This window comes from Lacrimispora sp. (assembly GCF_032078915.1).
GTDB lineage: Bacteria > Bacillota > Clostridia > Lachnospirales > Lachnospiraceae > Lacrimispora.
This window is the reverse complement of sequence record NZ_DAMAUN010000003.1, coordinates 8,157-65,827: the sequence shown is the minus strand read 5'-3', so window position 1 is coordinate 65,827 and position 57,671 is coordinate 8,157. Positions and strand designations below refer to the sequence as shown.

Genomic DNA, 57,671 nt, shown 5'->3' with positions numbered 1-57,671 from the left:
GGGAAAGCTTTGCCTGGGCTCTTGCCAGATTTAACACTTCACTGATTCCCTTCATATTTGCAAATTTCGGACGCATCAGCAATTCATATCCGTAAATCCTTCCTTCCCTTGTTGCAATTGGCTGAAATGCAAAACAAACCTCTTTTTTATCAAGCATCCGGTTAAGCTCTTCGCTGCCTGCAAGCATATAGGAATTATGGGTGTATTCGTTTAAATCAAACTCCTTCACCACTCCTTTTACGCTGTGCTTTACCATATACATGGCAAAATCCGCATAACTAAACAGGGCCTCAAAGTCCGCCGCATCATCCGGGTACCAGGAAAGCCCTCCTGACACACGGATAGGAAACTGGTATCCCCCGCCCATATTCAGTGAGAATTTTTGAATATGTATCATAAATTCCCGGATTTTTTCTCTGATTTCTTCCTTTTCATCTGCTTCCATATAGGTAACAAATTCATCTCCGGAATATCTGGCTACAATTCCTCCTTTTTCCGAGAATATCTTTAAACAGTTGGCAAAAAGGACAATGTACCGGTCGCCTTCGTCATGCCCGTATGTATCGTTAATATATTTTAAATTATCCAGATCCCACATGATCAGTGCGGAAACCTTCCCTTTCTGCTTCTTCATAGCAGCCGCGACCTGTTCCCGGAACGCTCTCCGGTTGTATATCTCCGTCAGCAGGTCAAAATTTCTCTCCCGCTCCAGCTTTTCCTTTTCCTCTACATCCGCAGTCACATCCGAACACACCCCAAGAATTGTCCCAATCTTTGATCCGTCCAGAATAAATTCCACCCAGCGCTTCCCTTCCGGGCCCTCCAGGCACTGCAAAACACGGTCCCCTTTTATCTTGATTCCGGTAAAGCTATTCTCCATGTATTTCTTGAATTCTTCTGATGTTATGTAACAGTATGGCTCTTCTATGCTGCCCCAGTCCAGCATCTGAAACAAAGAGCGGCTGCAGAATACACGTTCAGCCTCCTCCTCGTATTCAAATACGCCGATCAGTACATTGGCATGTTCCAGGATACTTGAAATCTTTGACGACGCCCTTTCCACATCCTGATTTAGTTGTTCAATGGTCTCTGTCAGTTCATCGATTTCCCTGATATGTACTCTTTTAAGGGATAGTCCCCTGCTTCCTGACTTTCCTCTTAATTCCATGATCAGTCTGCGGATAGGTTCCGTCACGATCCTGCCTATAACAAACGCCCCTAACAGGCTGAATATAAGCGGTACGGCCATGGAGCCAAGAAGCATGCGCCGGATTGCATTATAAAAAGACAGCAGATCCTTCTGGCGCGCGATACCGGCTAATACCCACTCTTCTTCCTCAAAGGGTCCGTTGTTTCCATAGACATCTAAGCTTCTTATGCTGGCATACCATTGGGTCCCCTCAGAAGACGTCAGTTCACTGATGTTTTCTTCCTCATTATCCTCATAATCAATCCTTTGGCTCTCGTTAAAATACTGATTATACAGATATCCGGAATAGGCGACAGGGACAATGGTTTTTGTTCCTTTCTTCCGAATACCTAAAAGCCAGCATTCTTCAAAATTGCCGCTTGTCTGGTCTTCTCCCAGAATCTGCTCAAGCTGGTTTAAGGTGATTTCCAGCCCGCATGCACCAACAACGGTTCCATCATTAAGAATGATTGGGATGGAATAGGTTATTACCTGCATATCCCTGGGGCTTAAGCGGAATGGAGTGCTTAAGTAGGCAAATTTCATGGCATCATCCTTGGCTGCCAGATTCTGAACCGCCATAAGATACGGCTTTTTATAAAAAGAGGCGGCGGCTTTATTCTCCTCATCTTCCTGAAAGCCAATTTCCCAGAAGGAATCCAGAGGAATGTCATATTTTTCAGCTATGGATGGCAGCCCTCTTTCCATGAGAAGGGAGGAATTATCCTTTAAATATCCTCCTGAATTGGAATTGCGCATATAAAAGCCTGCTTTCATTTCAACCGGACTGTTCTTGGCCGCCGGACCGTTTAAGACCATAAAAACTCCCGTCGCATGGCTTAAGTGGAGCATCTCTATGGACTTTTCCATAACCTTATCAACGATTTTCCGATTCAGTTCATAATCCGTAAGGATATCCCTTGACCTGCGTCCCTCACGATCCAGCACCTCCTGGATTCCGGCAGTTATGAATTCAGAATTATTAAACATAACAACCCAATGGTGAAAGGTATCCTTCTCCAGGCCCAGCTTTGTGCTTTCTGTATTTTCACTTAATATACGGATTTCATTATTCTTTAATTTGATGGAAACCCCGCCAAACAGTACCAGCCCTGCAATGACCGCAGCCTGAAGAACCAGAAGAACCAGCAATGGTCCCAGAAGCTGGGTGCGAATGGATTCACTTCTCTTGTTCTTCATAAATTACTCTCCAACGATCGCTTCCAACTGCTCCATTGTGTCCCTGTACCAGTTATCGAAATTTTCTTCTGTCACAAAATTAACAACTGCACTTTCCCGTTTCACTCCCTGTCCCATAAGGGTGCATATTTCTTCGTAATCTTCCTTTGCCTTTAAAACCATTGCAGAATTCAGCACGCCTCTGGCACGGTCACCGCCTTTAAATGGTTTTGAAGTGTAAAGCCGGTATTGATTCGCCGTGTCAAGGCCGATCAGAAGGTTCTGTGATACCCCGCTGCTCTCGCCGGCTTCCTCCAGGAAGGGTCTTAGAAGCTCCTCATTACCGGCAGCCTTCTTTACCGGAAGATAACCGGAACCAATGGCAAACTTCATATTCTGTTCCACGCATGTAAACCATTTTAGGAATAGTGTTGCTGCATACTCTCTTTTTTCCTCAGATTTAAACACCATCATGCCGGCCCCCTGCTGTACTGCACAGGGAACGGTACCCTGGAAATTAGGAAGAGGGTAAAGCTTGCTTTCTATGGCATAATTGGTCCCATCCTCAAGGGTCACTGAGGTTGGAAAGTAAGAGATTCCGCTGGTTGCCCCAACAAAGGCTGCCAGCTGGCCTGTCTTTACATCATCACTTCTAAATTTCCCGTAGGAACCAAAATATCCATTTACATAGGGGACGTAATAATTGTCCCATAGCTTCCGCATGGTCTGCTTATCAAAATCCAGAACGGTTTTCCCATCCTCTTCTTTAAAAATTTCATGGCCCAGCTGAAGGCTGCCGATGATCATATAATTAGCAAACGCATCCCTTCCAAAAAAAGCCTTTCCATCATCCGGTTCCTCCGTTAAGCTGTCCGTCCATTTATAATAGGACTCTGCCACACGGGTGATCCCTTCCCAGGTGGAAAGAGCCTCCTCTGTCTCTCCTGTTGCCTCTGCAAACTTATCCCAGTCCGTCTTGTTCACAGTAAGGATCTCGGTAGACTTGGCGATAGGAAATACCTTAATCGCCCCTGTGCTGTCAAATTTGCCTTCTTCCATATAGGCATCCACATATTCCGCAATTTCATCCGCAGTTAGATAGCCGCTTAAATCTGCTGCCAATCCCATCTGATCCACTTCGTATACCTTATCTACATAAGCAGAAAAAACGTCAGGCAGAGGATCCGAACCAATTTTCTTTTCAATGCTTTCATTAATCAGAATGCTCAATTCGTCAATGCTTCCCTTGTTAAACGCCTTGACGATGATCCCTTTTTCTCTTCCTTTGTTTTCATTAAACTCCTGCACCAGACGGTCAAATTCTTCCTTCTGGACGCCATTGTAATAATGCCAGATGGTAATGGTGACCGGATCTTTTTCCGATAATCCGTATGGATCTTTCTTTTCACATCCGGTAAGCAGCCCGATGAAAACAGCAGCCAGAACCGGCAATACCCATCCTTTTTTCATACACTCACCTACCCCATCACATGGAACTATGGTCGTATTGGATGGCCTCCTTTACCTGGCGGGCATGATCTTTATCCGTCAGAAGACCCAGAAGTTCAATTCCCATATCCAGCGCATACCCTAACCCCCTGGCGGTCGTTATATTCCCATCTGTAACAACTCCCTGTTTTGTATACAAGGCACCTTTAAGCTCCGGTTCAAAGCCAGGAAAACAGGTTGCGCTTTTCCCTTCCAGGATACCAAGCCTTCCTAATATGCTTGGAGCTGCGCAGATCGCAGCGATTCTCCGGTTCTCTTTATGAGCTTCCTTTAAAGAATTCAACAGCCCCTCGTGGGCACCTAAATTCCTGGTTCCCGGCATTCCGCCGGGAAGAAACAGAACATCGGCATCTTTACAGTTTACTTCGGAAAATTCATAGTCCGCCTGGATTTTTATCTGATGGGCACTTACCACATCTCTTTTCCCCGTAACGGAAACAAGGGTCACCTCCTGGCCACCCCTCTTTAAAATATCCACAACTGCCAATAACTCCACTTCCTCTGATCCATCAGCGAAAAACGCAAATACTTTTCCCATCTTAATCCTCTCCTTTTAGCGTATGAAAGGTACTGATTGCAGTGACCTTGATATAATCCACCTGATACCTTGTGTCCACATCTTCCCCGTCAATCATCTTTATCAAAGTATCGGCAGCTGTTTGGGATTGTCCCTCATGATCGTTTAAAACAGTCCCGGTTATCTTTCCCTCTTTTATATATTTTACCGTATCCTGAAGGGCGTCAACCCCTACCAGGTAAATATCCTTTCCAGGAACACGGCCCGCCTCTTCCACAGCTTCCAAAGCACCGTTTGCCATGGAATCATTGTTGCAGAAGATCACCTCTATCCTATTTCCATAGGTGGTTAACACCTCCTGCGCAAGCTTTTTCCCGTTATCCTTGTTCCAGTCTCCATTGCCGGAAAACAGTTTATCCGTCTTCATTCCTCCTTCTTCCAGGGCTTTTATGGAATATTCCGTCCGGTAACGGCTGTCCTCATTGCCGTCCTCTCCCATGAGCATGGCATAAGACACCACCCCATCGCCGTTTATATCCCCTTTATCAGGCATTTCCCGTATAATTTCACCCTGATAGGTCCCTGCCTGCCTGGAATCCGTTCCAACGCAGGACACGGCCATGTGGTTGTCCTGCCACCGCTTCTGTTCCTCCTCGTTTGGCTCCCTGTTAATAAAAACCAAGGGGATCCCTGCCTGGCTGCAGGCATCTGAAAGACCGGGCGCAGCCGTCACCTCCACTGGATTTACAATGATCCCGTCACACCCGTCCGAAATAAACTGACCGATCTGCCGGTTCTGCTCCTCCTGGTCTCCTCCGGCATTGCGCATGATCACCTCCGCATGGTAGGTTTCCTCCAGATATTGCTTTAGTTCCGAACGATACAGCTTCATGAATGTATCGTCATAGCGGTATATGCTTATCCCAATCCTAGGGCCTGTCTCTTCACGGACCCCTTCCGTGCCTGCTTCTGATGCTGAACTTTCTTCGGTATTCTTCTCCTGCTCCTGCGGAGCGCATCCATAAAGCAGAAAAGCAGCCCAAACAATCAGAAAAACCACAAAAATCCGTTTTCTTAAACGTTTCATGTCCTAAATCTCCTGAATTCCACTGTTTTCCTCATATTACCACGTTTTTTCTTTTTTTGCCACCACCTTCTACTTTTTGTTCCCATGTGGTATAATGACGCAAGCGTCTGTTATCATGCTGCATTCGCCATATACCGCTTTGCGGCGCCTGGCTCATTGCTTTCATGGTATAACAGAAAAACCTGGCCAGGCATTAACAAACTCAGTGCCCATGATATACTGGCCGCATATGGCAGTACAAAACATTGTAACAGGAGGACTTTCCCATGGAAATAGAACGTAAATATCTCATAACCCACCCACCGGCTGATTACACCACCTACCCTTGTCACTTCATAGAACAGGGATATCTCTCGACAGAACCTGTTGTCCGGATACGCAGGGAGGATGACTCCTTTTACCTTACCTATAAATCAAAGGGACTTTTAGAACGGGAGGAATACAATCTGCCCTTGACACCAGAGTCCTATGAACACTTAATCAAAAAAGCGGATGGCCATATTCTTACGAAAAAACGGTATCTGATCCCCCTGGAAGGCTCCGATCATCTGACCATAGAGTTAGATGTCTTTGATGGACGCTTTAAAGGGTTAATATTAGCTGAAGTGGAATTTCCGGAAAGAGAAGAAGCCGAAAGCTTCATCCCTCCCTCCTGGTTTGGAGAAGACGTAACGTTTTCAGGAGAATATCAGAACAGCAGGCTAAGCCAGCTTCCATAATATTTTATGGATAAAGCGAGCCGCAGGAGTCCAAAGGATACCTCTTTTCCAGACTCTTGCGGCTCGCCATTCATAGGAACATTATATTACTTCTTTGCAATATACTTTCTGATGTCCAGAGCAATTGCAACTACGATTACAACTCCCTGTGCAATATACTGATAGTTGGTGTCAACACCCAGATATTGCAGGCAGGTCTTCAAGATTTCAAATACAAGTACTCCGATCAGAACACCGGATACCTTACCAATACCGCCGTTGACGGATACACCTCCGATGGTACATGCCGCAATGGCTTCCAGCTCCCAGCCCATTCCCATATTAACAGAGGAACCTCCGGACTTTGCACCTACAAGGAAACCACCCAATGCATAAAGGGCTGCTGCTGTTACATAAATGATGATTTTCGTTTTCTTTGTATTAACGCCGGAAACTTCTGCCGCCTGCTCATTTCCGCCAATGGCGTACATATATTTGCCGTGAGGTGTTTTGTTATAGACAAACCAGATCACAAGCCCGACTGCAAGGGCAATTAAGAACAGATAAGGAAAGAATCCAAAAAGCCTGCCCTTTGCTACCTCTGTATACGCAGGGCGGTAACCGCCGATTGGAGTCGCATTGGTATAAACAAGGCAGACACCGTAAACAATCAGCTGCATACCCAAAGTTCCGATAAAAGCCGGAACCTGAAGAAATGAAACAACCATACCATTGATCAGACCGAAAATCGCACAAACAGCGATACAGATTAACAGCACAACGAGTACCCACCAGATTCCGAAATCAGGAAGATTGGGGAAAAACTTACCGCTATATCCTGGTTTCTGAAGCAAAGTACCTGCAAGGCAGGCAGAGAGCCCTACCATACGTCCGGCGGAAAGGTCCGTACCTCTGGTAATCAGACACCCGGACACTCCGCATGCAATGATAAAGCGGGGGGCTACGTTTAAAGCGATGTTTTTTAAGTTTTCAGGGGGACCAAAGGACGGCTGCTTAATTGCAGTAAAGATCGCCAGCATGATGAGAACGACGATGATACCATTATTAATTAGAAAATCCTTTATATTAACTTTATTTGTCTGCATAGGTAAATCTTTAGAATTAACCTTCTTCGATGTCATGATTTAACCTCCTGTGTGAAATTTTCTGTAACTTTATCATTTAAATCGAATTTTGTGGCAAATGCCATTATTTTCTCCTGAGTTGCCTCATCATCTTCCAGTTCTCCGGTAATATGGCCATTGCACATAACGATAATCCGGTTTGACATGCCGATCAGTTCCGGCATTTCGGAAGAAATCATGATAATCGATTTTCCCTGCTTTACCAGATCTATCATGATCTGATAAATCTCATATTTTGCACCGACGTCAATCCCTCTGGTAGGTTCATCCATGATCAGAATATCCGGGTTATTCGCCAGCCATCTGGCAATGATCACCTTCTGCTGGTTCCCTCCTGACAGAGATTGTATCAGGGTCTTGTCATTGGGCGTCTTGATGCTCAACTTTGCGATGCTCTCTTTTACAACCTGCCCCACCTTTTTGCTGTTAATGGTTCCGGCTTTGGTGTAATTCCGGTAAGAAGCAATGGCCGTATTATCCGCAATGCTTAAGCAGCCAATAATGCCGGTTCCACGTCTGTCCTCTGTGATCATTCCCACAGAATCATTAATGGCATCCTGGGGGCGCTTGATCGTCACCTTTTTACCAAGGATCTCGATCTCCCCGCTTGCAATATGGCGCATTCCAAAAATCGCTTCCATCAATTCTGTTCTCTGAGCACCTACCAGTCCTCCAAATCCCAGAATTTCTCCTTTCTTTAATTCAAAGGAACAATCCCGGAAGGAGCGTGCATGAATGCTGCTTACATGGCTTACTTTTAAAACAGTCTCATCTGTCCGGTAATCTTCCTTGGGCGGATAGACGTTGCTTAATTCCCGGCCGACCATCTGCTTTACGATTTCATCATCCGAAATGTCCTTTACCTCCCAGGAGCCTACGTACGTTCCATCACGCATGATTGTAATGTCATCGGCAATCTGCCGGATCTCTGCCATCTTATGGCTGATATATATCATAGAAACACCGCGGGATTTTAAATCCCTGATAATTCGAAACAGCGCTTCCACTTCATTATCAGTCAGTGATGAGGTCGGTTCATCCAAAATTACCAGCTTTGCATTCTGGCTCACTGCCTTTGCAATTTCCACTGACTGCATTTGTCCGATTGATAGTGTCCCAAGTTTAGCCCTGGGATTAAAACTCATTTTTACATCTTTTAACCACTTTTCCGCTTCTAAGTTCATGGTCTTATGGTCAATCATTTTTAACGGACCTATTTTTATTAAGGGGTACCTTCCAAGGTACATATTTTCCGCAATGGAACGCGCCGGAACCGGCTGCAGCTCCTGATGCACCATGGCAAGCCCTTTGTGAAGGGCATCATCGGGATTTGCGATGCTCACATCCTTCCCGTCAATAAGAACCTTTCCTTCATCCATATTATAAATGCCGAAAAGGCATTTCATAAGGGTCGACTTACCTGCTCCATTCTCACCCATTAAGGCATGAACGGTACCGGGACGTACTTTTAAGTTGATTTTATCAAGCGCTTTAACACCAGGGAAGGATTTGCTGACCCCTATCATTTCCAGTCTGTATTCCTCTGCCATCCCGTTTCTCCTTTCCTATCCTATTTATTGCCCACGATCTTTGGGCAGGGCCACCCCTCATATCCGGGTGTTAAGGTATACCTGTAACTCCAGATACCTTTAAAAATCGGGTGTGCCTTACCGACACACCCGTTACTTTTACCGGCTGCTGGAAATTATTTTAATTTATCAAGAATTTCCTGAGCATTATCTTTGGTAACCTTGATATAGTCTACCATGTTTACATTATCAACGGATTCACCCTTGATAAACTTAACAGCCATATCGCCTGCTGTACGAGCCTGTGAGAAGTGGTCATTGAATACAGTACCTGTCTGCTTGCCATCGATAACGTTCTGAACAGCCTCTGTCAGAGCATCAACACCTACTAAATAGATATCTTTGTCTACTGTACGTCCTGCTGCCTCGATTGCCTGAAGAGCACCAAGTGCCATAGCATCGTTGTTGCAGAAGATTACTTCAATCTGATCACCAAACTGTGTTAAAGCATCCTGAGCGATCTGCTGAGCTTTTGCCTGATCCCAGTCACCACGCTGCTTTAACAGTTCTTTTACCTGCATGCCGGAATCTGTAAGAGCCTTAACAGAGAATTCTGTTCTGTACTGAGCATCTACGTTCTCCGGGTCACCCTGGATCATGATATAAGAAACAACACCGTCACCGTTAATATCGCCCTTGTTGGAAGTTTCAAAAATTTCTTCTCCCTGATAGGTACCGGACTGTCTGGCGTCACAACCTACATAAGTAGCGTTAATCTTGTCGTCACTCCATCTCTGCTCTTCCTGAGTATCTGGCTCACGGTTAATGTAAACAACCGGGATTCCTGCTTCCTTACACATATCTGTGATTTCCGGAGCAGAAGAAGCCTGCACAAGGTTTAAAATCAATACATCGTATTTCTGGGTAATGAAGTTCTGGATCTGGTTGGTCTGTTCCGCCTGATCACCCTTACCATCCTGGATCACAACATTTTCCTTCTTAAAGCCTAAGTCTTCTGTCAGATAGCGCTGAAGCTCTGTACGGTAAAGTGTCATAAAGTTATCATCAAATTTGTAAATTGAGATACCGACTTTCTTATCCGCTACATCTCCGCCAACAGCATCTTTAACTGCTTCTGCGGTAGTCTCTGCGCTTGCCTCCTCCTTCTTGGTCTCTGCTGCCGTAGTAGCCTCTGGCGCCGCTGTTGTTCCCTTGGAACCTGCTCCGCAGCCTGCCATGGAAAATACCATTGCTGAGGCAAGGCCTACTGCTAATGCTTTTTTGAGTAATCTCATGATAAATCCTCCCTTATCATTATATTGTTATCGATTGGTGTTTTTACCTTACCGACATGCACATTATAGCTTTCTTTTGTGCATTTTTCCATATGATATTTTTTGGATGTGTATCGATTTTTTTAGATTCTTCCTTTTTCTATCAAAAAAATTCGATATTTTTACTCACTATGCACAACTGACCGCCCATTACTGGGCGGTCAGTGCCTTCTGTCTGCATTCATAATACTTATCCCGGTCCAATTTTACAATTTCCTGTACATTTTTACCAAGAGATTCCGCAGCAGCGATTTTGAAAATAACATTTGCATATTCCTGGCTGTCGCATTGAACTGTTCCAAACAGTTTTCCCGTGCGCAGTCCTTCAAGCCCCTGAGGCGTGCCGTCTATCCCTACAATTTTAACCGGCCTCATGTTCCCTTTCCGCTCCAGAGCGTCAGCAGCTCCCAAAGCCATGTCATCATTGTTGCATATCACCACTTCCACCTCATCCGGATACTCCAAAAGCCACTGCTCCATCCAGGCGGAGGCCTGGCTTCTGTCCCAATTGGCAATTCCTCCGGTGATCTTTTCTAACGGAACTCCGCCATCCTTTAAGGTCTGAATGGACCATTCCGTACGGATCAAGGAGTCCTGATGGCTGTTTTCCCCTTCCAAAAGAACATAGCTGACCTTTCCATCCCCATTTAAGTCAAGGGAAGAAGGATCTTTTTTATAAGCATCCACCAGGATGTTACCCTGCAGGGTTGCAGATTCTTTTGCATTTTCTCCCACATAGTAGAGCTTTTCCCAGCGCCGCATATCCTCCTCCACCGGCTCCCGGTTAAAGAACACCACCGGAAGGCTGGCATCCATGGCTTTGTTAATGATATTGGAGGCCACGGAGCGGTCCACAATATTTACGCAGATGGCATCATAGCCAAGGGAAATGAAACGGTCCACCTGACTGTTCTGGGTATTCTGATTCCCCTTGGCATCCACAATATCCATGACTACCTTAATACCTGTTTCCTTTTCATATTCTTTGGCCTGTTCCTCAATATTTCCCCTGAGTGTATTGATAAAGGAATCATCTCCACGGTATAGGGTCACCCCGATACGTATGGACTTTTTTTCTTCCTTCCCGCCAACCTTCCTGCTCTGATAAAACACTCCCCAAAGTGCCAGCAGCAGGATAACCACCACCGCCAGGATACCATATCGTTTCTTCATATTCCATCCCCCATCTCAATCAATTGGATACAAAATCCTTTCAAATTTGCTTTCCCGTAGATTGGCCTTCTGAATATAGTAAGAATCCAAAACAATTTGTGTTCTTTGAAGCCCCCCATGAACCGCTTCCACAGCCTTTTCGATGCTCATATAGCCCGCATCAAACTGGTCACTTACCACCAGTCCCTTAATAATTCCATTGTCCAGTTCCTTTAAAAGTTTGGTCGTGCTGCCGATTCCGTAAAGTCCTTCAATGACATTGCCGTATACCGGGCTCCCGGAAATGATATCCGCGGACTCATCAAGGCTCCTGACATCAATCGCAGCAATGACTGCTTTTCCGCTTCCGGGGTAAACCATGCCCTCAATGGCCTCCCGGAAGGTACTCTCCGCCTTTTTCTCAAAAAGCTTCATGGAAAAACCGGATTTTGAAAGAGCGGATACCAGTCCGTCATATACCTCCCTGTTATACCCAAACTCAAGCCCTTCCGTAAAAATCCAAACAGGAATATCCGGAGAATTCTCCGCTGCAATTGCCTGCCCCAGCAATCCTCCTTCCTCCTCATAATCCGGAGATATGCCGCTTTTTACCTGGTCATTGGGAGGTAAGCTTCCAAGCATAACGGCAGGACTGTTTAAAACCATATCATCCATCTTTTTTACACATTCCACCGGCTTTACGGGGATCAGGACCACAGCTGATGCGCCGTCGCTTATTTCCCTCTGAACCAGTTCTATCTGCTGATTGGCATCCCCTTTCTCATAGAGTGTAATAAAGCTGATATCTACGTTGTACTCCTCCGCCGCCTTATCAGCACCCTTTCTGAAATTTACGTAATAGTCATCGGAAGTATCACCGATGATGACGGAAACCGGATATATTTCTGTTTTCTTCTCCTTGATGATCAAATCCGTGGAGGATAAAAGAAACAGGAACACAAGCACTCCCGCCAGCAGGGTCCATAATATTTTTTCCTGTTTTGTCATAATCTACTTTCCTTTTCATCGCCCATGCTTTATGGGCATAGAGGGATACCCGAAGGGTGTTTCCTTTTCATCGCCCATTCTCTTCGGGCATAGAGGCAGAACTATAAGGAACTGCGGGAAGGCAGATGGTGATCACCGTTCCTTCATCAGGCTCTGACTCAATGGTCAGGCCGTACTTTTCCCCAAAATACAGCTTGATCCTCTCATTGACGTTTTTCACACCGATCCCTGAGCCTTTTTTTGAAGTGACATGGACCTGATCGCAAAATAGGCCCGCCACCTGGTCTTCAGTCATTCCAAGGCCATTGTCCTTCACCATAAAGAATAAGTCATCTCCCTCTTTCCAGACCTTTAAAATAATTTCTCCGTCCCCATCCATGAACTCCATTCCATGATAAATGGCATTTTCCACAAGCGGCTGTAAGACCAGCTTTAAACAGGAAAGCTCCATGCATTCCTCGGCTGCATCAATCTCGTAGGAGAATTTATTCTTAAAACGCATGTGCTGGATCATCAAATAATTCCGCACATGCTCCAATTCATCCCTGACCGTAATAATGCTCTTTCCCTTGCTTAGACTGATCCGGAAAAACCGGGCCAGGGCCGTCACCGCTTTGACCGCCTCCGCCTTTTGCTCGTTTTCAATCATCCACACGATGATGTCAAGGGTATTATAAAGGAAATGGGGATTGATCTGTGACTGTAAGGTATCAAATTCCTGTTTTCTCTTGGCCTCATGCTCCGCTACGATGTCATCCATCAGGACCCGGATCTGCTTTGCCATATTTTTAATGGAATTTCCCAGATGCTGGATCTCATAGGATCCTCCGATGGAAATTGCCGCCTGCAAATTCCCCTCTTCCAGAATTCCCACGGATTTTTCCAGCTCCTTGATGGGATTTGTGATACGGGATGAAATATAGGAGTTAATCAGGGCGAGTATAAACAGGATCAGGGTTATGAGAAACACGATAAAAAGCCTGGTCTTTATGGAATTTAAAGAAACCACATTTTTAGGCGTCACTCCAATGATCTTCCAACCCGTATAGCCGATGGATTTTACCGTAATGTTCCGGGTCTCCCCTTTAAAATCCTCCCGGTGGTTTCCATCTTTATAGCCGGCTGCCACCAGATTGTTCTCCTGCATCCGGCCGGAGTCGATGAGCTGGATCTTGGGATGGTACAGGATCTGCCCGTCATTGCTGATCAGATACACATAGCCTCCCTTTCCTGTGGTCACCCCGTCAAAAAGATGTTCCAGGCTGGAATAGCTTAAATCCACCAAAAGCACGCCCTGGGTGGTAGAGGTGCCTTCCGTCAGCTCCACGGCCCTTGATAAAGATATCACCCACCGGTATTGGTTTTCATTGCTGTCAAAAATATACTGGACATGGGGATAAGAGAAATGTTGGTTTTCCGTCTTCTCCAAAGCATTTAAAAACCAGTTTTCCCTGGTCACGTCAAGGCCGCTTTTAAGCCTTGCGGCAGGAACCGCTTCCACCATGGTTCCTGATTGGGAAAAGAGAGCGATGTTGTCCACATTATCCTTGTTGTTATCATACAGGAGCGTGATTTCGTTATTAATGGATTCCGAAGAAAGATCAGCATTTTTCACGGCGCCATAATACAGGGAATCCGACAGCTTCATGACCGTAAGCAGATAGGATTCCACAGACCTGGCTACCTGATGAATAAGACTCTGGTTTTCCTCCTGCACCATTTCTCCCACCTGGGTGGAAAGGCGCTGATATAGGGAAAAAGTAATCAAAAGACTGGCTGCCAAAGCAGTCACGGTAAAATATACAAAAATAGTATAACGAATGCTTATATTCTTTCTTTCCATATTATCGTCTATCCTTTTGGACATAAGGGATACCCGGAGGGTGTTTCCATTACCTGGCTCCGCGGAATTTAGTCGGTGATACTCCGAATTTTTTCTTGAATACGTAGCTGAAATAGTTTTGTTCCTGATATCCCACCTTCGCTGCCACCACATAGGTCTTATCGTCGGTTTTGTTAAGCAGTTCTACTGCCTTATTCAGACGAATATCTGTCAAATAGGCGATGTAAGCCTGTCCGGTTTCTTTTTTAAACATGGTGGAAAAATAGGCCGGACTCATATGAAGGTGGCGGCAAATCATTTCCACAGACAAATCAGGATTCTGGTAGTGGTCCATAATATACTGCTTTGCTTCCTGGATTACCTGGCGTGTGGTGAAATCGCGCTCCTGGTTAATGAACTGGTTCATTTTCCCTGCAATTTTAAAAAGCCACTGGCCAAATTCCTCTTTCTTCTTTATCCGATCAAAGATTTCCATTCCCTTTAGCTCTCCGCCCATAATATCCTCAAGGGCCAGATCATACTGCTGCATCATCTGGAGAACGCTGTTTAATACGCCAAACATATAAACCTGCTGCTGCCGGTAATGGACTTTTGCGGATTCCATCTTTTCCATGATCCTGGTAACCGCAGCTTCAATCTTTTCGCCAGGGCCGAATTTTATGGCTGAGATTAAATCTGCTTCCGTTACACTGTCAAATTCCAGTTTTCCTACTCCCACCGGTTCCATATCATTGATGTAAATGGTGGTCCCCCTTCCGGCTATGGCTTTATAGCCCAGAGCGTCAATGGAGGACTGGTAGGCTTCCCGGAAACCGGTCAGCTCCCGGAAGCTTTTGCCGATTCCCATGGTGACCGGGACCTCCAGGATCCGCTTTGTTTCCTTGCAGATGTCTCCCAGTACATCGATCAGTCCTGTGGTGGAGTTGTCATCGTCAAGAGCAACGATCACCACCATTTCCGCCTCTGAAACGGACTGGAAAAGAGCAAACCGGCAATAACCCTCTAATTTTTCCCTTACGATCTGCATGACGGATATGGGGATGAGTTCTTCCTCATTGTGAAGGGACAGAGCTTCCTTAACCTCCCCCTTTTCCACATCAATGGCTACGATCATCCATTTCCTTGCACCCATGACAGGCACGCCATACTCCCTAAGCTTTTGTTCCACCAGCTCTTCCGGAAGATTTTTGTGTACCAGATCATTGAAAAACTGCTCCCTGATGATGGGAAGGCTTTTCCGGTAATTTTCCCGAAGGCGGCTTAGATTTCTTTTTTCCTCTATTTCCTGATCCAGATTCCCTTTGATCCTTTTTAATATGGAAGTCAGTTCTTCCACATTGACCGGCTTTAAGATATACTCCGTTACATTCAATTTGATTGCCCTCTGGGCATATTCAAAATCATCATAGCCGGAAAAGATCACCACCTTCATGGAAGGGTACCGCTGCCGTACCTTTTCTGCAAGCGCCAGGCCATCCATGTATGGCATCCGGATATCCGTTAAAACCACATCAGGTTCTAAGATCTCAATCTTTTCCATGGCATCTTCCCCGTTTTCCGCATCTCCCACCACCCGGAATCCGGCTGCCTGCCATTCGATCTTTTTTATAATGCTTTTGCGTACTTCTTCTTCGTCATCTACTAAAATTATGCTGTATAAGTCCATGCTGTTCTTCCCCTTTAATAATCCTGTCGGGTATACTTAAAACCCAAAACCATGGGCAATAAACCAGGTTACTGCTGCTGTATCTGATAAAGCAGGGCATTAACGATTGCCGCTGCCACATTGCTTCCTCCCTTTCTTCCCCTGGCCACAATATAGGGGATGTCAGAAAGGGACATGATCATTTCCTTTGACTGGACTACATTGACAAAGCCCACCGGAACGCCGATGATCAGCCGGGGATGGATTTTCCCTTCCTGTATTAATTCATAAAGGCGTACTAAGGCTGTGGGCGCGTTTCCCACTGCAAATATACAATCCTCGGAAAGTCCTGCTGCCTTATCCATGCTGGCACAAGCCCGGGTGGTATGGTGGAGCTTTGCATATTCTGCCACATCCTCGTCCGCCATAAAGCAGCTGACGCTGCAGCCATTGCGTTTTAAGGCGTTCTTATTAATGCCGGCAAACCCCATATTCGTATCCGTGATGATCCGCACGCCTTCCTTTAATGCCCGGATCCCTTCCTGTACGGCGTGGGGAGAAAATACCAGATTATCCGCATATTCAAAATCAGCGGTGGTATGAATTACCCGTTTGATCACCAGTTCATATTCTGGATCAAGGGCCTTTTCTCCAAGTTCCATGGTGATCAGTTCAAAACTTCTCTTTTCTATTTCTTCGGGAAGTACCCGTTCCAGTTCTTTAAGCTCCATCTGTTTCTCCTTTTAAGTCCGCAGTGCCGCTCGCAAAACCTGTGGTTTTGCGAGCTCACGGGCATTCGCCCTATGAAATAGGCCATGACAAGATTTTCTTATGTGCAAGCACAACGAAAATCTTCTCCTGTCCTATTTCACACTGCTCATTGCTTTCGTGAACATTATCCCATAGATCTGTTCCATGTCAAGGCTGTTCCTTAGCTGGGCGGCCAGCCGTTCATATTGCTCTTCCTTATATTCCTGGTAGTTAAAACCGTCAGTTAGATCCAGGGGAATGCCCTTCTTCTTTGCTAGGGCTTCTACAATTGTCATTGCAATTCCTTCCTTATCAAAGAAACCATGGATATAGGTGCCGTATACATTTCCCCTCTGGCAGCCGTCCATTTTCGCCAAGTGGGAACCGGACTGGCACTCCATGACATAGGCAAGAGGCGGTACGGATCTGGTGGTTTCTCCCATGTGAATTTCATACCCTTCCACCTCCATACCTGACAGTTCCTCAAATATCCCTCCTACGCCGGTGCAGGAGCCTGCCACTCTTGTTCTTGTCTTTTCCGTTCCAAACACGGTGCATACCGGCAGAAGCCCCATACCCCGTACCGGCAGGACAGCCCCTTCCGTTTCCACCTGGAAGGGATCGGATATGCTTTCTCCAAGCATCTGAAAGCCGCCGCAGATGCCAAATACCGGAACCTCTCTGGCCTGAAGCTTAAGGATTGCCGCCTCTAAGCCGCTCTCCCGCATCCAGAGCAGATCCTGGATGGTATTTTTACTGCCAGGCAGAATGACCAGATCCGGATTTCCAAGATCCGAAACCCGGTCCACGTATCGCAGGCTTACCCATGGTATCGTAGAAAAAACCTGAAAGTCCGTGAAATTGGAGATTCTGGGCATTCGGATCACGGCGATTTCCACTGCGGTCCGGTCCGTTCTAACAGTTCCTGCCAGATGGTTTCCAAGACTGTCCTCCTCTTCCAGATCCACATCCATATATGGAACCACACCGGCGACCGGGATGGAAAGCTGTTTTTCAATCATTTCTAACCCTGGATCCAGAATCGTCTTGTCTCCCCGAAATTTATTGACGATCAGGCCTTTGATCCGGGCTCTTTCATCTGGCTCCAAAAGCATTACGGTTCCGTAAAGCTGTGCAAACACTCCTCCCCGGTCAATATCTCCTACTAAAAGCACCGGCGCATCCGCCATTTTTGCCATTCCCATATTTACGATGTCATCCTGCTTTAGATTAATCTCCGCCGGACTTCCGGCCCCTTCTATGACAATGATGTCGTATTCCTCTGACAGCTTTTGAAATGCCCGTTCTACCTCCGGCACCAGCTCTTTTTTGTATGCAAAATACTCCCTGGCAGGCATATTGCCAATGGATATGCCGTTTACAATTACCTGGGACCCAATATCATTGGTCGGCTTTAACAGGATGGGATTCATGGCTGCCTCTGGCTTTACTCCTGCCGCTTCTGCCTGAACCGCCTGGGCCCTGCCCATCTCAAGCCCCTCCTCTGTAATATAGGAATTTAAGGCCATGTTCTGGGATTTAAAAGGGGCCACCCGGTAGCCATCCTGTTTAAAGATCCGGCATAAACCAGCCGCAATCAGACTTTTCCCTGCACTTGACATGGTTCCCTGTATCATGATCGTCTTTGCCATACGGTTATTTCCCTTCTGTCACTATGGTTTTTAATATGGAAAGAAACTCTTCATTTTCTTTCCTCTGCTTTACACAGATGCGGTAATAGGTATCATCAAGTCCTCTGTAATTGGAACAGGAACGTATGAGTACTTTCCGGTCCAGAAGCTGTTTATAAAGAAGCTTCTCTTTCGCAAGAGCCTCTGGCCTTAAATCCCGGAAAAAAATATAATTGGCCATGGAATCAAAAACCAGAAAACCAAGGGAAGAAAGGACTGATTTTAAATACTCCCTTTCACTGGTAATCTCCTGTCTTGTCCTCTTTACGTATTCCGTCTCCAAAAGAGCCGCCTCTCCTGCCGCCTGGGCAAGGCTGGAAACGCTCCAGGGCTGACGTATGAGATTCATCATATCCAGGACCTCTTTTCCTGTGCATATCCCATAGCCCAGGCGCAGACCGGCCATAGCGTACAGCTTCGTAAATGCCTTTAAAAGGAATACGTTCTCATAACCGCCATCTCCAATGAGATCAAGGACTGAATATCTCCAAGGCTCCTGCAAAAATTCATTAAAACATTCATCTACCACGCAAAAGATCCCGCGGTCCCGGGAGTATTTAAGTATCCCTTCCATCGCTTCCTTCTCTACGGCATATCCGGTGGGATTATTAGGATTGCATAAAAACAACATTTGAACATCAATCCTGTTTTTTTCCAGCCAGTCGATCAGTTCTTTTTCAGATAGCCGAAACCCGTTTTCCTCTTTCAAGCAATAGTATACGATGCTGCAGGAAGTTGCCTTAAGGGCCTGTTCATATTCCAGAAAAGAGGGGGCGATCAGCAGGGCATTCTTCGGTTTTAATGCCTGTACGACCTGAAAGATTAAATCTGCCGCTCCGTTTCCGCAGATAATGTTCTCTGCCGAAACACCGTGAAACCTTGAAAGTTCCTTCCGAAGCCTCATGGATTGGCTGTCAGGATAGAAGGAACAACGGTCTGCCGCTTCATAAAGAGCCTCTTTTACCCCAAGGGGAAGCCCCAGGGGATTTATGTTGGCTGAATAGTCCATTGTCACGTTGTTGGTGTATATATCTCCGCCATGCTGATATTCCATATTATTTATCTCCTGGTCAAACGATTGATTGTGCTAAAAAACTATAAAGAACAGCAGGAATACAGGAATCAGGGCCAACACATAGGTAACTGTCATGAGGCAATTGGCTCTGGGGATATCCTCGTATTCCACCGGTCTTACCGCATCTCCAATGGTAGGCTTTTCATATAGCTTTCCAAAATAAAAGGCATTTCCCGCCAGCTGGATCTGCAGCGCTCCTGCACAGACCGCCTCCGTCTGGGCGGAATTGGGACTTTTGTGATTGAAGCGGTCCCTCTTAAATATTACGAGGCCATTCCTGCCGCTGTATGGGTTCCTCTTTTTCCTGATTCCATAAAAAACCTGGCATACATATCCTGCCCCTATCATCAGGGCCGCGGATAACCGGGCCGGTATGAAATTACAGGCATCATCAAGCTTTGCTGCCGCCCGTCCGAACCAGAGATACCGTTCGTTTTTATAGCCTACCATGGAATCCATGGTGTTTACTGCTTTGTATAAAAATACTCCTAATCCTCCAAAAAGAGCCATGAAGAGCAGAGGAGCAATGATTCCATCCGAAGTGTTTTCCGCTACGGTTTCCACCGCTGCTTTTGTGATCCCTTCTTCTGACAATTCTTTCGTATCCCGGCCTACGATCATGGATACGGCCTGCCTTGCTCCTTCCACATCTCCCTTGGAAAAAGCCTTATAGACCTTCATACTTTCTACCCGCAGGGAACGCCATGCCATCATCTGGCCGCACATGATACTTTCTATAAGAAACCCCACATAGGGGGAAAGAAAATAGGCAGTCCAGAGAATTGCCCCGGATACGGTGCCTGTGATCAAAAGCACAAGGATCACCAGCCATATGCCGGCTCGCCTTTCTCCCGTTTCTCCCTTGGGAAACCTTTCCCTTAGCGTTTTCTCCAGCCAGCTTATGAGTGAGCCTATGCCGCAGACCGGATGCCAAAGCCAGCGGGGATCTCCAAAGCACAGATCCAGAAAGCATCCTGTCAGTACTGCTGCTAAATGTAATCGTATCATTCTTTTATTTCCTGACCTTTTGTCTATTTTATCCTAGTTCCAATGCCGCACACCATGCGGTAAACTTCCTTAGAAGTCCGGGCTAATCTTACGGAGGCCCTTCCCGAAACTTCTCTCCATTCCCTGTCCTTTGGGTCAAGAGGCACGATACCGCAGCCAAGTTCATTGGAGGTAATAATAACATCGGGATTTTGTTCCTCAATCGCGTCAATAAAAACATCAACGCTTTTTCCTTCTTTTAAAAGCCGCCTTATATATTCATGAAGACCATGGATGACCGGGCATTTCATGGCAGCTTCAAAGCTGTCACTGCTGCCCTCCGCAACCTCATACTCTTCTTTTTTTTCTTTTTCATACACGAATGAACCATGGGGATTCGTTATTTTATCAGCACTCTTTGCCAGCTCAAAGGCAAATGCCAGCTTCCCTTGCCATGCTCCGCCAATAATTAATATCATATCTCCTCTTTCCTGCCCATGCTTTCTGGGCATAAAGGTATACCAATTGGGTCTTTTCTCATTACTAACCATGCTTTCTGGGCAATGCACTTCCCGCTTTTATAAAGACATCAGATGAGAAACCACAGCCAGTCCCGCCACAAGAGCCAATTCACATATCTGAAGAAAATATCCTGCCAAATCGCCGGTAATTCCTCCGAATTCCTTCTTTGCCATAGAATAATAATACCAATAAACAAGAACGGAAATGAAGAAAGTCATGATAGCAGGCATCGTTCCTCCCAAATACCATATTCCCCATTCTGCCGCAGCCAGATACAAGATCATAGTAATTGCCACGGTCCGTTTCTGTGCTGCTCCGGAAAAGGAAGCCGCCAGTCCGCTCTCCTTAGCCATTGGGAATGTAACGACGGACAGGCCGCTTAATGCCCTTGTAACTACGAATATTATGGAATAGGCCGGGATCATGGCCGGACGCATTTCTAAAAAAGCGGCCAGATAGAGTATCAGATAAACGCAGCATCCGAGGATGGCAAAAGCGCCTGTATGGGGATCCTTTAATATCTCAAGCTTTTTCTTCCTGTCCCCATGGGAGGATTTTGCATCAATCACATCCAAAAATCCATCCATATGAATGCCTCCTGTAACCAGGATCGGAATTACTACCGGGAGAATCTGCCCGAACTGACGGAAACCAAGGGCATCGCAGCCACGAAAAACTGCAAACTCCAGCAAACCGATGACTGCCCCGATAAGAGGGAAAAAACACATGACATATTTCATCCGCTCCTTTGTCCATTCCATCTGGGGCATTGGAATACGGGAATACATAGAAAACGCAATTACTAAACTGCCAAATAAATTCATATTCCTCCTCCTCTTAATGCTTGAACCAGACTACGCGCCTGAAAGATAAAATTATCATATCACAGAATAAGAAAAATGTCATTTCCATTCAAAAGTACAATCTCTGTTTTTACATAATATTTAAGAAGTTGCGTCCAAAACTTAAAGGGAAACGCTGCTAAATAGAACAGCGTTTCCCTTTAAGTTTTAACATATATACGCATATTAATTATATTCCGGTATGCTGATTTCCTTTCGCTTCCCAATACATGCCGGTAAGCTTATCTCCTGCTTCATATGCTTTCTTTAAGAATCCTTCCATATTTTCATCATAGCACATTAATTCCAGAACCAGAGGCAGCTCATACGTTGTTGCGGCAACTGCTGCCATGACCTCCTGCCAATCAATATTACCGTCCCCTGGAATCTGATGGAAATCAGCGGAGCCGCTGTTATCATGAATGTGGATTGCATACAGGTGGTCTTTGTACCGATGAATTATATCGGTCATCTTCCTGCCCCAGACCATGTTCCCATGCCCTGTATCCAGGCAAAAGCCCATAAACTGCGATGGATACCTGGCAAAGAGTCTGTCCAGCTGGTCCAGCTCATACCGCTCCGGCATATCAAACAGATTCTCAATACAGATGCGTACTCCCTTATGAGTGCAATAAGGCTGAAGCTCATCAAAGGATCGGTATACTTGTTGATAAAAATGCTCTTCTGCCTCTGGCTTCTCCTGTATCGTAAAATGAGGGACATACAAATGGAGAACGATCTCTTCTGCTCCCATGCACGCCGCCAAATCAACCCGGTTCTTAATCAGTTCTACTCCTGCTTTTCTGTTATACTCCACATCAGAGGTATAATCCTTACGGTAATGCCCATCAATCAGATTTACATTCCGCTTAGAACCCTTGGATGCATGGAGGGCTTTTGCCTTCAGCCCGTATTGATCCAACCATTCCTTAATCTGCTCCATCTCATAAGAGGAATAAATATAATCTCCATCCCATTCATAGCACCAGTGGATATGGGTAAATCCTGCCTGTGATATTTTATATAATATTTCGTTAATTTTTTCAATCCGGGTAAACTCTCCGGCAAAATCTGTTGCAATCGCCAACTGTAAGTTACTCATATCTGCTCCTTTCCATCGCCTGTTACGGCACATATTGATCCTTTTCTTTCCATTTTTATAAATAATAAGCAGAGAAGGCCTGACAAAACCGTCACCGCCAGCCATACATATATGGTAGTCTGCCACCCCGGTACTCTACCATAAGTCCAATGGTAAACGTTAAATATCCACTACTGCATACCCGGCGGCCTCTAGCCCTTCACCGCACCGTTGGTCAAGCCGCCAATGATCTTTTTCTGCATAAACACATAAAACACCATAATCGGCAGCATGGACAGTAAGAAAGCCGCAAAAATCATTGGATAGTTAATAGCATGTGTCATCTTGAAGTTATATTGGAACAGAGTAAGGGTCCAGTAATCTGGTGACTTATTTAAGGTCAGCAGAGGGAGGAGGAAGTCATTCCAGTACCAAAGTCCGTTTTTGATCAATACGGTTGCCGTCATGGGGCTTAGAAGGGGGAATACAATATGGACATAAATCTTCCAGGTCGATGCTCCATCAATATACGCCGCTTCTTCCAATTCCATGGGGATGCCTTGTATGAAGGCCACATAAAGGAAAACACCTTCACATACCGCGCTTGATATGTATACGATGATCAGTCCGGGGATATTCAGCATATCCATCACTGACATAACTTTAATTAACGGAAGCATTTTTACCGTAAACGGTACGAAAATACCTGCCAGTAAAAAGAAATAGAGGGATTTATAATATCCTTTTTCCCATATGTTCCTGGCAATTGCATAGGATACCATGGGTATAACAGCGATTGTTCCAAGGGAAGCAAACACCGTAATCGCCAACGTATTTAAGACTGTCCTTGGATATCCGGAATTCGTTACAATCGATATAAAATTATCAAAATTAAAACGTTTTGGCAATGCAAAAAAGCTTTGGCTCAATTCCTGAGGCGTCTTCATGGAGGTTATTACCGTTAAATAGACCGGATATGCGATCATAATAACACCCATGATCAAAAAGAGATACAATGCCGTACTTTTCAATTTCCTGCTCATCCCTCTTCCTCCTGATATACACTTTTCTTATTGCTGAAAGCGATCTGTAAAAATGAAATGAAACAAATAATTACGGTCACTACCACAGCTTCTGCAATACCCAGGGAGAAGTTAACCTCCTTGAAGCCATGATTATAGATCAGCAGCGCCGTACTTTCCGTTGCGCCGCCGGGTCCTCCGTTTGTTAATGCAACAATATAATCATAGATTGTCAAACCATCCTTGATCACCAATACCATAACTACGGTAAGTACGGGAAGCAAAAAAGGAAAGGTAATGAATTTGAACACATGCCATCTTCCGGCACCGTCAAGGGAAGCTGATTCTACAAGCTCCTGAGGAACATTCTGAAGGCCAGCCATTAATAAAACCGTGGGGATAGCAATTCCCTGCCATACATTGGTGATCAGGACCGCATAAATTGCCAATTTAGAACTGGACAGCAGACTCCTGCTCAGCCATTCACAGTGAAGCAGCTGTCCGATCCGGGGCAGGACCTGGAAAAATACCTCGTTAAATATAAGGCCCACCGTCAGCATACTGACAACCGCCGGAAAAAAGTACGCTCCCCGAAAGAAATCCTTCGCCTTGATTTTACTGTTTAAGATAAGAGCCATGGCCAGACTGAGACCAACGATACTTACGACTAACAGAACCGTATATTTGAAATTAAACCAAATTGCATTCTGAAAGCGGCTGCTTAACAGCACTCTGACATAATTCTTTATTCCAACAAACTGATAATTACTGGACAATCCGTTCCAGTCGGTCAGGCTGTAATAGATTCCCGCACCTACCGGATAGATAAAAAAGAGAATGTACAATACCGTTGCCGGAACAGAAAAAGCAAACATTGTAATATTTCTCTCAGTCATCCTTTTCCTTTTCTTCATATATCCTTCTACCTTTCTAAAAAATGGCTACTGTAAGTACTCCGCTACAATAGCCATTTTATTTTTGGCAAGCCTCCGGCCTTTCGATACTGCCCGCTTTTATCTGCCGTTATTGGGACGCATATTTTTCCTTACAGATCCGATCCGTCTCCTTAAGGAAATTGTCTGTATTCTTGTCTGAGATAAGCTGCTGCACATATACAGACCATTCAGAACGCCATCCCGACGGCCAGAAGTTCACCATGGTCAGGAAGGTATTTCCGCTGTCAATGACTTCCTTGATGCTCTTTAAAGGTTCTATATTATAATTTACGCCTTTGATCACTGGAGGGGTTCCTTCTTCATCCGCTACCATTTGATAGATTTCCGGCCTTGATAAGAATTCAATGAATGCTTTTGCCTCTTTCTGATGAGAGGTCTTGCTGGATACGCCATAAGCAATATCCACATTGATGGGAGTCTTATAGTCATCACTTACCGGACTTGGATAAGGAATTAAGGTGAAGTTCAAATCAGGGTTGTTTTGCTGAATTACCGTGTATTTGGCTGTTATTGCAATAAACATTGGGATCTTCCCGTTTGCAAAATCAGCAACACACTGTTCAATGCCATAGGACAGGGTATCTCCTGCATATTCCCTGGTTTTAAGCATTGCCTGTGCAAGCTCCTTAAAATAAGGCTTATCTTCATCGCCAAAGGAGGCCTGGGTCGTCCCTACATTCTCTGTGTCTGTGTATACATCATTTTTAATTATACCGACGATTCTTTCTCCTTCCTGTGCCAGATAGCCGGGATCTTTATCAACAAACGTAAAGGGCGTGATTCCTTTTGACTGAAAGGCTTCACATACAGCCATCAATTCACTCCAAGTGGCGGGCAATTTCAAACCTGCTTCTTCAAACATGGTCCTGTTGCAATAAATGCCGAACGAATTCAAAGCAAAGGGCATTGCATATATCTTACCGTTCCAGGTAGAGAATTGCAGTGCGCTGTCCGATGCTCTGTTCAGCCACTCCTCATTGGTCAATTCTGTATACACCCCATCATCCATCATGGTGTGATAGGCTGTCTCTGCCGGATATACGGACATGATATCAGGAACATCCCCGGTAGAAACTCTGGTGAATAATACCGTTTCTGCATCTGCAGGTGCAGTCTGCTTTATTACCACATTAGGGTATTCCTCTTCGAACTTTTCAATTACTTTATTAAATACCGCTTCTCCTTCGACCTTACAATTGAAAAATTCCAGCTCCACTTTTCCATCAGCTGAAGCCTCTTTTCCATTTCCCCCAATGGAACCGGCTGCTCCTCCCTCCGCCTTATTGCTTTGTTCCGCGGTCTGGCTGGCCAGACTGCAACCGACCAGTGTCAGTGCCATTAGCATAGTCCCCAGCCCGACACCCAATACTTTCTTTTTCATAAGAAACCTCCTTTAAACTCCTGGTATTTTCGTTTGTGTGTTCATTATAGAGGATTCTTTCTCAATATGCTTGCCATATCTTCTGATCTTATTGCCATATCTTCTGAACTAATAAAGTGCGCTCTGCTTCCCGGCCTTTCTATGATATAATGAATATACAAAAAAGGCAGATTATGAGACCTTCCCGGTTGCTCTGCCCCGTAGGAAACCAAAGTAGAAAGGACACCTCCATGATGAAAAAATCGGATTTTCAACTTTCTTTCCCAAAAATGAACAACCAGCTGAAGCTGATGCTGATTCTGGAAGCAATCGTACTCATGGGTGCATACATCATTATCACTGGTGCGTACCAGAATCTGGAACGGCATAAGACCGAAGAAGCGGTAAGGCAGCTAAACGCTACCCTGATGACCAATATCGAGCATACCGCCAATGCCTTGGACACACTTACCAAATCCCTGATCAGCAGTGAAGCCTACGAGGTGTCCCCCTCTCTTTGGAGCTATTTAAAATCCCATGCAAGACAAAAAGAAAATCCAGGGAGGGTGGATGGATTATTTATAGAAAAATATTATCAGCTTACCATCTTATTTCCTCAGTTAAACTGCCTCTTCCTGTTTCGTCCGGAAGGGGATTTAATGAGCTACAAATACAACGACCAGAAATACCACCTGCTGCAGGAATTACCGGAAAGCGACTGGGTCACCACCCTGAAGGAGAACAGGGGAGCCCTTTCTTTTGTCACCCAAAAAGAAGCAGAGGACTTGGGATACCAGGTGAACAACAGGCTCTTGTTTGCCGGACGGGTTTTGAATAACATCAGTGCTTCCAGACCGGTGGCCATTATTTTAGCCGGCATTAACATCTCAGACCTTCAGTATGATTTTAAATGCAATAAATTATTTGATTCCCAGCAGTTTGCCTGCTTTGATGCCAACAAAAAGCTGTTATTTTCCTCCGATGGCTTTGGGGATATTACCTGGCAGGAAATACAGTCCCCCAGGATCCAAGACCCCTATGCATATTACTTAACTGCCAATGACAACCATACTTTATACAGCGTCATTGCTACGGATAAAAAGGATATCACCCAGTCTTCTTCCTTCCTGCGCCCTGTCTTTTTGATGATCATCCTGGTGATTTTCTTGTCCAATCTTCTGCTGTCCTGGATGATAACCAAGCGGGTCATAAAATCCTACGGGGAAATGACAAAACAGGTATATCAAAAGAACCTGGCAGAAAAGGATTTAAATCTGCAGATGCTGAGATCGCAGATCAATCCCCATTTTTTGTACAATACTCTGGACCGGATGCGGATGGCCTCTCTCAATGCCAGCTACCCCCATTTGGCGACCATGTGCGAACTGCTGGCAAAGATTCTCCGCTTTGGCGTCTCTGAGGCCAATAAACTGGTGACCGTAGAAGAGGAACATGTCCATCTGGAGGAATACATCCGTTTAATCAAATTAAGCTATGCCAATGTATCCATCAGCACCAGCCTGGATCCTGAAATCCTTTCCTACCGAATGCTTAAACTGTTACTGCAGCCGCTGGTAGAAAACAGCATTAATCACGGCATTATTGATGATGCTTCCAATGGTTCCATTCAAATATGGGGATATGAAAAAGACGGAGTATTGATTTTCACCGTTTCAGATAATGGAAATGGAATGGATGAAGAACACCTTGCCCTGCTGCGGGATTATCTGGAAGATAAGAATACCGCTTTTCACAGCATCGGTTTAAAAAACATCCGCAAACGTATTCAGCTCTATTACGGAAAAGAGTATGATTTATACATTGACAGCCGGCTTCACCAGGGTACAACCGTAACAATTAAAATTCCAGTCGTAAAAGAATAAATTGTTTGAGCAGAAAGTGATAGGAGGCGCATATGACAAGCAATTATATTTTAATCGTAGATGATGATCCGGATATTCTGGAGGGACTTACCCACGCGGTAGAAAAGGAATTTGAAAACAAGCTAAACGTACTTAGCTGCAGGAACGGGATCATCGCGGCTGATATCTTAAGATGCAATACCATCGATATCCTGATCACCGACATAAAGATGCCGGTTATGAACGGGATTGAATTGCTGGATTTTATCAAACAGCATCATATCACCTGCAAAAGTGTTGTCTTAAGCAGCTATGACGATTTTAATCTGGTAAGGGATGTCCTTCGTCTGGGTGCAGCCGATTATCTTTTAAAACCAGTTGATTTTCCGGTGCTGTATCAGCTCTTATACCGCTTGCTGGCCCAGGTCATGTCAAAGCAGAGCAGTTCTTCCGGACGCAGCTATCCCATTAACATGCAGCAATTACTGGAGTCTTATCTGCAGATGCCCATGCAAAAGACCGCCCAGATGCTTGCATTTGAAGAAAAGTATTCCCTGATCCCAGACTCTGCCTGTATCGTCGGCTGCATTAAGCTGGATGCGGTTTATTCCGGAAAGCTTTTTCAGCTTCAGGAAGGTCTGCGTGAGGACCTTTATCACTGTCTGAACCAGTCCCATATCCAATACCGAACTACCGTAACAGGGGAAATGGCCTCCTGCTTTGTATTTATGCTGTTTCCTGATACGGATATCCCACGCTGCCTGGACAGCCTGCATTCCTTTGGGGAGTATCTGGCTGACCAGGGCTATAAGTTTAAGTTCAGTAAACGATATGCCACCTTCCACCAGTGCTCCGATGGGTTTAAGGATTGCCTCACCTGGTTTGAACTGGGCTATTACGACCTTCCCTATACCCCTGCTTATGAAGGTTGTACTGCTGAGGATCTCTTAAAGTTTATCCATCAGGCAACAAATTCCCTGGCGGTTTATGACATGAAGAATACCCTGCATTATCTCCGCCTGTTCTTTGCAGCCATCAATCATCTGAAGCCGCCGGTAAAAGAGACTAAAAAAATACTAAATAACACGATCTATGCATTGATCCGGCTGAATCCAAAATTTATTGAGCCGGTCAGCGGACTTAAATTCAGCGAACATGATCTGTTCAGCCAAATCGAGAACGCTCCTTCCCTTTCGATTCTGGAAAAAGAATTATACTGTTCCTTAAATCATCTGGTTGAAATAGTTTTGCATTCCCTTCAGAATAAGGAGGACTGCATCATTGAAAAAGCAAAATCCTATATCGAAAGAAACTACAATGAATGCATCAGCCTGGAAGATGTGGCAGCTCATGTTTATATGAATAAAAGCTATTTTTCCTCCTTTTTTAAAAGCAAGGCCGGCCTTACTTACCGTGATTATCTTCGCAATTACCGCATAGAAAAATCCATTTGCCTCATTGTGGAAGGCAATATGAAAATCTATGAGGTAGCCCAGGCAGTTGGTTATAATGATTCCGCACATTTTATCCGTGCCTTCAAGGAGGTGACCGGAAAAAGCCCCGGCGATTATAAGGTATCCTTATAAACTTCTGTCCTCTTTTTCCAAAATACTAATATCACACCAAGAACACTCACCAATCCTTCTGTCATAACAAATGCCAGCCATACCCCCGTCATTCCCCAAATCCGGCTCAGCAAGAGCACCATGGGAACCAAAACACCACAGCCCCGCGCCACAGAAATAATAAAGGCATTCAGCCCACGCTCGGCTGCACTTAAATACATGCATACAATAATATTGATTCCCGCAAAGAAAAAGCCGGCGAAGTAGATCCTAAGCCCCTCCCTGGCAAGAAGTACAATTGCTGCATTCTGCTCACTGTTAAACACATTGATCATTTGATCCGAACAGAAAAATACCAGTGTATAAATTGCTGACGCTATTGCCAGGGAGGTGATAACCGCATATTGAAGCAGTTTTTTTATAATAATACCATTCCCTGAGCCATAAGCCTTGCTGATTAACGGCTGTATCCCCTGTGCAATTCCCGTAAATACCGAGATTCCTACCAGTGCTATATTAGCTACAATCCCGTAGGATGCAACCCCTAAGTTTCCCTCCAGCCCCAGGATGACCAGATTAAAGGTGATCAGAACAATCGCCGAAGACACCTCCGTAATAAATGCGGCCAGGCCCAGGCCAAAGATATCGCGGACAGCCTTCCACTGAATTCTGCTTTGTAACAACCGGAGACCGCTTTTCCCCTGTATAAAGTGGGCAGATAAAACCACAAGACTGATGACGGGTGCCAGACCGGTGGCAAAGGCTGCACCAAACATCCCCATCCCCAGCGGAAACATAAATACATAGTCCAAAATTATATTGGATAGGCTTCCTGTCAGCATTGCAATCATGGACAACTTAGGATTATTGTCATTTCTCACAAATGCCAGCATGACATTGTTCAGGATGAAAAACGGGGCAAAGTATAGTATGGTGCTTAAATATGCCTTAGTCAGCGGCAATGTGGCTGCGTCGGCTCCCAATAATACGGCCAGAGTCTCAGTGCCCAGGACTCCTGTGATTGCAAACAACGCTCCCGCCAGAATTCCCAGCTTTAAACTGGTGGTAAAAACTGCATTTATCAGTTTTCCCCCATTCTGGGATTTCAGAATGCTGTAGCGGGTAGCACCTCCTATACCGATCATCAATCCAGTACCGTTCATCAGGCTGTAAATCCCAATTGAAAAATTCAGTGCTGCAAGGCCTGCAGCGCCCAGTGCCTTTGATACAAAAAAGGTGTCTGCCAGTATATAGCAGGAAAGCCCGATCATCCCCAAAATATTAAGGCTCACATATTTTGTGTAGTCTTTTAAGACAGATTGTTCCATCTCATATCCTCCTTTGAACATAAAAAAGGCGTTCTTAAAATATTCCTTCTACGACCTAACGGAATATTTTAGAACACCTTAAAATTCTTTACCCGGTGGCAAAGAACAGGTTATTTATTTAAAACCAAAGTTATCATAATATAGTTTTGACTGTTTGTCAATCCTTTGTGATTTTAACCCTGTCTTTATAATATTTCATACATTACTTTACTCATCCTTTTTATCCAAAAGGGTTTTTTCAAACCACTGAAATCCCATAATAAGCAGTGTGATAATGATGATAACGATAAATATACTGAACATTCCCTTCCACATGATGTCCAGGGACAAAAGAAATTTATCAAGCATAACTGGCTCCTTTCTATCCGATTGCCGAATTTCCGTTGGCAGATACTGGTCATAATAAGGTGGTCAAAAGGTTTAAGACAATCCCTCCTGCCAAAACAGAGGCAATCTGGCCGGAAACATTTGCTCCGATGGCATGCATCAGCAAATGATTGGTGGGATCTTCTTTTATGGACATCTTCTGAACGACCCGGGCTGACATAGGGAACGCGGAAATACCGGCTGCGCCTATCATAGGATTGATCTTGTTCTTACGGAATAAATTAATGAGTTTGGCAAACAGCACTCCTCCTATGGTGTCGAATACAAAGGCAACAAGGCCAAGGACGAGAATAACAAGGGTCTGCCAGGTTACAAAGGCTTCCGCTCTCATGCTGAAGGAAACAGTAATGCCCAGCAGCAGGGTGACCAGATTGGCAAGAATATTCTGTGCCGCATCTGATAAGCTGTGCAGAACGCCGCATTCCCTTAACAGATTTCCGAACATCAGAAAGCCCACCAGGGAAACAGACTGGGGTGCAACAAATCCAGCAATCATAGTGACTGCAATTGGGAAAATAATTCGGATCCTTTTGGATACGGATACTGGATTATAAGGCATCCGGATCATCCGCTCCTTTTTGGTGGTAACCAGCCGAATTGCAAAGGGCTGGACCAAAGGAACCAGAGCCATATAGGAATAAGCCGCCACCGCAATTGGCCCGATATAATTTGATTTGAGTATCTGGGATACCAGAATGGAAGTCGGCCCGTCAGCAGCACCGATAATACCTATGGAAGCCGCGTCTCTAAGATCAAATCCAAGTAAAACAGCTACAGATATCGTTAAAAAGATACCAAATTGGGCCGCTGCACCAAACAGCATCATGATGGGATTGGATAACAAAGGCCCAAAATCGATCATGGCACCGATCCCGATAAACAAAAGAAGAGGCAGCGCTTCTGAGGCTTCGATCCCGGATTCAAACAGCCACTGGATAATACCATGAGTATTTCCTATGCCAGGCAGCGTCTGATCGATCACGCCGGATAAGGGCAGGTTGACCAGTATCGCCCCAAATCCCATGGGAAGAAGGAGCGAAGGCTCGTACCCTTTTTGAATAGCAAGATAGATCAGCAAAAATCCGACGAGATACATGATTAACTGAGGAACGGTTACAGAGGTAAGACCTGACAGCAAAAAATTCATATTAAATCTCCCTTCATGCTAGTGCTCTTTTGTATCGGTGAGATCATCATATACAACCAAAAAGACAAGACTCGGCCCTAAATTAGGACACAGGTCTTGTCTTTTAAAATTAAACCAGAACATTGCTGTTCAGGATGTTGATTTAACTGCATGCTGATAAAATAGAAGGCCTTTTTACTAGCCGCGCATGCTGACTACTCCCCCATATCTGATTAACTTTACCATATCATAAATATAGCCGTAAGTCAATGTTGTCAGGAACTTTTATGATCTCTTAACACATATAAATTACGGGAAAAGGCAAGGCCGTCTCCTGTTAAATCAGCAGCTCTTCCAAATCAGGAAGTGCTTTTAAGCTCCTTTTTAAAATTCCCTTCATATAAGCGATCGCAATTCCATAATTGGTAAATGGCACACCGGCATCTGACGCACACTTTCTTCGGTATTCTATCTCCCTTTCATTTAACATGCAGCCGCCGCAGTGGATGATCAGCTTATAGGCTGACAAGTCTTCCGGAAATTCCCGTCCGGAGGAAGTTTCTATGAGAAGCTCTTTCCCTGTATACTGCAAAAGCCAGCGGGGAAGCTTTACGGTACCAATATCATCACACTGCCTGTGATGGGTACAGCCTTCCGAGATCAGGATCCTGTCCCCAGCCATTAAATCCCCAATGGCCGCCACTCCCTTTACCGCATCCTCTAAAAAGCCTTTATACCTGGCCAGAAGGATAGAGAATGAGGTGAGAAGAATCTCTTCCGGCGTATCCTTACTTACCTGCTCAAAGACCTGGCTGTCCGTAATGACAAGGGCCGGTCTGGTTCCCAGCCTTTTAAGAGTTTCCTTTAATTCCGTTTCACGCACTGCCACCGATATGGCACCTGCCTCCAGGATATCCCGGATCACCTGCTGCTGGGGCAGGATGAGGCGGCCTTTGGGCGCCGCCTTGTCAATGGGGATCACCAGCACCACCAGGTCAAGTGGATCCAGCAAATCTCCTACGATCCTCATTTTTGTATCCCCGGTGTTTACAAGGCTTCCGATCCTTTCCTTTAACTCGTGGATGAACAATCCCTTAAAGGCACTGACAGAAAGTCCGTCCTCATAGGCCTGTGGTCCGGTCAGATCGCACTTATTATAAGCAACCACATAGGGGATCTTCTTTTCCTTAAACAAAAGGATCAATTCTTCATCGGTTTTTGTCTTTCCAACAGCCCCATCCACAACTAAGACTGCACAATCAGACCGGTTTAAGATCTGCTTTGTCTTCCTTACCCGCATCTCGCCCAGAGCGCCTTCATCATCAAACCCCGGCGTATCAATGATGACCACCGGTCCCATGGGAAGAAGCTCCATGGATTTGTAAACAGGATCCGTGGTAGTCCCTTTCACTTCCGATACAACGGAAAGCTCCTGCCCTGTCACTGCATTGACAACGCTTGATTTTCCTGCATTGCGGCGGCCAAAAAAGCCGATATGCACCCGCTCTGAGGATGGTGTTTCATTAAGTCCCATGCCTGTCACCTCTCCCTACTGTCAATTTTTGCAATGGCAGCAAACCAAAGCCAAGCTTACTTAGCCCTGGCAGCTGCCTGTTTGATCAAAAACGGAAATCCCTGATTCCATTTTCTATTTTTTGCAAATGGTCTTCACAGATCAAACGAACCTTTTCCTTTGGAATATGGTTCAGCTCCGCTGCTATCAGGGCCTCACCTACTTTTTTCGTATCCTTAGAAGCATAATCCATCAAATATTCTTTTAATGTCATCAGGGCATTGGGCTGGCAGCAGTTCTGGATCTGGCCGCTTTTGCAAAGACTCATAAAACGGTCTCCCGTACGCCCCTCCCTGTAACAGGCGGTACAGAAGGAAGGAATATAGCCCATATCCATGAGCCAATGGACCACCTCATCTAAGGAACGCTGGTCCGATACGTCAAACTGCTCCGTATCCGTGGGACGGATGTCCTCCTGGTAGCCGCCGACGCTGGTTCTGGAACCGCCGCTGATCTGGGATACCCCCAAACGGATCACCTTTTCTCTTACCTTCTGACTTTCCCTGGTTGAAACGATCATTCCGGTATAAGGAACCGAAATCCGGATCAACGCACAGATCTTTGCAAATATCTCATCATCGATCCCATTATCAAAAGCACCGGGATCAATATCATCAGCTTTTTTGATACGGGGAACGCTAATGGTATGAGGTCCTACTCCATGAACTGCCTCCAAATGCTCCGCGTGCATCAGAAGTCCTGCAAATTCATACTGGTACAGCTCAAGACCAAAAAGAACACCCAGGCCTACATCATCAATCCCGCCCTCCATGGCCCGGTCCATGGCCTCTGTATGGTAGGAATAGTTATGCTTGGGTCCTGTTGGATGAAGCTTTTCATAGCTTTCCTTGTGGTAGGTTTCCTGAAAGAGAATATAGGTCCCGATCTCTGCCTCTTTTAGCTTCCGGTAATTCTCTACCGTAGTTGCCGCAATATTTATATTGACCCGGCGGATGGCGCCGTTTTTGTGTTTGATGGAATATATGGTTTTGACGCAATCCAGGATGTACTCAATGGGATTATTCACAGGATCCTCACCTGCCTCAATGGCAAGCCGCTTATGTCCCATATCCTGAAGGGCAATGACTTCCTTCTCCACTTCTTCCAGAGTCAGTTTTTTTCTGGCAATGTGCTTATTTTTTAGGTGGTAAGGACAGTAGGTGCAGCCATTTACGCAGTAATTGGAAAGATAAAGAGGGGCAAACATGACGATGCGGCTTCCGTAGAAATCCTTTTTGATCTGTTCTGCCAGATCATAGACTTCCTGTATTTTCTCCGGAATGTCACAGGCAAGGAGGACAGATGCCTCCCGATGGGTCAGGCCTTTTGCCAGCCTTGCCTTTGCAATGATCTGGTCGATCAGTTCTGCATTGGCTTTGTTTTTCTCCGCATAATCAAGAGTTTCAAGAATTTCTTCGTGGGAAATGAATTCTTCCGCTTTCAGCGATTTTGGATCATACATTGTAATTCTTCCTTTCTTTAGGGTCAGCATTTGCTTTTCCGTCAGTGGTTTATTAATTTTACAGGTATTGCCCTGGAAAAAACGGTTTCTTTTCTTATCTTTCTTGACCTTTTACACCCTGATAGGCCGTCTTGGAACTGACTCCCTTTAATTTCCCGATCTTACCGGTCAGTGCGGAAATGGTGCTCTGAGGTGCATCCACGGCAATACTTATGATGCTTACCTGCTTTTTCGGATAGGGGATCCCCATGCGGCCAATGATACACTTCCGGTATTCATGAAGGATCTCATTTAAAAGTTCCACAGATTCTTCCTCTTCCACAACGATGCCGATAACGGCGATTCTCGTTTCCATGCTTCTTCCTCCGTTCTCTTATCCTGGCGATCAATGCTTTATAAAAGCAAAAAAACCGCGCCATTAAGGCGCGGCAAATCAAAGACTCCTCATATGCCGAACCTTCTACTTCAAACTTCGTTTTTCGTGTCAGGATGCTGCTATGTTTGTATCATAACATAGATGAGAAATTTTTTCAATTTGGTTTTATTGTATATTTTAACCTCTTCTAATAGTGAAGCGGATTGGGAATATCTGATTGACTTTTCCTATTTGCTGCCATCCTCAATATTCATCAGCATTTTGTTAAGCGTCGATTTAAATACGTCGAGGTCTTCATGAGATATGCCGTTAAGCACATCCGATTTAAATTTTTCTGCAACATCAAGCATAGCTGTCTCAATTTCTATGCCGCTATGGGTTAATATTAAAAACTTCATTCTTTTGTCATCGTTGCTGCTGATACGATTCACCCAGCCGTATAGTTCCATCTTATCTAATAACCTGACAACGCTAGGCTCTTTTAAAGACATTTTATCGGCCAACTGCTTTTGAGTAATCATATTATTATTTTTAATATAATAAAGTGCAATCCATTGGCTTCTTGTTATATTGAAATTATTCAGCCTTTTTTCCAAGGTATCCGCTAAATCCTTTGCCCCTTTACAAGTGACAAAAGCAATGCAATCATCTAAATTAAACATTTTACTCACCATTTGATTTTTTTATTTCATATAGTAACATAAAACAACCTGGTGTACAATATTTTTCAAAGTCTTTTCCTGATATTATGAAAAATCAAGATGATTCGATAAGTACCGCTCGATATGGTCCCATATCTCCTGTTCGTTAAAGCGGGTATTATATAATTCCTTTTCACAGGCATTAAAATCATAAAGCTTCAAACTATCCGTATTTATTTTAATATTTTGAATCAGGTTATCAGCGATCGAGATAGAAACAGTCATTGTTCCAAATGTATACCTACGTTCCAGTTCAACATCAAATTTAGGCGATTGGGCAAACATCCAATTGTCTGACGAAAGGATTTTCTCTAATGGCGGCTGAAAATTCATTTTATTAATGGTTTCTATCTGATTGCATTCAAAGGTTTCAATAAAAGCCCGGATAACTGACTGGGCAGTGATTTCACTGTTTATTTCAGATAGATTGATGACTCTGCTCCTTACAGATTCGACTCCCTTGGACTCTAACTTTATCTTTGAAGGTGTTAGGGCATTTTCCAGCTGTTGGAAATTTACATTGACCAGTACCGTACCATGATACATGTAATGATCGCCGTCCGTATAATAAGCGTGACCGGAAAATTTACGGTTTTTGTATAATAAATCATTTCTGCCGCTAAATTCACAGTCGATCCCAAGCCGCTGCATTGCAGATCGTATGAGCTTGATAAAGTGGTCCTGTCTGGCAGATGCCTCTTTTGTAAGAAAGGTAAAATTAACATTGCCCTTGTCATGATACACCGCCCCGCCCCCGGAAAACCTGCGGACCGCTTTTATGTCATGCGCCCTTAAGTAATTTAAATCACATTCTGCATATAGGTTCTGGTTCCTTCCTATAATCACCGAAGAATCGTTCTGCCATAGAAACAGATGCAGATCTTCCTCGGAGGTTAAAAACAGCTGATGTTCTGCTGCTATATTAAAACAGGGATCAAATTCTTCGGATATCACTATTTTTTTCATTATTGATGTAAGGCTCCAATTCCAAAATCCAGTGCGGCTTCGTGAATCGTTTCACTGGTAGTAGGGTGTGGGAATATGGTTTCAGAGATTTCTTTTTCAGTAAATCCATTGGCAATTGCTAAGGTTAATGAGCTGATCAAAGAAGATGCATCGGCACCTATTATTGACCCGCCTATTATTTTTCCTGTATTTTTGTTTTTAATCAGCTTTAAAAAGCCTCTCGCCTCATTCATCGTCAAAGCTTTTCCGTTTCCGGCAAAGGAAAATTTACTTACATCAATATCAATGTCTTTACTTTTCGCTTCGTCTTCACCGATACCGACACTTGCGATTTCCGGTGAAGTAAATATTACATTAGGGACTGCTGAATAATTCATTTCTTTATGCTTTCCTAATATATTTTCTATGGCAACAATCCCCTGATGAGAAGCTACATGGGCCAGTTGAAGGATATTTGTCACATCTCCAATTGCATAAATATTGTCAACATTTGTACGCATGGAATGATCTGCTTGAATTCCTTTCCCGTTGCTGTTTAACAAGACACCGCTTTTTTCAATGGATAATCCATCCAGATTCGGCTCCCTGCCAATAGCCACCAATACCTTTTCACTTACCACTAAGTGTTCCCCCGCATTGTTTTCATAGGTAATTACTGCCATGCCGTCAACGGAACTTTGAATTTTCTTAACCTTTGAACCGGTGTGAATGTGAATGTTATTTTCTTCTGCCATATCCTGTATCTCTTTTGAGATATCACTGTCGACCATGGTCAGTAACCGATCCATAAATTCAATCACTTGGACATCAACGCCGAAATTTTTATAGATAAATGCAAATTCCATTCCGATCACACCACCGCCAATAATGGTTATGGATTTGGGAAGTTTATGATCAGACAATGCCTTTGTGCTGTTCAAGACAAACGGAAGTTCTATACCAGGAATGGCAATATTAGATATTTTTGAGCCTGTTGCAACGATAATTTTCTGTGCCTTAATGATATAATTTTCTTCGCCTTTTATTGTTACTGTATTTTTATCCATAAAGGAGGCTTGGCCGGAGATTACATTGATTTCATTTTTTTTCATAAGAAAGTCAATTCCGGAAACAAGCCTGTCCTTAATCTTATCCTTACGGTCAATGACTTGCTTCATATTTACAGCAGCCGGGCTGCCTGATTCAATCCCAAAGACTGACGCATTCCTTACCGTGTGGCAGACTTCCGCAGATTTAACAAGTGCTTTTGTAGGAATACAACCGACATTAAGACAGGTACCTCCTAATGCTGATTGCTCAACCAGAGTTACTTTCAGTCCGCTTTTAGCGGCATAAATAGCGGCTGCATATCCGCCGGGACCAGCTCCTATGATAAGTAAATCGGCAGTGGTTTCTTTCGCTATTTTCTGTGAGGCACAATCACAATCAGTTATCCCGGCCTCTTTGACTTCAGGATCCTCAGTGATTAAAAACATCTCAGCATTCGATGCTATGTCCATGCCCTCTTCACATAATATTTTACTGACTGTTCCATCTGATGCGGCTTTAATCTGGCGGTTTCCTTTCGCCGTTTCTATTTGTACAAGGATATCGCCGGCAGCGACTTTATCGCCTGTCTTTACATTTATTTTACCTACCTTGCCCGTTTTTCCGCCAGGAATTATTGACATTTTAATAAGCATAAATTTTCTCCTTTTCTATAGAAAAAGAGCCAATTTTATAATATAGGCTCTTTTTGCTTTTCATACTATTTAATCAATTGCCACACCGGATAAAACTAATTTTACACCGTTAGATAAACAATCACCTACAGGGCAGGTATTCTCGATAAACTTTGCAAACTCTTCTATTTTTTCTTTTGGTTCGTTTGTTTTAAAATGCATGACAAAACGAATCTCCTGAAAACCATTTCTTACATCTGCCAGTCCCATAAATCCGTCTGGATCAAGATCCCCTTCCAGCTCAACATGGAATTCCTCAAAAGTAATATCGTGAGCTGCTGCAAATGCTTTCACTACGATGGACTGGCATGCGCCCAGTGCACATAGCAAGGCCTCCACAGGGTTCATAGCAGTATCTGTGCCGCCCAGTTCTTCGGGTTCGTCAAAAAGGATTTTAAAACCTCTTGAATTTGTTTCAACCTGTAACCCCTCAGGCAATGCTTTCGCTGTTGCTTTAAATGTAGTCAACATAATACCATCTCCTTTTTTAATATGTATTGAATAGTAACTTTTACTTGTTAATAATATAACATAGATGAATCAGAAAATCAATAGTTAGCTAAGCATATATTTTTATCTTTTTGACTGCTATCCATACCTCGCTGGAAAAAGTCTGATTAATACTGACAAATTCTTTATAATATAGCCTGTAACTCAAATAAAAAAAGTTCCTTTCCGATAAGTATCAGAAAAGAACTTTTTAACATGCTGTGAGCAGGTAGCGAAGCGGATTGCAAGTATCCGATTAACTATGACAACGGGTGCATGATCATTCGGGCTGCCGATAAAGTACCCGGATTACTCCAGATCAGAAAGAAAGTAAGCATTGCTGTTAGCAAAAAGCCCCTTTTCATCCTTGCATTCCACCCGGATATAGGTTTCATTTCCTTCAAGGAGAAACCTTGCTTCTGTGAGGGGTTCTCCCTGCACAGCCGCTCTTTGGCAGAATCTGGCACTATCCGTGATCCCGCAGATGGCCTGAACCGGTCCTGTTTTCACCACAAGCTCCCTGCCCTCCACATAGATCTCTTTTATCTCCGGTCCCATGGAGCTGTAGAAATGACCTTTCACCAGCGCATTGATAACAGCAGCATAGCTTAAATCCTCTGCCTTTATCATGTTGAAGCCTCCGAAAGAATCGCACAGGGGATCATCAAACGGATGACCGTTGTGATTATCGTCCGTTGCCAGGCACCACAGCCGTTTTCCCAAACGAAGCATCTCATCATAAGACTGGGGATTATAACCATACAGTCCGTCAAGCTCGCATCCGTAATTGTAGATTTCCATGGCAAAGAGCCCGTTTAAGCCTTTGTAATCGTCATAGTTCTGGAGGGACCAGTAAGGATGGTTATAGCAGGCAAGAAATCCCAGTTCCTTCATCTCCTCTAAATATCTGTTCATGTAATCAAAGTCCCCGAACCTGCATTCCGGACATATCCCCTGCTCCTTTCTGGCCCGTTCATATCCGGGGGCGGTATCGTACAGATTAATGTGATACGTCTTGTCCTCCGGACGCAGTCTGTCCGGGCTTACCTCATTGATATCCACTTCTACGGCGGCAAGTGCCAGGAATTCCTTATCATTTAATTCTTCATGGTTCCGATAGATCCTGTGATCCGTAAACGCCATAATCTGATACCCATGTTTCTTATAATGTTCCTTTGCCTCTTCCGGCGTCAATTTTCCATCTGATATGACTGTATGGCTGTGAAGGTTCGCTTTATAAAACCTTCCGGCCTCTGGTAATAAATAAGTTCTGCTATTCAATCTGTTTTCCTCCCATCCCTTATATACCGTTTTGCAAAAATCGCTTCCACCGGGCTTTTCCTGCCGTGCAGGCCACTGCTCCCAAAAGGGCGATGATGAACCAGATAAAAATGGTGGCATCCCAGCCCACCCGTTCAGACAATACTCCGATTCCATAGGCGGAGACCGCTCCTCCCGCATATGCGGAGGAATTGAGGATCCCGGAAGCGGTGGAAGATTTTCCGTAAGGAGCGAAATAGATAGGCACCATGCTGACCAGCATGGTATTCACCGCCATCATCGCCGTGGTTGCAAGACCAAATAAGATCAGCACTGTTACCACAGATCCTCCATGATAAAGCCGTAACAGAATCAGCGCACCCGCGCATAAGACAAAAAATGAAGCGGATGTGGCAGTCTCACTTTTGAAAATTTTCCTGTTTGCAATGGATGCCAGATATACACCGCTTAAGTTAAAAATCGGTATGACCGTGGTGCTGATAATGGAAAATACGGATTCCATATGATATTCTTCGCGGATATAGGTAGGAATCCAGGTGGTCACTCCATCCTTTAAAACTCCCTGGAACATCAGTCCAAAGCAAAAGAAAATCATTCCGGAAACCAGAACTAATTCCCACATGGAAGCGTCTGCCTGTTTTTTATCCTGTGAAACAAGGACCTGGTCTTCTAAAATCCCGTTTTCTTCCAAATCCTTTCTTATCTTGCGGCTGCCCAGGAACCAGATCAGGCTGATGGCTGCCAGACACAGGGAAGAAAAGAAAAAAACCGTTCTCCAATGGAATTTCCATACAATGAGTGCAGTCAGCCCATATGCTGCAAACGTACCAATGGGAACGCTGCTGTTAATGTTTACGCAGAACCTTTTCTGGCTGCCTGTAGGAATCCAGTCGGAAAACAGTTTGATGATCGGGGACCAGATCAGCGACTGGAACAAACCATTGACACACCATACCACCGCCATCTGCCAGACGGATCCTGATAGTCCCATCACCCCATTGCAGATTCCTGAACCCAGGACCCCTGCAAAGATCATCTTATAAGGTTTTTTCTTATCTCCCAGTATTCCGCTGAAAAGCTGTCCGACGCCATAGGAAAAAAAGAATGCGGTTCCTATAAACCCTGCCGCTCCCTTTTCAAAACCTTCTGCCCTGATAATTTCCGTTAAGCTGGCCGAATAATTCAGCCTCCCAAGATAGGTAGAAAAATAGACTGCCCAGCACAACCAGAACAGCATGGACTGCATTTTTTCTGACCCGATCTTTTTCTGTTGTATCATTGTGTCCAACCTTATGTCTCCTGCTCTGTGATAGATTTTAAAGGCAGATCCTTCAGAAAATATGCATTGGAATTTGCATACAGCCCGTTTTCACTGCGGCAGACTACGCGGATGTAGCCTTCCCTACCCGTTAAAGGAAACCTTGCTTCCTCCAATGATTCCCCTTTAGGTGCAACTTTCATGCGGCAGTTCCTGCCTTCCATTTTCATATAAATCTTCTCTACAGGGCTGGTCTTTACAACCAGGTCCTTGCCTTCGATGTATAGGGAATGTATCTCAGGACCCATGGAGCTATAGAAATCACCTCTTTTTAAGGCCTGCATCACCGCCGGATAGGTAAGCTCCCTTGCCCTGATCTTTATAAAGCCCCCGAAAGAATCGCAGCACGGATGTCCCATGGGATATTCATTCTGGTTGCCGTCTGATGCCAGGCAATAAATTTCCTTATGACGGCGCAGCATCTCATCGTAGGCCTGAGGATTATAGCCATTCAGCCCCTCAAGGTCGCTGCGGTAATGGTATATTTCCATGGCAAAAAGTCCTTCAAGTTCTGTATAATCATCATAATTCTGCATGGAACGGTATGGGTGGCAGTCACATGCCAGAAAGCCCAGCTGATTCATCTTCTTTATGTAAGCATTGATGCCGGAACCGCCAGCCTTCCAGTTTTCCGGTTCACAGGCTTCTGCCTTCTCTTCCTGCATCTCATCCGGGCTGCCGTCATAGAAATTAATATGAAACGTTCTTTCTTCCGCCTGCACTCCGTCCATGGGATCTTGCTTTATGTCTGCCTCAAAGCCTGCCAGGGCCAGAAAATCCTTTGAGTTCAATTCCGGGTGAGGGCAATATTTCCCGTGATCCGTATAGGCTACGATCTGGTATCCCCTTTTCCGATACTCCTCTTTCACCTGTTCCGGTGTCAGCTTTCCATCGGAAACTGTTGTATGGCAGTGCATATTCGCTTTATAAAAATTCCCCTCCCTGGGGAGAAGATAAATCCGTTCATCCATTGCTCTTCCCTTTCCTGCCGGTTCTTTCTTCATTGGAAAGAAAGCACTGCCAAACTATATGGCAGCACTTTCTTATTATTACTCTGCTTCTTTTATCGCTTCATTCGCTCTTTCCTGAATGGATTTCATGGTATCTTCCAGTGATTTTTGTCCCTGTCCGTATAACTGACCTTCCTCGGTGTAGATCTGTCCGATGGTCGTATCAGCTGTACCCATGATCTTTTCATTTAAATACAGTCTGCTGTTGTCAAACCAGCCTGCCATAAAGTCCTCTACGGTTAAATTATCATCCTTATATTTAGGAAGCAGGCTGCTTTCAATATAGGTTTTTGCTTCGTCCTCTGTTAAAATTTTAGCAGGAACACGTCCATAACCTAACGTATATTTATTTTCGCAAATTGTTTTGATTGCTTCAAATGCTGCAGCTTTGTTCTTAGAGGTCTTAGGGATAGCATAGCAGTTTGTAATTGTCAGGGAAGATGGCTCGGAGCCTTCCGGATAAGGCATCGGAAGAATTCCCAGTTCCCAGTCTCTTGGGTATTTTTCCTTATCAGATAAGGCGCTTGCTACCCAGCCGCCGTATACGTACATACCGATGTTTCCATTTACCATAAAGGAGTTATATGGATATGTACCGGAAGCCAGATCCAGGCAATTAGGCTGGATCTTTAATTCATTGCCCAGGCTATAGAACCACTTCATGGCATCCGCATATGCCGGATCATCGAAGTTGGCAGTTCCATCTGCTTTATAAGGGGATACGCCCTTCTGATTTGCCTGCAAATAGTTGCATGCAACATCATCGCTCATAAAGGAGCCCCAGACTTTGTTATCAGGATCGTTAAGCTTTTGAGCGGTCTCCACATATTTTTCCCATGTCCAGCCTTCTGCAGTAGGATATGGAATGTTTGCATCATCAAAAATCTTCTTGTTATAATAAGTCAGCCAGATATCTTTTTCTGCTGGAATTGCATATGTCTGATCTTCAAATTTTACAGTCTGACCACCATATACGGTCTCCATATCATAATTATCTGCTTTTGCAAACTCATCCATTGGCTCTAAAACAGCAGCTTTGTAGAATTCTTCTAATTGAAGCGGAGTTCTGTTTACAATGTCCATTTCTTCGCCAGCCATTAAGCTTACAAGCACCTTGTCCATTTCACCGGCTTTTGAAGTAGGTGTAATGAAAAACTCTACATTAATACCTGTTTTTTCTTTGATTAAGTCTACCATTTCTTTTGTTTCAGCGCCAGTTGCAGCGTTATCTGTCAGTGCCCATTTTACTGTAACACCATCGTATGGTTTGTCGCTGTCAGCTTTTTGAGCGGTATCCGCTGCTGTATTGCTGTCCGCACCGGCCTTGGTATTATCGGATTTTCCACAGCCGGCAGTACCTAAAACCATGGTTGCAGCCAGGCCGAAAGCAACGCTTCGTCTTAATGCACTTCTTAATTTCATATCTGTTACCCTCCTTTTGTTTATACCCCTATTATAGCTAACATTTTATCTGGTTTATATAGGTTGTATTTTAACTTTATATGCTATTTTTATCATTCTATCGGTATTTTCAAAAGAAAACCGATTTTTTTATTCATATATACCAACAAACGAAAGGACGGGTTCAATCCTTGAATCTGAAATTTGTATAATCAGTATATCCGATTCTATCTGAGGAAAGCGGGCAATTTTTTTATAACCGACGGTAGTTCCCTTATATAAGCTGACAGGACTTCCGTTCCTCATACATAAGATCTCAAAAGCTTCAATTCTCTGGCTTTTCAATATATTCTCTTTTAAAATAACGGCTGAAATCTTTTGGGGCGTATTCCAGGAAATCTTAAATTCTGCTTTTGGACCGTTTCCATGGCAGCAGGTTTCATAATCATCCTTATATACGCTTTTCACTGCCTTCCATTCATTTCCTTCTTTGACCAGAATTTCGGCTCCTTCTGTCAGGTTATTCCCATATCTTTTATGTATTTCCCTGCCCAGCTCCTGCAGCCTTTTTACATCTGCCTCATGAAGCAGTCCGTTTGGCATCGGCGGAATATTTAAAAGAAGTGTTGTATTTCCCCCTACGGATTTTTCATAAATATCAATTAAGTTTTCCAGAGACCGGACTTTATCATCCTCTTCCGGATGATAAAACCAGCCTGGCCGTATGGATACATCCACTTCTGCCGGATACCAGATCAAGTGCTGCTCTTCTGCTAAACGTTCCCTGCTTCCTAGATCCTCTTCCATGCTGCTAATGACTCTTTGCCGGAAAGACGGATCATCCGTATGCTGGCTTAACGCTGCTATCCGCTCTGCTACAGATAAATCTGCCGGTACAACACTCCATTCACTGGGGCGGGTATCACCTGCCTCATTGCCGCACCAGCGGACATCAGGCCCGCTTACGGAAATGCAGGCGTCCGGCATATAGTTTCTTACGGTATCGTAATAACGCTGCCAGTCATAGACCTGTTTTTTACCATTCGAACCTTCTCCGCAGGCACCGTCAAACCATACGCTAAAAATATCTCCATATCCGGTAAGCAGTTCTGTAAGCTGTGCTGCGAAATAATCATCATATGCCTTTCCCTGTCCATAGGTTTTCTGATTCCGATCCCATGGAGAAAGGTAAATACCAAATTTCAGACCGGCTTTTTTACAAGCATCCGATACTTCTTTAACAATATCTCCTTTTCCATTCCCATAAGGACTGTACTTCACAGAATGATCGGTGTATTTACTTGGCCATAAGCAAAAACCGTCATGGTGCTTACAGGTAAGGATCGCACCTTTCATACCTGCCGCTTTAATCCCTTGAATCCATTGATCTGCATCCATTTGATCCGGATTAAAAATTTCTGGTGATTCGGTTCCATATCCCCATTCTGTTCCGGTAAACGTATTTACCGTAAAATGAAAGAATGCATAAAATTCTGTTTTCTGCAGCATGACCTGCCTGTCAGACGGTACAATGCTTATAAGTCTTTCATCTAATCTCATTTTTACTCTCTTTTCTACCAGTAAGCCTTCCACGGTCCTATGATCCGTACAAGTGCTTCTGTATAAAAGTAATCCCCCCATAGGGTGCATTCATCAACTCCGCTATCCGTTACCGTGTTATAGGGAGAACTTTTGGCATAGGTGGAATGAAGCAATATTCCGTTGGTATTTTCGCCGGGATGGGATAAACAGTGCCTGGTCAGTGCCTTTATCAAACGTTTTGCCTGCTGCAATAAGTCCTTTGCTTCCTCTGGTTCCAGATATTCTGCCATCTCAAGCATACCGCAGGCTGCTATTGCTGCGGAAGAAGAATCTCTCGGCTCCCCACTGCCATCGGTAAAATCAAAATCCCAATAAGGAACCAGATCCTTTGGTAAATGCTCCATAAAACATGCTGTAATCTTTCGAAAGCTTTCTATATACATTGGATCCGGACAATATTTATAAGCGATTGCCGAACCATATATTCCCCACGCCTGGCCTCTGGCCCATATGGAACCGTCTCTATACCCTTGTGCCGTTACTCCGCGGACCGGATTTCCTGTCTCCGGGTCAAAATAATAGGTATGGTATGTAGAAGAGTCTTCCCGGACTACATAATTCATGCTGGTCCGAATATGGCGAAGTGCAGTTTCACGGTATTTTGAATCCTTCGTTTCCTCTGATGCCCAAAATAACAGCGGCATATTTAATAGACAATCAATAATTAACCGGTATTCCTTCGGATCACCAAGCTTCCCCCAGGCCTGAAAGAACTCTCCCTTATCCTGAAACCGCCCTATCAGGTTATCTGCTGCCATCAGAGCAGTTTCCCTTGCCAGCTTGTCACCGGTAAGTTTATAAGCAGCTACACAGGAGGGAGTATACAAAAATCCCATATCATGATGGTCTACTACAATTCTTTTGATCAGCCGTTCCCGGAAACCAGGGACTTGATAAAGGGCGGCTTCCTTAAAAGCCGCCTCCTTTGTCTGTTCATATGCAAGCCACAGCTGACCGGTCCAAAATCCATTGGTCCAGTCATTGTTTTCTGTAGCAGGATATATCTGGTTTACACTGCCTGCCCCCGGGAAACTGTCATAAAATATTGAAATGTTATTTCTAATGCGGGCAGCCACCTGATCCAGCGCAATATGCGCTTCCTCTATGGTGATCGCCTCATACGTTTCAAGTGTTTCCTTTGTCTGCATAATGATAACGGGCCCTTTCTCCCAATCAGCTTCGCCGCTTGATAAGGTTAAAATGAAAACCACAAGATATCATTTGCCTTTAACTGCATGGAACAAGCCTGGCCATTTCCGTCATAAATCACGGTTTCCTGAGGCTCATACGTATTGTTCACGATACAATATTTGCCGGTCGCCGGATAATAATTGACTTCCACATGATAGTTGCTGCTATACCATTTCTTCATCTCCTGCTCCATGCCTGCGGCCCAGAAGATCGCCCGGTAAAGCATTCTGGAATTCTCAAAGGAATAGGGGATTCCGCTGATATATACGCTTCTTCCGTCTCCGAACCGGTTGACAGCCATCTGGACATCTTCCCCGTCCTTTTTTAAGATCTCTGCATCGGAAAGAGCATAGATATTCTTCATCCCCTCCCCGAAATCAATGGTTTCGGAGGAATCCTCTGTAATAAAATGGCTGTGTTCTTCCCAGTTGTATTTATCCGTTGACATAGAAAAGCCCACTTCTTTATTTACGCCCAGCACATTAGCCAGGGTAAAATACCGGCCCTGGTATTCACAGGCAGACGGCTCTCCCACTCCGACCAATCCGCCGCCCTGGGCTACAAAGGCCTTTACAGCGCTGGTGACTTTAGGATCGGTCCAATAGGTTCCGCCGCTGGGAGCCGTATAGGCATCGCCAACATTGATGACAACCTTGCATTTCTTTAATACATCCGGATCTGCGATCACATCCTCAAAGCTTAAGAATTCCACATCAAACGGCATTCCGCTTAAGGCTTCCAGCACTCCGGCATAGGAATAGGTCTGTTTATAATCAATGGCATGGGCTACCATATGAGTTCCCCAGGAACGGATCTTTCCCCAGGAATTCAGCACTCCCACCTTAAAGTGGCTGTACGGGCTTTGTCCCCCCACATTTTCATAAAGCAGGCGGAATTCATCGCAGACCTCTTCAATATACTGGATAAAATCAGGAAATTCCAATGCCAGCTTTAAGTATCCGCCATATCCGATCCGGTCCACCGGTTTCCTTAAGATGGCCCGCCTTGCTGTTACCCAGTTTACCTTTGCCTCCTTGATCGGATCGCCGCCTTCACAGAATACATCCGGGAAGAAATAAGGTAAAAAGCGGCCTTCTGTATATGTTACTCCAGGAATATCGGAAATCAGGCGAAGGGTGGTGCCGTTGCCCACGCTTCCCACGACCGCATCCAGTCCTACGTTTTTAAAGTACTCTCCAAATGGTTCCGTACCGATCCAGTGATCCCCTAAGAACATCATGGCTTCCTTGCCGCAATCGTGGCAGATATCCACAAGAACCTTCATGAGCTTTGATACCTCTCTCTGCTGGAACTCCTGGAAATCACGGAACTCCTTAGAGGGCACCCGGTTGGTATTGTTATGATAGCCCTGGTCAATGATATATTCCGGACGGAAGGGATAGCCCGCCTCTTGTTCAAACTGCTCTAAAATATAAGGGCTGACACTGGCGCTGTAACCAAACCAGTCAACGAATTTTTCTTTTGCATATTCATTAAATACAAGAGTGAACTGATGGAAAAATGTTGTAAAACGCACGACATTGCTGTCCGGATTTTCCTCCATCCAGAGTTTTAATTTTTCAATTACATGGCCCTGGGTCTTTGGCTGACGCACGTCAAAAGTGATCTGATGCTCCACATCCTGCCAGTCGTTGGTAATAAAATTATACATATGAACAGGATCCCAGATGATAAACGCCAGGAAACTTACCGTATAATCGTGATATCTCTCCGGACTAAAGATCATGACTTCCTGGATATCTTCATCATATCCCCATGCACTTGCAGCTAAGGGTTCTCCTGTTGTACGGTCCACTACCTCCCACCAGCGTTTGATGTCGTGAAGGGTGTTGGGCTTTAACTGATCTTGATACAGATGCTTCATAATCGGGATGCGAAGCTCTCCCTCTTCCATTGCCGTGTAAAACTCCGTCATCAAATATACCTGCTGGACCTCGTCCGGGTTTTCATTTGCCCATTCGTTGTCTTTTCTGGTGGTATAATAGGTAGAGTAGATCTTAACGGGCATTTTCTTAAGCTCATCCGGCATATTCGTCCCGTCACAATCCCGCAGAGCGTCGGCTCCCCATCGTTTCGCAATCTCCTTTGTCTCCTGAATCATATCCACATCCGTGGGAACAGTGACTCTTCCGGTAAGTCTTTTTTCCATCTTATATCCCCTTTCTTTTTATCCTCTTTTCATTTTCAGATCATTTTTTATACATCCTGAATATCCATATTATCCCTTTACACCGGAGGAAGCAACACCTTCGATGAAAAATTTCTGGCAGAACAGGAACGCAACCAAAATCGGCAAAAGAACCACCGTTGCTGCTGCCATCTGAGATCCGTAATCCTGGATCAGTCCGGAGGAAAACAGCTTCACTCCAACGGACAGCATCTGCTTATCCATGGTTGATATGTACAGATACGGCCCCATATAGTCATTCCAGGACCAGGTAAAGGAAAACAGCGCCATGGTCGCAATGGCCGGTTTTGCCAACGGGAAAATGATTTTCCAGTAAATCCGCAAATGGCTGCAGCCGTCGATCTTTGCCGCTTCACTGATGGAGTCCGGAATCGAAATAAAGGACTGGCGCAGCAGGAATACAAAATACACATCCACACAGCTTGGCAGGATCAGCGCCCACATGGAATCCAGAATATGCAGATTTTTAAAGATCATGTATCTTGGAATGATCATAATGTCGCTGGGGATCATCATGGCTGACAGGAGTATGAGAAAGATTACGTCTTTTCCCCTGAATTTAATTCTTGCAAATCCATATGCCGTAAAGCTGACAAAAAATATCTTGATCGCAATGGTAAGAGCCGTCATGACCACCGTATTAAAATACCATTTCTGAAAGTTATAAATGCCGTTTGTAAACAATGCTTTAAAGTTCATCATGGTAGGGTTATCCGGAATCAAATGCCATGGAAACTTCATGACCTCTCCGCTGACCTTAAAGGAAGAGGAGATCATGAACAGAAACGGGAAATTTGACGCCAGCCCGATCAACAGGATAAATACTGTAAGTGCTATCTTTAAACTTTTCTTTTTGCTTTTCATTGAATATCCTCCCTTAATAATTCACCCATTTTTTCTGCCCGCGCCACTGGATAAGAGTTACGATCATAACAATCACAAACATGACAAAAGCCATTGCACTTGCCAGACTTGTCTCATATTTCGTAAATGCAGTACGGACAATATTTACGGCCATAACCGTGGTCGCCTGTCCCGGACCTCCCTCGGTAAGGGCCTGTATGCAGGTAAAGTTCTGGAAGGAACCAATAATGGAACTTATTAAGAGGAAAAAGGTGGTAGGAGAAATCATGGGTATAATAATGCTGCGGATTCTCTGCCATTTTGTTGCTCCGTCGATCTGCGCCGCCTCTAAAAGCTCGGAGGGCACCTCCTGCAAAGCCCCAAGATATACCACCATGTTAAGGCCCACGCTTTTCCATACGGATATCATGGCTACTGTGGGAAGAGCCAGCTTTAAGCTCTGTAAAAGCAGCGGCGGGTTAAATCCCATATTTCTTAAAGCAATGATCATGGGACTGTTATTCCCAAGCAAAACCTTAAAAATGACGGCTACTGCCACCATGTTGGACACATAAGGCATAAATACCATGGAGCGCATTGCCTTTTTCATATAGATCCCGTTGTTCAGCATAAATGCCAGCACAAACCCAAGGATCATGATGACCGGCACATAAACCAGGGAGTATTGAAAGGTTCTTAACAGGGAATTTAAGATCTCCTTGTTAGTGAATATTTTTATAAAGTTCTGTAACCCTACAAATTTAAGATTATCCAACCTTGTAATATATTTCACGTTTAAAAATGACATTACAACTGCAATGACAAAAGGAATGCCGGTGAAAACAGTGAAAAAAATCAGGTAGGGAGAAATAAACAGCCACCCATACCTGTCTTCTTTTTTCTGGGCTATTGATGTCTTTTCTTTTGTTTTGGATATTGGTTTTATTTCCTTGTTCATAGGCCTGCCTCTCGCTTTTTATTTTAGGGAGAAAGGCCTATGGGAAAATAACCTTTCTCCTACTTATATTCTAACGGATTTTTTCCCGATAAACATAGGCCGATTTTTGTATTTGTTGGTTATTTTCGCTTTTTAACCTGTTTTATTTATTTTTCCTTTAAATTGCCATCCTCATCAATATCCTCACCGGTAATTCTGGGGATCCGTATGACGGTCAGGGTTCCTGCATCCTTTTTGCTATAGATGGAAACAGCCCGGTCCACTCCAAAATACAGCTTGATCCTGGATTCTACGCTGTGAAGCCCGATTCCGGTGCTGCGCCGGTTCTGATCCTCCTCCTCCTTTCCCGCTTTTCCAAAACGGATCTGATCCCGTATTTCCTTTAATTTCTCCCGGTCCATTCCACGGCCATTATCCAAAACTTTTATCATGACCCATTGGCCTTTTTCCTTGACCGTAAGGTGGATCGTCATGGGATGCTTTAGACCTGTCATTCCGTACAGGAAGGAATTTTCCACCACCGGCTGCAAAATGATCTTTAAGGAAAACAGTTCATGGATCTGCCGCATGTCCGTCCGAAGGTCCAATTCAAACTCATCCTTATAACGGTTTTTCTGAATCTTTACATAAGCCATGAGATGCTCGATCTCATGTTCCATTGGGACGATCACCTGCCCTCCGCTTATGGATAAGCGGTACATCCGTCCAAGAGAAGCGGCCGTACGCCCAATGTCCGGCCTTCCCGCATCATTGGACATCCATACGATGTTCTCCAGGGTATTATAGAGAAAATGGGGATTGATCTGGCTCATGAGCACTTCCAGCTCCAGCTCTTTTTTCTTCCGGTCAGACTGCAGTTTTTCAATGATATTGGTATTGATCCGTTCCAGCATGGAATTGTAATAGCGGATCATATCTCCCACTTCATTTTTCTGTTTTACATCTACATAGGCGTTTAAATTTCCGCCATACACCTCTTTCATAGAGATGTTCAGCTTTCCAATGGGATCCATGAAGCTTTTGTATAAGTACAATATCATCATGGCGCAAAAGCCCACACATGCCACCATAACCAGGAAAATCCTGTAGTACAGCACATCCACTTCCCTTGTAACAGCTTTTACAGGAACCACCATAACGATCTTCCAGTCATTTACATCGGAGGCCTTTACCTGGATCATTTGATTTCCCAGAGCATCCCACCCATCTTTTAAATCGCCTGTCTGTTTCAGAAACTCATCTTTCAGCTTATGGGATATGGTTCCAGCCTCCACAGCCTTTTCATCGCTTGATGAAATCAGACTGCCGTCTCCTGTGATCACATAGATATCGCCAGGTATGGATTCTGCCAGTTCCTTATATTGTTCATAGACAGCCCTCTCTTTTAAAGCAAACACCTGTACACATTCATATCTTCCCTTTTCCCAGGAATAGATCCTTCGGATGCCCATAACGGCCTTTCTGTCCCTGGCCTCCTCCGGCTGGTCACTGAGAAGGAAATTATCCTGAAGGGGATACCAGCGGAATTTCATTAAGAGGTCAGGATCCTCGATGTTCATAGCCTGCAGCTTCCTGATTACTTCTTCCGTATCGTTATTGGGGTCCAGAAAATTAAATAGCTCTCCCTTGTAAGTATACATGGCGCTGATCCTCGCCCGCTGGTTCAACATATCATAAGCGCCGAAAATGTTGCTGTAAATCCTCACAATATCAAGCTTCTTATACATCGGCTCCGTTGGAGAATATTCTTTCTCAATGTATTTATTCAACTGGTCATTGGCGGCAAAATTGTCGGAAACACTGTAAATGTCCTGAATCTTTGCATCAATCTTATTGGCAATATCCGTGATCCGGCTCTGAGTCGACCGCATATACTCCTGTTTCATAACCTTTCGCGTATGCCAGAACAGTATGGTAATTATCACCACAACCGGAATCAGCACCTGGAGAATGCCATACAGCATCCTGCGCTTTAAACCGATATTCCTTTTCCTTGCCTGCCCCTTACCCTTATTCGTCTTCATTGTTTTTCTCTGTATTTCCTCCCTCCGGCTGGAGAATGTTCCGGTACTCTTTGGGACTTATCCCATACTTTTTCTTAAACAGCTTAATGTAGTTGGATACGTCTGCCCAGCCCATTTCCTCGGAAATTTCATAGATCTTCCTCCCTGGATCCGCAAGAAGCTCCCTGCTTTTTTCCAGCCTCTTTGTAATGATGTAATCGCTGAAATTACATCCAAATTCATTTTTAAATATTTTGGAGATATAGGCAGAATTCTTATGCACCTTTGCCCCTACATATTCTAAGGATATCTGATTGGAATCATACTCCTCATCCACAATCTCCCGGATCTTCTGGGCAAGGCTGCTCTGGCTCTTCCATTCTCCCTTCATGCCGGCCATTTCCCTGGAAACCTCCCGAAGGATCCGGGATACAAATTCCTTTTTCTCCTGGAGACTCTTTAAGGGATAAATGTCGGTATAGGTGCAATCCAGCTTTTTCATCACTTTCTCCAGACGGACGCCATAACGCAATAATGCCCGGGACAGGTTAAACAGCAGTTCAAGGCTTAAGCGGTTAATGTAATCGTAATCCAGGATCACCTTTCCCTTAAATACTGAAAAAATCCCATTTAAAATGTCCTCAGCCTTATTTTCCTCCTGCTCCATGATTTCCTTTAAAATCTGGCCCGTATCAAAGGAAACCGCGTAGTAATCAAAATCAGCTTCCTGTATTTCCTTATAGGATATGACAAGATTCTTTCCCTCAATGTAGATTTTCTGGCTGGCACAGCATTTGGCCTGTTCATAGCACTGGGGAAGCATCTGGAAATCCGTATAAAAGTTGCTGATACCGGCATATATGGGTATGCCGCTCTCCTGTAAGACCGCTTCTGCCATGTTCTTTACATAAGAATGCAGTTCTTCTTCCCGGGGTTCCTCTCCGGCGCTTAAGATCCCGGTTATCTTCTCCTCAAAGTTCCAGATATAAATTCCGGCGATCCCTTCCTGGGAAACCCATTGGTTTAATATCTTCTCCACCTTCATCTGATCCTGATAATAGGCGTTCTTATCTTCTGTATTCGGCACATCCAGATGGATCAGTATCACACCATACCAGTTTTCTCCCTGGCGGAAGAACTCTTCTTCCATCTCTTCTTCATGATAACCATATCCCTTGATCAAAGCATTGTATTTTCTTCTTAACTTTAAATTCCTGCTCTCCTCATAGGCTGACTTTAATTCTTTTTCTTCTAATTCCTTTTTTCGTTCCTCGTCAAGACGTTCTTTTATTTTCCGAAAGGTCACTTCAAATTCGTCAAGGTCCGTGGGCTTTAACAAGTATTCCATGACCCGGTTTTTAATGGACATCTGCAAATATTCAAAATCATTGTATCCGCTTAAGATAATGATCTTGATTTCCGGGTAATGCTGATTTAAATGCTGCATCAGCTCCATCCCATCCATTTCCGGCATCCGGATATCCGAAAGCACCACATGGGGCTTATCTTTTTCTATTTGTTCCAGCGCTTCAATTCCATTGCCGCAAACGCCGCTGATAACAAATCCCCACTTTTCCCATTCAATGCTGTTTGCGATTCCATATGCAATCGACTTTTCATCTTCCACCACCAGTAGTTTATACATCTCATCCCTCCATCCTGCCATATTATATAACAAACTCTGTAATTTTCTCAAGCTTCTTTTCTGTTTGCCTGCCGGATAAACCATCCAGCTGTTTTTCATCCTCAAATAAAAAATCGTTATGCTAATGCTGCGGCAAGCAATCGCACAACGATTTTGTTCCATGGAAGAGCCGGCTGATGAATCTCCATTCAGCCACTGCCAAAGCCTCTTTGGGAAATCATTATAGTATCTCTTTCTCCATTACATCATAGCAAAGATAATCTCCATTTTCAGTCATTATATGGTGTGAAGCTATCTCTCTGTAACCGCGTTTTAAGTATATCTCTTTTGCAGGAAGTGAGGAATCCAGCCGGATCTTATGAAACTGGCCTGCAATCCGTTGCTCGGAAAAGTCCAGTAACAGCCTGCCATATCCTTTTCCGTGATAAAAAGGCAGTACGAACAACCGGCATATTTCAAAGTCCTTTATTGTTACGGTTCCAATCGCATTTTCTTCGTTCTCAAGCACATATACGCTTCGGGAAACAATGTCAGCCGATATGTGGTCCTCGTTATGATGAGACAGAAAAAAGCCGACTGCACCTGAAGGATAATAACGCGGATATATCGTTTGTATTGTGCAGCTTGTTATACTTTTAACAATTTCCAGATCTTTTATTTCAGCCTGCCTTATGTTCATACACATCCTCCAAGAATTTAAAAATCAACTTAAAAATTATTCTGCCATACAATCCAGTCCCTTTCATTTACGCCTCTTTTTGCCTTACTCTTCACCTTATTACTTACCTGGATTCTTGAAGGTCCCCTCTTTTTTTATCATAATCGGAATTCCGGCAACTACCTCCGTTACAACGTCAGAAATTTCTGCTATTTTCTGGTTGATTTCCCCAAGAACCTTGCGGTATGCCATAGTCTCCATGCTGTAGCTGTCTCCATCGGAGAAAACCTCATTTGTCACGATGACAATATGATCGGCTTCCGCCTTTAGCTTCCCGATTCCTTCCAAGATCTCCGCTTCCGCCAAGGCTCCCTCTAAGCATGGGGCTTCTCCCTCTTCCCCCAGGCCAAAAACCTCATTGGATACCAGATTTGACATGCATTCTAATAGAATCACCGATGGCTGCCCGCCCATATCCAGCTTAAGTTCCTTTAAATTGCGGTAACATTCTACGGTTTCAAACTGCTTTTTTGCCCTCATTAGCCTGTGGCGTTCTATCCTGCGCCTGCATTCCTCATCCCACGGTTTCATGGTGGCAATGTAAATCCGCCTCCCCTGTCCCAGGCTCATGACCAGACTTTCCGCATATTCTGACTTTCCGCTTCCGCTTCCGCCTATCACCAGAGTGACCATTATACGCCTCCCATTGGCTTGTACGCCTCGATCTGAATGTCTTCAAAGGAACTCATTGACCCATAAACATCTGCCGCCATAAGAAGAAGGGGGATTGCCGCCACTGCTCCGGTCCCCTCTCCCAGGCACATGCCTGCCTGTATGAGTGGTTTAAGCCCCAGTTCATCAAGAAGCATCCTGCCTGCAGGCTCCGCTGAAACATGGGAAGCCAGCATAAAATTCCGGCAGCCAGGATAAATATGGTCAGCCGAAAGAGCGGCAACGGCGGAAATAAATCCATCCACCAGAACCGGGATCCGGTAAACAGCACCGCCTAAGAACACGCCGGTAAGCCCTGCCAGATCAAATCCTCCCACACAGGCAAGAACATCCACCACATCCTGACATGCCGGGCTATATTGTTCCACAGCCTCTTTTATCACTTCAAGCTTCCTTTTTAAGCCCTCGTCATTTAATCCTGCCCCTCTTCCGGTCAGCACTTCCGGTGCTTTTTTAAGAAGCAGGGAAGCGACCGCACTGCTGGTGGTGGTATTTCCGATGCCCATTTCTCCGGTTGCGAGGAGCTGATAGCCTTTTTCCGCTAATTCCCCCACCAGTTTGATGCCGGTTTCTATGGACCGGATTGCCTCCTCCCGTGTCATGGCAGGCTCATTCCGGAAATTCTTTGTCCCGTAAGCGATTTTCCTGCAAAGGAGAGGGTGACGGGAGCCGGGAATCAAATCCCTGGCAACCCCGATATCCACAGGAAATACATCCACTTCTGCCCGGTCTGCCATGATGCAGACACTGCTGTTTCCATTTGTCATGTTCTCAGCCACAAGGGCGGTCACTTCCCTGCCGGTCTGGGTGACGCCTTCCTCCACGATCCCATTGTCTGCGCAAAGGATGACCAGGGCCCGTTTCTCCATATCTGCCTTTGACGTTTCTCTTATCCCTGCAATCTTTATGATATCATCTTCCAGAACGCCTAAGCTGTTAAGCGGCTTTGCCACCTGCGCCCACCGTTTACGGGCCATTTCCATGGAGGGAGCGCTGGGTGGCCGGATCTGTGAAAGATATATACTTAATTCATCATTCATTGTTTGAAACCTTTCCTAGTCAAAGATTTTTCCATCATTTATTCTTCCCCTTCCTTTAATCCTTTGCAGGCCTCCACAAATCGCTTGGGCAGTGCAGGGTTGG

48 protein-coding genes (1 of these 48 only partly in view) are annotated in these 57,671 nt (G+C 44.6%); 3 read left to right on the top strand and 45 right to left on the bottom strand.

The annotated features are described in order from the left end of the window. The 4 genes in view from RT269_RS02305 to RT269_RS02290 are tightly spaced (at most 16 nt apart) and all read right to left on the bottom strand, a layout consistent with a single transcriptional unit that may run on beyond the window. Window positions 1-2,389 carry the 5' portion of a bifunctional diguanylate cyclase/phosphodiesterase gene (locus tag RT269_RS02305; RefSeq protein WP_313180385.1) on the bottom strand. 590 nt of this gene lie to the left of the window's left edge, so 2,389 of the gene's 2,979 nt are visible here — the first part of the coding sequence; its start codon is at window positions 2,387-2,389; the stop codon falls past the left edge of the window. 3 nt (window positions 2,390-2,392) lie between these two features. Continuing rightward, the gene (locus tag RT269_RS02300; protein WP_313180384.1) at window positions 2,393-3,838 is read right to left on the bottom strand and encodes an extracellular solute-binding protein; all 1,446 of its coding nucleotides are present in this window, start codon (window positions 3,836-3,838) and stop codon (window positions 2,393-2,395) included. A 16-nt stretch (window positions 3,839-3,854) separates the two neighbouring features. Next, a complete protein-coding gene (locus tag RT269_RS02295) occupies window positions 3,855-4,415 on the bottom strand; it encodes a DJ-1 family glyoxalase III (RefSeq protein WP_313180383.1) in 561 nt (186 codons plus the stop codon). Between the two features lies 1 nt (window position 4,416). Then, complete coding sequence (locus RT269_RS02290; RefSeq protein ID WP_313180382.1) at window positions 4,417-5,481, bottom strand: galactose ABC transporter substrate-binding protein; 1,065 nt, start codon at window positions 5,479-5,481, stop codon at window positions 4,417-4,419. A 266-nt stretch (window positions 5,482-5,747) separates the two neighbouring features. On the opposite strand from RT269_RS02290, the gene RT269_RS02285 reads away from it, so the two are divergent. After that, a complete protein-coding gene (locus RT269_RS02285; protein ID WP_313180381.1) occupies window positions 5,748-6,200 on the top strand; it encodes a CYTH domain-containing protein in 453 nt (150 codons plus the stop codon). An 86-nt stretch (window positions 6,201-6,286) separates the two neighbouring features. Here the strand turns inward: RT269_RS02285 and RT269_RS02280 are convergent, their stop codons facing one another. The 17 genes from RT269_RS02280 to RT269_RS02200 form a co-directional block, all read right to left on the bottom strand. Further along, entirely contained in the window at window positions 6,287-7,321 is a 1,035-nt protein-coding gene (locus tag RT269_RS02280; protein ID WP_331663931.1) for an ABC transporter permease subunit, read from the bottom strand. Continuing rightward, window positions 7,318-8,874, bottom strand: a complete 1,557-nt coding sequence (locus RT269_RS02275; RefSeq protein ID WP_313180380.1) for a sugar ABC transporter ATP-binding protein — start codon at window positions 8,872-8,874, stop codon at window positions 7,318-7,320. The genes RT269_RS02280 and RT269_RS02275 overlap by 4 nt, the downstream gene beginning before the upstream one ends. 155 nt (window positions 8,875-9,029) lie before the next feature. Beyond that, window positions 9,030-10,148 (bottom strand): galactose ABC transporter substrate-binding protein, encoded by a 1,119-nt coding sequence (locus RT269_RS02270; RefSeq protein ID WP_313180379.1) that lies wholly within the window; start codon window positions 10,146-10,148, stop codon window positions 9,030-9,032. Window positions 10,149-10,337: 189 nt separating this feature from the next. Beyond that, on the bottom strand, window positions 10,338-11,360 hold the full coding sequence (locus RT269_RS02265; protein WP_313180378.1) for a galactose ABC transporter substrate-binding protein: 1,023 nt from the start codon (window positions 11,358-11,360) through the stop codon (window positions 10,338-10,340). Between the two features lie 15 nt (window positions 11,361-11,375). Continuing rightward, the gene (locus RT269_RS02260) at window positions 11,376-12,347 is read right to left on the bottom strand and encodes a substrate-binding domain-containing protein (RefSeq protein WP_313180377.1); all 972 of its coding nucleotides are present in this window, start codon (window positions 12,345-12,347) and stop codon (window positions 11,376-11,378) included. A gap of 67 nt (window positions 12,348-12,414) precedes the next feature. Continuing rightward, window positions 12,415-14,190 carry a sensor histidine kinase gene (locus RT269_RS02255; protein WP_313180376.1) on the bottom strand — a complete coding sequence of 592 codons (1,776 nt, stop codon included), beginning with the start codon at window positions 14,188-14,190 and terminating at the stop codon, window positions 12,415-12,417. A 49-nt stretch (window positions 14,191-14,239) separates the two neighbouring features. After that, window positions 14,240-15,856: a response regulator transcription factor gene (locus tag RT269_RS02250; protein WP_313180375.1), complete on the bottom strand. Its 1,617-nt coding sequence runs from the start codon at window positions 15,854-15,856 to the stop codon at window positions 14,240-14,242. Between the two features lie 68 nt (window positions 15,857-15,924). Beyond that, a complete protein-coding gene (locus RT269_RS02245) occupies window positions 15,925-16,566 on the bottom strand; it encodes a precorrin-8X methylmutase (protein WP_313180374.1) in 642 nt (213 codons plus the stop codon). Window positions 16,567-16,698: 132 nt separating this feature from the next. Continuing rightward, window positions 16,699-18,237 (bottom strand): cobyric acid synthase, encoded by a 1,539-nt coding sequence (locus tag RT269_RS02240; RefSeq protein ID WP_313180373.1) that lies wholly within the window; start codon window positions 18,235-18,237, stop codon window positions 16,699-16,701. A gap of 4 nt (window positions 18,238-18,241) precedes the next feature. Then, entirely contained in the window at window positions 18,242-19,330 is a 1,089-nt protein-coding gene (locus RT269_RS02235) for a pyridoxal phosphate-dependent aminotransferase (protein ID WP_313180372.1), read from the bottom strand. A 33-nt stretch (window positions 19,331-19,363) separates the two neighbouring features. Beyond that, the gene (gene cbiB, locus RT269_RS02230) at window positions 19,364-20,359 is read right to left on the bottom strand and encodes an adenosylcobinamide-phosphate synthase CbiB (RefSeq protein ID WP_313180371.1); all 996 of its coding nucleotides are present in this window, start codon (window positions 20,357-20,359) and stop codon (window positions 19,364-19,366) included. 23 nt (window positions 20,360-20,382) lie between these two features. Beyond that, a complete protein-coding gene (locus tag RT269_RS02225) occupies window positions 20,383-20,817 on the bottom strand; it encodes a bifunctional adenosylcobinamide kinase/adenosylcobinamide-phosphate guanylyltransferase (RefSeq protein ID WP_313180370.1) in 435 nt (144 codons plus the stop codon). A 99-nt stretch (window positions 20,818-20,916) separates the two neighbouring features. Then, window positions 20,917-21,684, bottom strand: coding sequence for an adenosylcobinamide-GDP ribazoletransferase (locus RT269_RS02220; protein ID WP_313180369.1), 768 nt, complete (start codon window positions 21,682-21,684; stop codon window positions 20,917-20,919). Window positions 21,685-21,892: 208 nt separating this feature from the next. After that, window positions 21,893-22,804, bottom strand: a complete 912-nt coding sequence (locus tag RT269_RS02215) for a sugar phosphate isomerase/epimerase family protein (RefSeq protein WP_313180368.1) — start codon at window positions 22,802-22,804, stop codon at window positions 21,893-21,895. 191 nt (window positions 22,805-22,995) lie between these two features. After that, the gene (locus RT269_RS02210) at window positions 22,996-23,826 is read right to left on the bottom strand and encodes a carbohydrate ABC transporter permease (RefSeq protein ID WP_313180367.1); all 831 of its coding nucleotides are present in this window, start codon (window positions 23,824-23,826) and stop codon (window positions 22,996-22,998) included. After that, window positions 23,823-24,719: a carbohydrate ABC transporter permease gene (locus RT269_RS02205; protein ID WP_313180366.1), complete on the bottom strand. Its 897-nt coding sequence runs from the start codon at window positions 24,717-24,719 to the stop codon at window positions 23,823-23,825. Before RT269_RS02205 ends, RT269_RS02210 begins: the two co-directional genes overlap by 4 nt. A 109-nt stretch (window positions 24,720-24,828) precedes the next feature. Next, window positions 24,829-26,142, bottom strand: coding sequence for an ABC transporter substrate-binding protein (locus RT269_RS02200; RefSeq protein ID WP_313180365.1), 1,314 nt, complete (start codon window positions 26,140-26,142; stop codon window positions 24,829-24,831). Window positions 26,143-26,372: 230 nt separating this feature from the next. On the opposite strand from RT269_RS02200, the gene RT269_RS02195 reads away from it, so the two are divergent. Both RT269_RS02195 and RT269_RS02190 read left to right on the top strand, forming a co-directional pair. After that, the gene (locus RT269_RS02195) at window positions 26,373-28,004 is read left to right on the top strand and encodes a sensor histidine kinase (RefSeq protein WP_313180364.1); all 1,632 of its coding nucleotides are present in this window, start codon (window positions 26,373-26,375) and stop codon (window positions 28,002-28,004) included. A gap of 32 nt (window positions 28,005-28,036) precedes the next feature. Beyond that, window positions 28,037-29,569, top strand: coding sequence for a response regulator transcription factor (locus tag RT269_RS02190; protein WP_313180363.1), 1,533 nt, complete (start codon window positions 28,037-28,039; stop codon window positions 29,567-29,569). On the opposite strand, the gene RT269_RS02185 is transcribed toward RT269_RS02190, so the two are convergent. The 24 genes from RT269_RS02185 to cobT all read right to left on the bottom strand — a co-directional run bounded on the left by RT269_RS02185 (window position 29,551) and on the right by cobT (window position 57,568). Then, window positions 29,551-30,876 carry an MATE family efflux transporter gene (locus RT269_RS02185; RefSeq protein ID WP_313180362.1) on the bottom strand — a complete coding sequence of 442 codons (1,326 nt, stop codon included), beginning with the start codon at window positions 30,874-30,876 and terminating at the stop codon, window positions 29,551-29,553. The genes RT269_RS02190 and RT269_RS02185 overlap by 19 nt on opposite strands. Before the next feature lie 207 nt (window positions 30,877-31,083). Further along, complete coding sequence (locus RT269_RS02180; protein WP_313180361.1) at window positions 31,084-31,224, bottom strand: hypothetical protein; 141 nt, start codon at window positions 31,222-31,224, stop codon at window positions 31,084-31,086. Window positions 31,225-31,273: 49 nt separating this feature from the next. Further along, window positions 31,274-32,410, bottom strand: coding sequence for a sodium ion-translocating decarboxylase subunit beta (locus tag RT269_RS02175; protein ID WP_313180360.1), 1,137 nt, complete (start codon window positions 32,408-32,410; stop codon window positions 31,274-31,276). Window positions 32,411-32,726: 316 nt separating this feature from the next. Beyond that, window positions 32,727-33,923 (bottom strand): [FeFe] hydrogenase H-cluster maturation GTPase HydF, encoded by a 1,197-nt coding sequence (gene hydF / locus RT269_RS02170; protein ID WP_313180359.1) that lies wholly within the window; start codon window positions 33,921-33,923, stop codon window positions 32,727-32,729. A gap of 85 nt (window positions 33,924-34,008) precedes the next feature. Beyond that, complete coding sequence (hydG, locus tag RT269_RS02165) at window positions 34,009-35,424, bottom strand: [FeFe] hydrogenase H-cluster radical SAM maturase HydG (protein ID WP_313180358.1); 1,416 nt, start codon at window positions 35,422-35,424, stop codon at window positions 34,009-34,011. Window positions 35,425-35,518: 94 nt separating this feature from the next. Further along, window positions 35,519-35,779 carry a TM1266 family iron-only hydrogenase system putative regulator gene (locus tag RT269_RS02160; protein WP_313180357.1) on the bottom strand — a complete coding sequence of 87 codons (261 nt, stop codon included), beginning with the start codon at window positions 35,777-35,779 and terminating at the stop codon, window positions 35,519-35,521. A 248-nt stretch (window positions 35,780-36,027) separates the two neighbouring features. Further along, the gene (locus RT269_RS02155) at window positions 36,028-36,462 is read right to left on the bottom strand and encodes a MarR family winged helix-turn-helix transcriptional regulator (protein WP_313180356.1); all 435 of its coding nucleotides are present in this window, start codon (window positions 36,460-36,462) and stop codon (window positions 36,028-36,030) included. Between the two features lie 84 nt (window positions 36,463-36,546). Next, complete coding sequence (locus RT269_RS02150) at window positions 36,547-37,467, bottom strand: lipoate--protein ligase (RefSeq protein ID WP_313180355.1); 921 nt, start codon at window positions 37,465-37,467, stop codon at window positions 36,547-36,549. After that, window positions 37,467-39,149: a dihydrolipoyl dehydrogenase gene (lpdA, locus tag RT269_RS02145; RefSeq protein ID WP_313180354.1), complete on the bottom strand. Its 1,683-nt coding sequence runs from the start codon at window positions 39,147-39,149 to the stop codon at window positions 37,467-37,469. Before lpdA ends, RT269_RS02150 begins: the two co-directional genes overlap by 1 nt. Before the next feature lie 69 nt (window positions 39,150-39,218). Then, window positions 39,219-39,659, bottom strand: coding sequence for an OsmC family protein (locus RT269_RS02140; protein ID WP_312447313.1), 441 nt, complete (start codon window positions 39,657-39,659; stop codon window positions 39,219-39,221). A gap of 327 nt (window positions 39,660-39,986) precedes the next feature. Then, window positions 39,987-40,958, bottom strand: coding sequence for a PHP domain-containing protein (locus RT269_RS02135; RefSeq protein ID WP_313180353.1), 972 nt, complete (start codon window positions 40,956-40,958; stop codon window positions 39,987-39,989). A gap of 19 nt (window positions 40,959-40,977) precedes the next feature. Continuing rightward, window positions 40,978-42,237 (bottom strand): MFS transporter, encoded by a 1,260-nt coding sequence (locus RT269_RS02130; RefSeq protein WP_313180456.1) that lies wholly within the window; start codon window positions 42,235-42,237, stop codon window positions 40,978-40,980. A gap of 11 nt (window positions 42,238-42,248) precedes the next feature. Beyond that, entirely contained in the window at window positions 42,249-43,280 is a 1,032-nt protein-coding gene (locus RT269_RS02125; RefSeq protein WP_313180352.1) for a PHP domain-containing protein, read from the bottom strand. Window positions 43,281-43,325: 45 nt separating this feature from the next. Beyond that, the gene (locus RT269_RS02120) at window positions 43,326-44,708 is read right to left on the bottom strand and encodes an ABC transporter substrate-binding protein (protein ID WP_313180351.1); all 1,383 of its coding nucleotides are present in this window, start codon (window positions 44,706-44,708) and stop codon (window positions 43,326-43,328) included. Window positions 44,709-44,837: 129 nt separating this feature from the next. After that, window positions 44,838-46,247 carry an alpha-L-fucosidase gene (locus RT269_RS02115; protein WP_313180350.1) on the bottom strand — a complete coding sequence of 470 codons (1,410 nt, stop codon included), beginning with the start codon at window positions 46,245-46,247 and terminating at the stop codon, window positions 44,838-44,840. Window positions 46,248-46,261: 14 nt separating this feature from the next. Continuing rightward, the gene (locus tag RT269_RS02110; RefSeq protein WP_313180455.1) at window positions 46,262-47,437 is read right to left on the bottom strand and encodes a glycoside hydrolase family 88 protein; all 1,176 of its coding nucleotides are present in this window, start codon (window positions 47,435-47,437) and stop codon (window positions 46,262-46,264) included. A 47-nt stretch (window positions 47,438-47,484) separates the two neighbouring features. After that, the gene (gene gnpA, locus RT269_RS02105) at window positions 47,485-49,650 is read right to left on the bottom strand and encodes a 1,3-beta-galactosyl-N-acetylhexosamine phosphorylase (RefSeq protein WP_313180349.1); all 2,166 of its coding nucleotides are present in this window, start codon (window positions 49,648-49,650) and stop codon (window positions 47,485-47,487) included. A 69-nt stretch (window positions 49,651-49,719) separates the two neighbouring features. After that, window positions 49,720-50,553 (bottom strand): carbohydrate ABC transporter permease, encoded by an 834-nt coding sequence (locus RT269_RS02100; RefSeq protein ID WP_313180348.1) that lies wholly within the window; start codon window positions 50,551-50,553, stop codon window positions 49,720-49,722. 13 nt (window positions 50,554-50,566) lie between these two features. Beyond that, complete coding sequence (locus RT269_RS02095; RefSeq protein ID WP_313180347.1) at window positions 50,567-51,490, bottom strand: carbohydrate ABC transporter permease; 924 nt, start codon at window positions 51,488-51,490, stop codon at window positions 50,567-50,569. A gap of 146 nt (window positions 51,491-51,636) precedes the next feature. Continuing rightward, window positions 51,637-53,514, bottom strand: a complete 1,878-nt coding sequence (locus RT269_RS02090) for a sensor histidine kinase (RefSeq protein ID WP_313180346.1) — start codon at window positions 53,512-53,514, stop codon at window positions 51,637-51,639. Beyond that, window positions 53,501-55,138, bottom strand: coding sequence for a response regulator (locus RT269_RS02085; RefSeq protein WP_313180345.1), 1,638 nt, complete (start codon window positions 55,136-55,138; stop codon window positions 53,501-53,503). The genes RT269_RS02090 and RT269_RS02085 overlap by 14 nt, the downstream gene beginning before the upstream one ends. A gap of 220 nt (window positions 55,139-55,358) precedes the next feature. Continuing rightward, window positions 55,359-55,817 (bottom strand): GNAT family N-acetyltransferase, encoded by a 459-nt coding sequence (locus RT269_RS02080; protein WP_313180344.1) that lies wholly within the window; start codon window positions 55,815-55,817, stop codon window positions 55,359-55,361. Window positions 55,818-55,916: 99 nt separating this feature from the next. Beyond that, window positions 55,917-56,489 carry a bifunctional adenosylcobinamide kinase/adenosylcobinamide-phosphate guanylyltransferase gene (locus tag RT269_RS02075; protein ID WP_313180343.1) on the bottom strand — a complete coding sequence of 191 codons (573 nt, stop codon included), beginning with the start codon at window positions 56,487-56,489 and terminating at the stop codon, window positions 55,917-55,919. Continuing rightward, window positions 56,489-57,568: a nicotinate-nucleotide--dimethylbenzimidazole phosphoribosyltransferase gene (gene cobT / locus RT269_RS02070; protein ID WP_313180342.1), complete on the bottom strand. Its 1,080-nt coding sequence runs from the start codon at window positions 57,566-57,568 to the stop codon at window positions 56,489-56,491. The genes RT269_RS02075 and cobT overlap by 1 nt, the downstream gene beginning before the upstream one ends. Window positions 57,569-57,671: the final 103 nt, after the last annotated feature.

What these genes read in the sequence shown, in the direction of transcription:
- RT269_RS02300 (WP_313180384.1), bottom strand. Translation starts at nt 3,838, where the DNA reads ATGAAAAAAGGATGGGTATTGCCGGTTCTGGCTGCTGTTTTCATCGGG.
- RT269_RS02295 (WP_313180383.1), bottom strand. Translation starts at nt 4,415, where the DNA reads ATGGGAAAAGTATTTGCGTTTTTCGCTGATGGATCAGAGGAAGTGGAG.
- RT269_RS02290 (WP_313180382.1), bottom strand. Translation starts at nt 5,481, where the DNA reads ATGAAACGTTTAAGAAAACGGATTTTTGTGGTTTTTCTGATTGTTTGG.
- RT269_RS02285 (WP_313180381.1), top strand. Translation starts at nt 5,748, where the DNA reads ATGGAAATAGAACGTAAATATCTCATAACCCACCCACCGGCTGATTAC.
- RT269_RS02280 (WP_331663931.1), bottom strand. Translation starts at nt 7,321, where the DNA reads ATGACATCGAAGAAGGTTAATTCTAAAGATTTACCTATGCAGACAAAT.
- RT269_RS02275 (WP_313180380.1), bottom strand. Translation starts at nt 8,874, where the DNA reads ATGGCAGAGGAATACAGACTGGAAATGATAGGGGTCAGCAAATCCTTC.
- RT269_RS02270 (WP_313180379.1), bottom strand. Translation starts at nt 10,148, where the DNA reads ATGAGATTACTCAAAAAAGCATTAGCAGTAGGCCTTGCCTCAGCAATG.
- RT269_RS02265 (WP_313180378.1), bottom strand. Translation starts at nt 11,360, where the DNA reads ATGAAGAAACGATATGGTATCCTGGCGGTGGTGGTTATCCTGCTGCTG.
- RT269_RS02260 (WP_313180377.1), bottom strand. Translation starts at nt 12,347, where the DNA reads ATGACAAAACAGGAAAAAATATTATGGACCCTGCTGGCGGGAGTGCTT.
- RT269_RS02255 (WP_313180376.1), bottom strand. Translation starts at nt 14,190, where the DNA reads ATGGAAAGAAAGAATATAAGCATTCGTTATACTATTTTTGTATATTTT.
- RT269_RS02250 (WP_313180375.1), bottom strand. Translation starts at nt 15,856, where the DNA reads ATGGACTTATACAGCATAATTTTAGTAGATGACGAAGAAGAAGTACGC.
- RT269_RS02245 (WP_313180374.1), bottom strand. Translation starts at nt 16,566, where the DNA reads ATGGAGCTTAAAGAACTGGAACGGGTACTTCCCGAAGAAATAGAAAAG.
- RT269_RS02240 (WP_313180373.1), bottom strand. Translation starts at nt 18,237, where the DNA reads ATGGCAAAGACGATCATGATACAGGGAACCATGTCAAGTGCAGGGAAA.
- RT269_RS02235 (WP_313180372.1), bottom strand. Translation starts at nt 19,330, where the DNA reads ATGGAATATCAGCATGGCGGAGATATATACACCAACAACGTGACAATG.
- cbiB (WP_313180371.1), bottom strand. Translation starts at nt 20,359, where the DNA reads ATGATACGATTACATTTAGCAGCAGTACTGACAGGATGCTTTCTGGAT.
- RT269_RS02225 (WP_313180370.1), bottom strand. Translation starts at nt 20,817, where the DNA reads ATGATATTAATTATTGGCGGAGCATGGCAAGGGAAGCTGGCATTTGCC.
- RT269_RS02220 (WP_313180369.1), bottom strand. Translation starts at nt 21,684, where the DNA reads ATGAATTTATTTGGCAGTTTAGTAATTGCGTTTTCTATGTATTCCCGT.
- RT269_RS02215 (WP_313180368.1), bottom strand. Translation starts at nt 22,804, where the DNA reads ATGAGTAACTTACAGTTGGCGATTGCAACAGATTTTGCCGGAGAGTTT.
- RT269_RS02210 (WP_313180367.1), bottom strand. Translation starts at nt 23,826, where the DNA reads ATGAGCAGGAAATTGAAAAGTACGGCATTGTATCTCTTTTTGATCATG.
- RT269_RS02205 (WP_313180366.1), bottom strand. Translation starts at nt 24,719, where the DNA reads ATGAAGAAAAGGAAAAGGATGACTGAGAGAAATATTACAATGTTTGCT.
- RT269_RS02200 (WP_313180365.1), bottom strand. Translation starts at nt 26,142, where the DNA reads ATGAAAAAGAAAGTATTGGGTGTCGGGCTGGGGACTATGCTAATGGCA.
- RT269_RS02195 (WP_313180364.1), top strand. Translation starts at nt 26,373, where the DNA reads ATGATGAAAAAATCGGATTTTCAACTTTCTTTCCCAAAAATGAACAAC.
- RT269_RS02190 (WP_313180363.1), top strand. Translation starts at nt 28,037, where the DNA reads ATGACAAGCAATTATATTTTAATCGTAGATGATGATCCGGATATTCTG.
- RT269_RS02185 (WP_313180362.1), bottom strand. Translation starts at nt 30,876, where the DNA reads ATGGAACAATCTGTCTTAAAAGACTACACAAAATATGTGAGCCTTAAT.
- RT269_RS02180 (WP_313180361.1), bottom strand. Translation starts at nt 31,224, where the DNA reads ATGCTTGATAAATTTCTTTTGTCCCTGGACATCATGTGGAAGGGAATG.
- RT269_RS02175 (WP_313180360.1), bottom strand. Translation starts at nt 32,410, where the DNA reads ATGAATTTTTTGCTGTCAGGTCTTACCTCTGTAACCGTTCCTCAGTTA.
- hydF (WP_313180359.1), bottom strand. Translation starts at nt 33,923, where the DNA reads ATGGGACTTAATGAAACACCATCCTCAGAGCGGGTGCATATCGGCTTT.
- hydG (WP_313180358.1), bottom strand. Translation starts at nt 35,424, where the DNA reads ATGTATGATCCAAAATCGCTGAAAGCGGAAGAATTCATTTCCCACGAA.
- RT269_RS02160 (WP_313180357.1), bottom strand. Translation starts at nt 35,779, where the DNA reads ATGGAAACGAGAATCGCCGTTATCGGCATCGTTGTGGAAGAGGAAGAA.
- RT269_RS02155 (WP_313180356.1), bottom strand. Translation starts at nt 36,462, where the DNA reads ATGTTTAATTTAGATGATTGCATTGCTTTTGTCACTTGTAAAGGGGCA.
- RT269_RS02150 (WP_313180355.1), bottom strand. Translation starts at nt 37,467, where the DNA reads ATGAAAAAAATAGTGATATCCGAAGAATTTGATCCCTGTTTTAATATA.
- lpdA (WP_313180354.1), bottom strand. Translation starts at nt 39,149, where the DNA reads ATGCTTATTAAAATGTCAATAATTCCTGGCGGAAAAACGGGCAAGGTA.
- RT269_RS02140 (WP_312447313.1), bottom strand. Translation starts at nt 39,659, where the DNA reads ATGTTGACTACATTTAAAGCAACAGCGAAAGCATTGCCTGAGGGGTTA.
- RT269_RS02130 (WP_313180456.1), bottom strand. Translation starts at nt 42,237, where the DNA reads ATGATACAACAGAAAAAGATCGGGTCAGAAAAAATGCAGTCCATGCTG.
- RT269_RS02125 (WP_313180352.1), bottom strand. Translation starts at nt 43,280, where the DNA reads ATGAAGAAAGAACCGGCAGGAAAGGGAAGAGCAATGGATGAACGGATT.
- RT269_RS02120 (WP_313180351.1), bottom strand. Translation starts at nt 44,708, where the DNA reads ATGAAATTAAGAAGTGCATTAAGACGAAGCGTTGCTTTCGGCCTGGCT.
- RT269_RS02115 (WP_313180350.1), bottom strand. Translation starts at nt 46,247, where the DNA reads ATGAGATTAGATGAAAGACTTATAAGCATTGTACCGTCTGACAGGCAG.
- RT269_RS02110 (WP_313180455.1), bottom strand. Translation starts at nt 47,437, where the DNA reads ATGCAGACAAAGGAAACACTTGAAACGTATGAGGCGATCACCATAGAG.
- gnpA (WP_313180349.1), bottom strand. Translation starts at nt 49,650, where the DNA reads ATGGAAAAAAGACTTACCGGAAGAGTCACTGTTCCCACGGATGTGGAT.
- RT269_RS02100 (WP_313180348.1), bottom strand. Translation starts at nt 50,553, where the DNA reads ATGAAAAGCAAAAAGAAAAGTTTAAAGATAGCACTTACAGTATTTATC.
- RT269_RS02095 (WP_313180347.1), bottom strand. Translation starts at nt 51,490, where the DNA reads ATGAACAAGGAAATAAAACCAATATCCAAAACAAAAGAAAAGACATCA.
- RT269_RS02090 (WP_313180346.1), bottom strand. Translation starts at nt 53,514, where the DNA reads ATGAAGACGAATAAGGGTAAGGGGCAGGCAAGGAAAAGGAATATCGGT.
- RT269_RS02085 (WP_313180345.1), bottom strand. Translation starts at nt 55,138, where the DNA reads ATGTATAAACTACTGGTGGTGGAAGATGAAAAGTCGATTGCATATGGA.
- RT269_RS02080 (WP_313180344.1), bottom strand. Translation starts at nt 55,817, where the DNA reads ATGAACATAAGGCAGGCTGAAATAAAAGATCTGGAAATTGTTAAAAGT.
- RT269_RS02075 (WP_313180343.1), bottom strand. Translation starts at nt 56,489, where the DNA reads ATGGTCACTCTGGTGATAGGCGGAAGCGGAAGCGGAAAGTCAGAATAT.
- cobT (WP_313180342.1), bottom strand. Translation starts at nt 57,568, where the DNA reads ATGAATGATGAATTAAGTATATATCTTTCACAGATCCGGCCACCCAGC.